General features: G+C 66.6%; 47 protein-coding genes (1 of these 47 running past the window's edge). 27 read left to right on the top strand and 20 right to left on the bottom strand.

Going from position 1 to position 57,671, the window contains the following annotated elements:
* From G5A07_RS09695 to G5A07_RS09685, 3 genes are all read left to right on the top strand, one after another.
* On the top strand, positions 1–553 hold the final stretch of the coding sequence (locus G5A07_RS09695; protein ID WP_191863225.1) for an FAD-binding oxidoreductase. 836 nt of this gene lie to the left of the window's left edge; only the last 553 of its 1,389 coding nucleotides appear in the window; its start codon lies off the left edge, out of view; it ends in the stop codon at positions 551–553.
* Positions 554–615: 62 nt separating this feature from the next.
* Positions 616–915 carry a DUF2388 domain-containing protein gene (locus tag G5A07_RS09690; RefSeq protein ID WP_010482550.1) on the top strand — a complete coding sequence of 100 codons (300 nt, stop codon included), beginning with the start codon at positions 616–618 and terminating at the stop codon, positions 913–915.
* A gap of 145 nt (positions 916–1,060) precedes the next feature.
* Complete coding sequence (locus G5A07_RS09685; protein ID WP_191863224.1) at positions 1,061–2,821, top strand: DUF4105 domain-containing protein; 1,761 nt, start codon at positions 1,061–1,063, stop codon at positions 2,819–2,821.
* Here the strand turns inward: G5A07_RS09685 and G5A07_RS09680 are convergent.
* Both G5A07_RS09680 and G5A07_RS09675 read right to left on the bottom strand, forming a co-directional pair.
* Entirely contained in the window at positions 2,799–3,875 is a 1,077-nt protein-coding gene (locus tag G5A07_RS09680) for an ATP-binding protein (protein ID WP_019338525.1), read from the bottom strand. The two genes, G5A07_RS09685 and G5A07_RS09680, sit on opposite strands and share 23 nt — an antisense overlap.
* On the bottom strand, positions 3,875–4,591 hold the full coding sequence (locus G5A07_RS09675) for a response regulator (RefSeq protein ID WP_020424480.1): 717 nt from the start codon (positions 4,589–4,591) through the stop codon (positions 3,875–3,877). Before G5A07_RS09675 ends, G5A07_RS09680 begins: the two co-directional genes overlap by 1 nt.
* A 129-nt stretch (positions 4,592–4,720) precedes the next feature.
* On the opposite strand from G5A07_RS09675, the gene G5A07_RS09670 reads away from it, so the two are divergent.
* From G5A07_RS09670 to G5A07_RS09655, 4 genes are all read left to right on the top strand, one after another.
* On the top strand, positions 4,721–5,869 hold the full coding sequence (locus G5A07_RS09670) for an efflux RND transporter periplasmic adaptor subunit (protein WP_191863223.1): 1,149 nt from the start codon (positions 4,721–4,723) through the stop codon (positions 5,867–5,869).
* 36 nt (positions 5,870–5,905) lie between these two features.
* The gene (locus tag G5A07_RS09665) at positions 5,906–9,055 is read left to right on the top strand and encodes a multidrug efflux RND transporter permease subunit (RefSeq protein ID WP_191863222.1); all 3,150 of its coding nucleotides are present in this window, start codon (positions 5,906–5,908) and stop codon (positions 9,053–9,055) included.
* Positions 9,036–9,428: a nuclear transport factor 2 family protein gene (locus G5A07_RS09660; protein WP_191863221.1), complete on the top strand. Its 393-nt coding sequence runs from the start codon at positions 9,036–9,038 to the stop codon at positions 9,426–9,428. The genes G5A07_RS09665 and G5A07_RS09660 overlap by 20 nt, the downstream gene beginning before the upstream one ends.
* Positions 9,429–9,511: 83 nt before the next feature.
* Positions 9,512–10,204: an MliC family protein gene (locus tag G5A07_RS09655; protein WP_191863220.1), complete on the top strand. Its 693-nt coding sequence runs from the start codon at positions 9,512–9,514 to the stop codon at positions 10,202–10,204.
* A gap of 154 nt (positions 10,205–10,358) precedes the next feature.
* Here the strand turns inward: G5A07_RS09655 and yeiP are convergent, their stop codons facing one another.
* The 5 genes from yeiP to G5A07_RS09630 form a co-directional block, all read right to left on the bottom strand.
* The gene (gene yeiP / locus G5A07_RS09650; protein ID WP_005409468.1) at positions 10,359–10,925 is read right to left on the bottom strand and encodes an elongation factor P-like protein YeiP; all 567 of its coding nucleotides are present in this window, start codon (positions 10,923–10,925) and stop codon (positions 10,359–10,361) included.
* Between the two features lie 48 nt (positions 10,926–10,973).
* Positions 10,974–11,744 carry an SDR family oxidoreductase gene (locus tag G5A07_RS09645; protein WP_191863219.1) on the bottom strand — a complete coding sequence of 257 codons (771 nt, stop codon included), beginning with the start codon at positions 11,742–11,744 and terminating at the stop codon, positions 10,974–10,976.
* Between the two features lie 100 nt (positions 11,745–11,844).
* Positions 11,845–12,741: a hydroxymethylglutaryl-CoA lyase gene (locus G5A07_RS09640; protein WP_191863218.1), complete on the bottom strand. Its 897-nt coding sequence runs from the start codon at positions 12,739–12,741 to the stop codon at positions 11,845–11,847.
* Positions 12,738–13,139: a VOC family protein gene (locus tag G5A07_RS09635; RefSeq protein WP_191863217.1), complete on the bottom strand. Its 402-nt coding sequence runs from the start codon at positions 13,137–13,139 to the stop codon at positions 12,738–12,740. Before G5A07_RS09635 ends, G5A07_RS09640 begins: the two co-directional genes overlap by 4 nt.
* A 2-nt stretch (positions 13,140–13,141) precedes the next feature.
* On the bottom strand, positions 13,142–13,930 hold the full coding sequence (locus tag G5A07_RS09630; protein ID WP_010482535.1) for an enoyl-CoA hydratase/isomerase family protein: 789 nt from the start codon (positions 13,928–13,930) through the stop codon (positions 13,142–13,144).
* 119 nt (positions 13,931–14,049) lie between these two features.
* Between G5A07_RS09630 and G5A07_RS09625 the strand changes: the two genes are divergently transcribed.
* From G5A07_RS09625 to G5A07_RS09615, 3 genes are read left to right on the top strand one after another with little or no spacing between them, the layout of a single operon-like run.
* Positions 14,050–14,304: a FeoA family protein gene (locus G5A07_RS09625; RefSeq protein WP_005409473.1), complete on the top strand. Its 255-nt coding sequence runs from the start codon at positions 14,050–14,052 to the stop codon at positions 14,302–14,304.
* Positions 14,301–16,166, top strand: a complete 1,866-nt coding sequence (locus G5A07_RS09620) for a ferrous iron transporter B (RefSeq protein ID WP_049481564.1) — start codon at positions 14,301–14,303, stop codon at positions 16,164–16,166. The genes G5A07_RS09625 and G5A07_RS09620 overlap by 4 nt, the downstream gene beginning before the upstream one ends.
* Complete coding sequence (locus G5A07_RS09615; protein ID WP_191863216.1) at positions 16,166–16,420, top strand: DUF6587 family protein; 255 nt, start codon at positions 16,166–16,168, stop codon at positions 16,418–16,420. Before G5A07_RS09620 ends, G5A07_RS09615 begins: the two co-directional genes overlap by 1 nt.
* A gap of 79 nt (positions 16,421–16,499) precedes the next feature.
* On the opposite strand, the gene G5A07_RS09610 is transcribed toward G5A07_RS09615, so the two are convergent.
* From G5A07_RS09610 to G5A07_RS09595, 4 genes are all read right to left on the bottom strand, one after another.
* Positions 16,500–16,961, bottom strand: a complete 462-nt coding sequence (locus tag G5A07_RS09610) for a DUF4304 domain-containing protein (RefSeq protein WP_191863215.1) — start codon at positions 16,959–16,961, stop codon at positions 16,500–16,502.
* Positions 16,962–17,077: 116 nt separating this feature from the next.
* Positions 17,078–17,659, bottom strand: coding sequence for an NAD(P)H-dependent oxidoreductase (locus G5A07_RS09605; protein ID WP_049453514.1), 582 nt, complete (start codon positions 17,657–17,659; stop codon positions 17,078–17,080).
* 55 nt (positions 17,660–17,714) lie between these two features.
* Positions 17,715–18,110: a MerR family transcriptional regulator gene (locus tag G5A07_RS09600; protein WP_191863214.1), complete on the bottom strand. Its 396-nt coding sequence runs from the start codon at positions 18,108–18,110 to the stop codon at positions 17,715–17,717.
* Between the two features lie 4 nt (positions 18,111–18,114).
* Positions 18,115–18,894 carry a 3-oxoacyl-ACP reductase gene (locus G5A07_RS09595; RefSeq protein ID WP_053442948.1) on the bottom strand — a complete coding sequence of 260 codons (780 nt, stop codon included), beginning with the start codon at positions 18,892–18,894 and terminating at the stop codon, positions 18,115–18,117.
* A 120-nt stretch (positions 18,895–19,014) separates the two neighbouring features.
* Between G5A07_RS09595 and G5A07_RS09590 the strand changes: the two genes are divergently transcribed.
* The 5 genes from G5A07_RS09590 (at position 19,015) to G5A07_RS09570 (ending at position 25,901) form a co-directional block, all read left to right on the top strand.
* Positions 19,015–19,695 carry a dihydrodipicolinate reductase C-terminal domain-containing protein gene (locus tag G5A07_RS09590; RefSeq protein ID WP_057502904.1) on the top strand — a complete coding sequence of 227 codons (681 nt, stop codon included), beginning with the start codon at positions 19,015–19,017 and terminating at the stop codon, positions 19,693–19,695.
* A gap of 289 nt (positions 19,696–19,984) precedes the next feature.
* A complete protein-coding gene (gene carA, locus G5A07_RS09585) occupies positions 19,985–21,112 on the top strand; it encodes a glutamine-hydrolyzing carbamoyl-phosphate synthase small subunit (RefSeq protein WP_010482524.1) in 1,128 nt (375 codons plus the stop codon).
* A 148-nt stretch (positions 21,113–21,260) separates the two neighbouring features.
* Complete coding sequence (carB, locus tag G5A07_RS09580) at positions 21,261–24,503, top strand: carbamoyl-phosphate synthase large subunit (RefSeq protein ID WP_191863213.1); 3,243 nt, start codon at positions 21,261–21,263, stop codon at positions 24,501–24,503.
* Positions 24,504–24,511: 8 nt separating this feature from the next.
* On the top strand, positions 24,512–24,976 hold the full coding sequence (greA, locus tag G5A07_RS09575) for a transcription elongation factor GreA (protein ID WP_026347191.1): 465 nt from the start codon (positions 24,512–24,514) through the stop codon (positions 24,974–24,976).
* Between the two features lie 4 nt (positions 24,977–24,980).
* Positions 24,981–25,901 carry a phosphoglycerate mutase gene (locus G5A07_RS09570; RefSeq protein WP_191863212.1) on the top strand — a complete coding sequence of 307 codons (921 nt, stop codon included), beginning with the start codon at positions 24,981–24,983 and terminating at the stop codon, positions 25,899–25,901.
* 38 nt (positions 25,902–25,939) lie between these two features.
* On the opposite strand, the gene G5A07_RS09565 is transcribed toward G5A07_RS09570, so the two are convergent.
* Both G5A07_RS09565 and G5A07_RS09560 read right to left on the bottom strand, forming a co-directional pair.
* On the bottom strand, positions 25,940–26,893 hold the full coding sequence (locus tag G5A07_RS09565) for a DUF1176 domain-containing protein (RefSeq protein WP_262405883.1): 954 nt from the start codon (positions 26,891–26,893) through the stop codon (positions 25,940–25,942).
* A 117-nt stretch (positions 26,894–27,010) separates the two neighbouring features.
* Complete coding sequence (locus G5A07_RS09560; RefSeq protein ID WP_191851263.1) at positions 27,011–28,054, bottom strand: DUF1176 domain-containing protein; 1,044 nt, start codon at positions 28,052–28,054, stop codon at positions 27,011–27,013.
* Positions 28,055–28,175: 121 nt separating this feature from the next.
* On the opposite strand from G5A07_RS09560, the gene recJ reads away from it, so the two are divergent.
* Positions 28,176–29,933: a single-stranded-DNA-specific exonuclease RecJ gene (gene recJ, locus G5A07_RS09555; protein WP_191863211.1), complete on the top strand. Its 1,758-nt coding sequence runs from the start codon at positions 28,176–28,178 to the stop codon at positions 29,931–29,933.
* 124 nt (positions 29,934–30,057) lie between these two features.
* Positions 30,058–32,967: a VIT domain-containing protein gene (locus G5A07_RS09550; protein WP_191863210.1), complete on the top strand. Its 2,910-nt coding sequence runs from the start codon at positions 30,058–30,060 to the stop codon at positions 32,965–32,967.
* A 110-nt stretch (positions 32,968–33,077) separates the two neighbouring features.
* Here G5A07_RS09550 and G5A07_RS09545 read toward each other — a convergent pair whose 3' ends face one another.
* Positions 33,078–34,235, bottom strand: a complete 1,158-nt coding sequence (locus G5A07_RS09545) for a hypothetical protein (RefSeq protein ID WP_191863209.1) — start codon at positions 34,233–34,235, stop codon at positions 33,078–33,080.
* A 324-nt stretch (positions 34,236–34,559) separates the two neighbouring features.
* Positions 34,560–35,759 (bottom strand): acyltransferase family protein, encoded by a 1,200-nt coding sequence (locus G5A07_RS09540; RefSeq protein ID WP_191863208.1) that lies wholly within the window; start codon positions 35,757–35,759, stop codon positions 34,560–34,562.
* A 175-nt stretch (positions 35,760–35,934) separates the two neighbouring features.
* On the opposite strand from G5A07_RS09540, the gene G5A07_RS09535 reads away from it, so the two are divergent.
* From G5A07_RS09535 to G5A07_RS09495, 8 genes are all read left to right on the top strand, one after another.
* Positions 35,935–36,795, top strand: a complete 861-nt coding sequence (locus G5A07_RS09535; protein ID WP_053442954.1) for a LytTR family DNA-binding domain-containing protein — start codon at positions 35,935–35,937, stop codon at positions 36,793–36,795.
* A 70-nt stretch (positions 36,796–36,865) separates the two neighbouring features.
* A protein-coding gene (gene prfB, locus G5A07_RS09530) for a peptide chain release factor 2 (RefSeq protein WP_097048047.1) occupies positions 36,866–37,991 on the top strand; the annotation gives its coding sequence in 2 pieces (ribosomal slippage) (positions 36,866–36,940 and positions 36,942–37,991; 1,125 coding nt in all).
* Between the two features lie 153 nt (positions 37,992–38,144).
* On the top strand, positions 38,145–38,927 hold the full coding sequence (locus tag G5A07_RS09525; RefSeq protein WP_008267447.1) for a helix-turn-helix transcriptional regulator: 783 nt from the start codon (positions 38,145–38,147) through the stop codon (positions 38,925–38,927).
* A 551-nt stretch (positions 38,928–39,478) separates the two neighbouring features.
* Positions 39,479–40,864 carry an NAD-dependent succinate-semialdehyde dehydrogenase gene (locus G5A07_RS09520; protein ID WP_191863207.1) on the top strand — a complete coding sequence of 462 codons (1,386 nt, stop codon included), beginning with the start codon at positions 39,479–39,481 and terminating at the stop codon, positions 40,862–40,864.
* A gap of 63 nt (positions 40,865–40,927) precedes the next feature.
* The gene (locus G5A07_RS09515) at positions 40,928–42,568 is read left to right on the top strand and encodes an acetolactate synthase large subunit (RefSeq protein WP_043398967.1); all 1,641 of its coding nucleotides are present in this window, start codon (positions 40,928–40,930) and stop codon (positions 42,566–42,568) included.
* Positions 42,569–42,743: 175 nt separating this feature from the next.
* Positions 42,744–44,255 carry a lysine--tRNA ligase gene (lysS, locus tag G5A07_RS09510; protein ID WP_191863206.1) on the top strand — a complete coding sequence of 504 codons (1,512 nt, stop codon included), beginning with the start codon at positions 42,744–42,746 and terminating at the stop codon, positions 44,253–44,255.
* A 205-nt stretch (positions 44,256–44,460) separates the two neighbouring features.
* Positions 44,461–45,600: a two-component system response regulator gene (locus G5A07_RS09505; RefSeq protein WP_006364528.1), complete on the top strand. Its 1,140-nt coding sequence runs from the start codon at positions 44,461–44,463 to the stop codon at positions 45,598–45,600.
* Between the two features lies 1 nt (position 45,601).
* Complete coding sequence (locus G5A07_RS09495) at positions 45,602–48,325, top strand: response regulator (RefSeq protein WP_262405882.1); 2,724 nt, start codon at positions 45,602–45,604, stop codon at positions 48,323–48,325.
* Between the two features lie 12 nt (positions 48,326–48,337).
* On the opposite strand, the gene G5A07_RS09490 is transcribed toward G5A07_RS09495, so the two are convergent.
* The 5 genes from G5A07_RS09490 to betI all read right to left on the bottom strand — a co-directional run bounded on the left by G5A07_RS09490 (position 48,338) and on the right by betI (position 55,140).
* Positions 48,338–49,207 carry a crotonase/enoyl-CoA hydratase family protein gene (locus tag G5A07_RS09490; RefSeq protein WP_049413283.1) on the bottom strand — a complete coding sequence of 290 codons (870 nt, stop codon included), beginning with the start codon at positions 49,205–49,207 and terminating at the stop codon, positions 48,338–48,340.
* A gap of 199 nt (positions 49,208–49,406) precedes the next feature.
* Entirely contained in the window at positions 49,407–51,083 is a 1,677-nt protein-coding gene (locus G5A07_RS09485; RefSeq protein WP_010482498.1) for a long-chain fatty acid--CoA ligase, read from the bottom strand.
* 171 nt (positions 51,084–51,254) lie between these two features.
* Positions 51,255–52,937, bottom strand: a complete 1,683-nt coding sequence (betA, locus tag G5A07_RS09480; RefSeq protein WP_191863205.1) for a choline dehydrogenase — start codon at positions 52,935–52,937, stop codon at positions 51,255–51,257.
* Between the two features lie 101 nt (positions 52,938–53,038).
* Positions 53,039–54,511 carry a betaine-aldehyde dehydrogenase gene (gene betB / locus G5A07_RS09475; RefSeq protein ID WP_191863204.1) on the bottom strand — a complete coding sequence of 491 codons (1,473 nt, stop codon included), beginning with the start codon at positions 54,509–54,511 and terminating at the stop codon, positions 53,039–53,041.
* A gap of 38 nt (positions 54,512–54,549) precedes the next feature.
* Entirely contained in the window at positions 54,550–55,140 is a 591-nt protein-coding gene (betI, locus tag G5A07_RS09470) for a transcriptional regulator BetI (protein WP_005409501.1), read from the bottom strand.
* A gap of 170 nt (positions 55,141–55,310) precedes the next feature.
* Between betI and G5A07_RS09465 the strand changes: the two genes are divergently transcribed.
* Both G5A07_RS09465 and G5A07_RS09460 read left to right on the top strand, forming a co-directional pair.
* Entirely contained in the window at positions 55,311–56,861 is a 1,551-nt protein-coding gene (locus G5A07_RS09465) for a BCCT family transporter (protein ID WP_049453529.1), read from the top strand.
* A gap of 92 nt (positions 56,862–56,953) precedes the next feature.
* Positions 56,954–57,397 carry a hypothetical protein gene (locus G5A07_RS09460; RefSeq protein WP_191863203.1) on the top strand — a complete coding sequence of 148 codons (444 nt, stop codon included), beginning with the start codon at positions 56,954–56,956 and terminating at the stop codon, positions 57,395–57,397.
* The last annotated feature ends 274 nt before the right edge of the window (positions 57,398–57,671 follow it).

The following is a 57,671-nucleotide window of genomic DNA, read 5'->3' as shown; positions in this document are numbered from 1 at the left end:
GTTCGCCGCCAACGACGAAGCGCAGGAAGCGGCGGCGATGGCCGCCTTCGAGGACTGCATGGGCAACGGCTGGGTCAGCGACGGGGTGATCAGCGCCAGCGACGCCCAGGCCGCCCAGCTGTGGCGCCTGCGCGAAGGCATCACCGAATCGCTGGCGCGCTACAAACCTTACAAGAATGATGTCTCGGTGCGGATCTCGGCGATGCCTGCGTTCCTGGCCGAGACCCAGGCACTGATCGGGCAGGCCTACCCACACTTCGACGTGGTCTGGTTCGGCCATATCGGTGACGGCAACCTGCACATCAACGTGCTCAAGCCCGACGACACCAGCGACGCCGATTTCGTGGCGCAGTGTGAACACGTGACCAAGCTGTTGGCGCAGGTGCTGGCCCGGTTCGATGGCAGCATCTCGGCTGAACACGGCATCGGCCTGGTCAAGAAGGGCTACCTGGACAGCACCCGCGGCCCGGCCGAGATCGCCCTGATGAAGGCGGTCAAACGTGCGTTCGATCCCCAAGCGCGGCTGAATCCCGGCAAGCTGTTCGACGTTTGAGCCGGACAAATCCTTCACGCACCCGTTACGCTCCACGCTTCCTCACAACCGGCTTCGAACCGATGACCCGTCCGCTTCTGCTGCTCGCCCTGCTGTCCCTGCCGCTGGCCGGCTTCGCTTCCAGCTTCGCCGGTACGTCGGCCGGTTCGGCCACGGGTGCGTCCTCCGGTTCCTCGGGCAGCAGCTCGGGTGATGACAAGGTGGTGCTGGCTGCACGCGACGATGCGGCTGCATTCGTCGCCAGCGATGGCGAGATTCGTGGCGCCCGCCTGCAGGCCGCACTGGTCCACCTGCGTGAGCAGAGCGCCGCGGCACAGCAGCAGAGCGATCTGGAACTGGCCCGCGCGCTGCTGGCACGTTGATCCAGGCTGCATGACCTCGGCGTCATCGCCTTCTGTAGAGCCGAGCCATGCTCGGCTGCTGTTGCGATCCGCATGCGCCGGGCATTCAGCCGAGCATGGCTCGGCTCTACAGAGGCACAGCGGGCGGTGCGGGTGGATCGCCGCATTGGCGTGGCTGCTCATCCCTTCCGCGCACGCGGCTGATCGCCTGCTGCTTGATCCGTCCGGTCTCGACCCGGCGCAGCAGCAGCTCGCCAGCCAGACCCTGGCCGACGTGCAGTCCCTGCTGCCCGATGGCCTGCTGCGTGCATTGCCGTCACAGGTCCAGGTGCGTTGGCGTGATGACCTGCCGGCCGATGTGCACGGCCGGGCCTTCGCCGGGCGCATCGCCCTGCGTCGCGAGCTGCTGGATGATGCCGTGCCCGGCGCGCGTCGCGCACGCCGCAGCGCGCTGGTACACGAACTGGCCCATGTCGCCGACCGTACGGGGGCGAACTGGTCGCGCAGTGTGCGCTGGCGTGATCTGGCCGGATGGCAGCGCAAGCCCTGGCATCTCGGCCGTGGCGACAACGACTTCCGTGACCGCAGTCCCGATGCGTATGAACTGAAGGACCCGGCCGAGTACCTGGCGGTGAACGCCGAGCATTTCCTGCTGGACGCTGAGTTCGCCTGCCGGCGTCCGGCGCTGGCGCAGTGGTACCAGGTCCATTTCGGAACCCCGCCATCGCTGCCGCAGTCGCACTGCGCTACGACGCTGCCCTTGCTCCAGGCCGACTCAGAAGAGGGTGCCGCATCGCTGCTGCAGCTCGACCCCGCGCGTGTCTATGCCGTGGACTACCTGTTCGCCGAAGGCAGTGCGCAGCCGATGAGCCGCTGGGGCCACAGCATGCTGCGGCTGGTGATCTGCCGGCCCGGCCGCACGCCGGGGCCGGACTGCCGCCTGGACCTGGAGTACCACCGCGTGCTGTCGTTCCGCGCGTTCGTCGGCGATGTGCAGATTTCCAACTGGCGTGGCCTGACCGGTGGCTACCCGTCGCGCCTGTTCGTGCTGCCGCTGCAGCAGGTGGTGGACGAGTACACCAAGGTGGAGCTGCGGGGGGTGCAGTCGCTGCCGTTGCAGTTGTCGCCCGGCGAGATCGCCACCCTGCTCGAGCGCACTGCACAGGTGCACTGGAGCTATGACGGGCGCTATTACTTCGTCGGCAACAACTGCGCGGTGGAAACCGCAAAGCTGCTGCAGGCGGGTGTGCCGCGCCTGGGTGAGGCGGGCCTGGCCCAGCAGAGTCCACGCGGGTTGAAGCGTCGGCTGTCCAGGCTGCATGTGCTGGACGAGCAGGTGCTCACGGACCGCAATGCAGCGCAGGCGCAGGGGTACTACTTTGCTTCGGCGCGCGACCACTACCAGCAGTTGTTCGCGGTGGCGAGCTCACAGCTGGGGCTGCCGGTGCGCGATGTGCGCGGCTGGCTGAAGTTGCCCGCACCGCAGCGTGCGCCGTGGCTGCTGCAGGGTGACCTGCGTGCCAGCGCCGGGCTGCTGCTGCTGGAGCAGGCGGCGCAACGCCGCGCCGAACTGCGCGCGCGCGATGTGCTGAAACGGCGCCTTCTGGCCGCACCGGCCAGTGCCGAGACGCGCGGCCTGCGCCAGCTGCTGGAGCAGGGTGGGCAATGGTTGCGCCCGGGTACGCTACTGGCGGACGGTGGCTATGGGTTGCCGCTGGTCGATGAGCAGGCGGTGCTGGCCAAAGCGGTTGCCACCGCCAGCGCACAGGCGGTGCCGGCCTGGCAGGCGCTGCGCGTGCAGCTGCGTCAGCAGTTGCCGGCAGGCCAGCGCAACGAGATGGATGCGATCGATGCCAACCTCGCCGCACTCGGCGCGCGCCTGCGGGAACAGGCGGCCGCACCCGCTACTGGCGCGGCAGTTCGATGACGAAACGGCTGCCACCGGCGTTGCCCGCCGTGCAGTAGACGCGGCCGCCGTGCGCGTCGGCGATGGCCTTGACCACCGCCAGGCCGAGGCCACTGCCGCCGCCCTGGCGTGAACGCGAACCGTCGGCACGCATGAACGGGCTGAAGATGTCGGCGTGCAGCTCCGGATCGATGCCCGGGCCCTCATCCTCGATTGCTACCTGTACATGGCCTGGTGTGTCATGCACGGCAATCCGTACCTTGCCCGGGCTGGCATAGCGACGCGCGTTTTCCAGCAGCGCCAGCAGCGCCTGGCGCAGGCGCGTGGGATCACAGTGCGCGTTGTGTTCCTCGCGGCTGGTTTCCAGCTCCAGCACGAAGCCTGCAGCGCGGAACTGCGGATCGACCAGGGTCATCACCGAATGCACCTCGGCCACCACGTCGGTGCGCGCGCGACGCACGTCCAGCCGCGCATTGTCGGACAGGCTCAGCACGCGAAGATCTTCAATCAGGCGGGACAGCCCTTCGACCTGGGCAAGCAGGCTGCGGAACTGCGACTCGTCCGGCTGGAACACGCCCTCGGCCAGCCCCTGCAGGCGGCCACGCAGGATTGTCACCGGGGTCCGCAATTCATGGGCAATAGCCGCATGCCACATCGCGCGCTCGCTCTCCATGTGCTGCAGGCGGCGCGCCATCGCATTGAAATCCTCGACCAGGGTTGCCACTTCGCCCGGTGAGTTTTCCTCGACGCTGGCGCGCGCACCGAGGTCGCCGCCGGCGAGCGCGCGCACGCTGTCGACCAGCGAATTCAAGGGCGACAGGATGCGATGCGCCAGTCGGAACGAGGCGGCGATGGCCAGTGCCAGGCCGGTCAGGATCACCCCGACCATCCATGCCAGCTCCGGGCCGGTCGGCAGCCAGCTTTCCGGTTCCTCGGCACTGCCGGGGAAGAACTCGACCAGCACCGCGTACAGCAGCCATGACGACAGGATCATCATCACAATGACGCCGATCACCATCAACGACATCGAGACGATGATGTGTCGGCTGAGCCCGGAGCGGCGCAGGTGCGCCATCAGCGGTCGGCCATCAGCCGGTAGCCGACACCGCGCACGCTGGCCGGAACATTGACCATGCCTACTTCGTCCAGTTTGCGGCGCAGCTTGCTGACATGGCTGTCGACGGTGCGTTCCAGCGCTTCGCTTTCCGGCAGGCATTCGTGCATCAGTTCGCTGCGGCTGAAGATGCGGGTCGGCGCCAGCGCCATGCAGTGCAGCAGCTTGAACTCGGTGAGCGTGAGCAGCACTTCGTGGCTGTAGCCTTCGCCCTCCACATGCACGGCATGGGTGGCCGAGTCGATCAGCAGCGGGCCGGCCCGCAGCGCGGTCGGTGCATCCACGCGCGAGGCGCGCAACGTACGCCGCAGCACGGCGCGCACGCGTGCTGCCACTTCGGCCGGATTGAACGGCTTGACCACGTAGTCGTCGGCGCCCATGCGCAGTGCGGTCAGCTTGTCCAGGTCCTGGTCCAGTGCGGTCAGCATGATCACCGGCGTTTCGCCGCGCTGGCGCAGCTGCGTCAGCACGCTCCAGCCATCCAGGCGCGGCAGCTGCACATCGAGCAGGACCAGGTCGGGGCGGGCGCTGCGGTGCAGGTCCAGTGCGCTGTGGCCGTCGGCGGCGCGCAGTGTACGCAGTCCTTCGCGTTCCAGATAGGCGGTGAGAATATCGGCGATCTCGGCCTCATCCTCGACGATCAGGACGAGGGCGGCGAGGGCAGGGGCGGCATGCATGCAGGGGCGGGGCCTTAAGGTGCTTGCCTCCATCGTATCTCCACAGTTCCTCCATCGAAACCCCATCATTGCCACGCACACTTCACGCTTCAGAACCTATCAGCCGCCTGCGCGGCATTGTGCACAGCAATGAGAACCTTCAGGACTCCGGCCACGTTGATCGCGGCCCTCGCCCTGGCCATGACGGCCTGCTCAACCCCCGAAGCTACGCCGGAAGCCACACCGCGTGTCAGCGTGGTCACCGTCGGCCCGCAGGTGGTACAGCGCGATGACGAACTGCCCGGCCGCGTGGCTGCCGTGCGCACCGCACAGATCCGTGCCCAGGTGGGCGGCATCGTGCAACGCCGCCTGTTCGACCAGGGCGCAGAAGTGAGCGCCGGCCAGGCGCTGTTCCAGATCGATCCGGCGGCATTCCGTGCAGACGTGGATTCGGCACTGGCAGCACTTCAGCGCAGCGAAGCGGCGCTGGGCCGCAGCCGCGTGCAGTCACAGCGCCTGCATGCACTGGCGGCCGCGCAGGCGGTCAGCCAGCAGCACCGCGACGATGCCAGTGCCGAGTACGAACAGGCCCGTGCCGCGGTGAACGAGGCGCGCGCGATCCTGGCCCGTCGCCAGCTTGACCTGCGCTATGCCACGGTCAGTGCACCGATTGCCGGCCGCATCGACCAGGCGCTGGTGACCGAAGGCGCACTGGTGGGCGTGGCCGATGCCGAGCCGATGGCGGTGGTGCAGCAGATCGACCAGGTCTACGTCGATGTGCGCCAGCCGGCGGCCCAGCTGGAATCACTGCAGCGCAGCGCTGCCGGTGGCGGCGAGCTGCCGGTGACGATCATCGGTGCGGCCGGCAAGCCGCTGTCCGAGCGTGGCCAGATGCTGTTCTCCGGCATCAACGTCGATGCGCGTACCGGTGATGTGATCCTCCGCATTCTGGTCGACAACCCGCAGCGCCAGCTGCTGCCGGGCATGTACGTGCGCGCGAGGGTGCCGCGTGGTGCGCCGACCAGTGCGCTGACCGTGCCACAGCAGGCCGTGCTGCGCAGCGCCGGTGGCCAGGCCTATGCCTGGGTGATCGGTGGCGATGGCAAGGCGGTGATCCGCACGCTGGAAGTGGACGGTAGTGTCGATCGCCAGTGGCTGGTGCGCACGGGCCTGAAGGCGGGCGAAAAGGTAGTGGTCGAGGGCCAGGAACGCCTGCAGGAAGGCGTGGTGGTCGATGCGCGCGATTGGCAGCTGCCGGTCGCCAGCGCCGGCGCGGTGCAGGCCGGCAGCAAGGGCTGAGCCTCTACCGGGCTGGTCCCTCCAGGGAAATCCAACATGGCACGTTTCTTCATCGATCGCCCGGTGTTCGCCTGGGTGCTGGCGATCTTCATCATCCTGGCTGGCGTACTGGCGATCCCACGGCTGGCCGTTGAGCGCTATCCGGCGGTGGCGCCACCCAGTGTCAGCATCTATGCCAGCTACCCCGGTGCCAGCCCGCAGACGCTGAATGATGCGGTGGTCGGCCTGATCGAGCGCGAGCTGTCCAGCGTCAAGCACCTGCTGTACTTCGAATCGTCGGTGGACACTTCCGGTGAAGCGTCGATCACTGCCACCTTCAAGCCCGGCACCAATCCGGAGCTGGCGCAGGTGGACGTGCAGAACCGGATCAAGGCGATCGAACCGCGCCTGCCGCGCAGCGTCCGCCAGAACGGCCTGTTCGTGGAGGCCGCCGATTCCGGTTTCCTGATGCTGGTCGGCCTGCGTTCGCCCGATGCCAGCGTCAGCGAAGCCGCGCTGGGCGACTTCATGGCGCGCAACATCATCGAAGAGCTGCGCCGCATCGATGGCGTCGGCCGCGTGCAGCTGTTCGGCGCCGAGCAAGCGATGCGTGTGTGGCTGGACCCGACCCGGTTGACCGGCTACGGCCTGACCATGGGCGACGTCGCCGCCGCCATCGAGCAGCAGAACCTGGAGATCTCGCCGGGACGCATCGGCGATTCGCCGGGTGTGCCGGGCCAGCGCATTACCGTGCCGTTGAGTGCCGACGGCCAACTGTCCACGCCGGAACAGTTCGCTGCCATCGTGCTGCGCGCCGGGGCCGACGGCTCGCGGGTGCTGCTGGGCGATGTCGCCCGCGTCGAGCTGGGCGCCCAGAGCTATGCCTGGGGCACCCGCGAGGACGGCTATCCGGCCACCGCCGCCGGCGTGCAGCTGCGTCCTGGCGCGAACGCGGTGCGCACCGCGTCGGCGGTGCGTGAGCGCATGGCCGAGCTGGCACCGCTGCTGCCGCGCGGCGTGGAAGCGAGCATTCCGTTCGATACCGCGCCGTTCGTCAAGATCTCGATCCAGAAGGTGGTGCAGACGCTGCTGGAGGCGATGCTGCTGGTGTTCGCGGTGATGTACCTGTTCCTGCAGAACTGGCGCTACACGCTGATCCCGGCGCTGGTCGCACCGATCGCACTGCTGGGCACCTTCGCTGTGATGCTGGCGCTGGGCTTCTCGATCAACGTGCTGACCATGTTCGGCATGGTGCTGGCAATCGGCATCATCGTCGACGACGCGATCGTGGTGGTCGAGGGCGTGGAACGGATCATGGCCGAAGAAGGGCTGCCGCCGCGCGAGGCCACCATCAAGGCGATGCGTGAGCTGACCGGCGCAGTGATCGGCATCACCCTGGTGTTGACCGCGGTGTTCATCCCGATGGCGTTGGCCAGCGGCTCGGTGGGCGCGATCTACCGCCAGTTCACCGTGGCGATGGCGGTGTCGATCCTGTTCTCGGCGCTGCTGGCATTGAGCCTGACGCCGGCGCTGTGCGCGACGCTGCTGCGCCCGAACAGCCATGGCCATCATGGTCGTGGTGGGCTGTTCGGCGCCTTCAACCGTGGCTTCGAGGCGATGACCGGGCGCTACCAGCGTGGCGTGGCCTCCGTGCTGCAGCGAAGCGGGCGGGTGATGGGCGTGTTCGCCGCACTGGTAGTGGCGCTGTTGCTGGGCCTGCACTGGTTGCCGGGTGCATTCCTGCCGGAAGAAGACCAGGGCTATTTCATGACCTCGATCCAGCTGCCGGCCGAAGCCACCGCCGAGCGCACGCTGGCCGTGGTCGAAGCCTACGAACGGCATGTGGCGTCACGCCCGGGCATCGGCTCCAACCAGTCGATCCTCGGCTACAGCTTCTCCGGGTCCGGCCCGAGCGCGGCGCTGACCTACACCATGCTGAAGGACTGGGGCGAGCGTGCAGGAGCCACCGCGGCCGGCGAAGTGGAGGCCGCGCAGAAGGCGATGGCGACGATTGCCGAGGGCGAGGTGATGAGCGTGATGCCGCCGGCCATCGACAGCCTGGGACGCTCCTCCGGCTTCTCACTGGCGCTGCAGGCGCGCACCGGGCAGAGCCAGGCAGAGCTGCGCGCGGCCCTGCAGCAGCTGCTGAAGCTGGCCGAGGCCAGTCCGCTGCTGTCGGAGGTGCATGCCGATGGCCTGCCAGCAGGCACCAGCGTGCGGCTGGACATCGACCGCGCCAAGGCCGAGGCGATGGGCGTGGGGTTCGAGCAGATCAGCAGCACGCTGTCGGCGGCGATGGGCTCGCAGTACGTCAACGACTTCCCCAACAAGGGCCGGCTGCAACAAGTGATCCTGCAGGCCGATGCACCGCACCGGATGGAGCTGGAAGATGTGCTGAAGCTGTACGTTCGCAACAGCGAAGGCGGCATGGTGGCGTTGTCGGAACTGGTGACGCCGCACTGGACCGAGGCGCCGTTGCAGCTGCAGCGCTATCTCGGCTTCCCGGCGCTGAACCTGTCCGGCGCACCGGCCTTCGGCGTGTCGACCGGCCAGGCCATTGAGGAGATGGAGCGGTTGGCGCAGAAGCTGCCGTCCGGCTTTGCCCTGCAGTGGACCAGCCAGTCGCTGCAGGAGCGGGAGTCGGGGGCGCAGGCACCGTGGCTGCTGTTGTTGTCGATGCTGGTGGTGTTCCTGGTGCTGGCGGCTCTCTATGAGAGCTGGTCGATCCCGCTGGCGGTGATGCTGGTGGTGCCGCTGGGCCTGCTCGGTGCGGTCGCCGCGGTGCTGCTGCGGGGCATGCCCAACGACGTGTTCTTCAAGGTCGGCATGATCACCGTGATCGGGCTGTCGGCGAAGAACGCGATCCTCATCGTCGAGTTCGCGCGACAGCTGCAGCAGCAGGGTCGCGGCCTGGTCGAGGCGGCATTGGAAGCGGCCAGGTTGCGCCTGCGGCCGATCGTGATGACCTCGCTGGCATTCGCGCTGGGCGTGGTGCCGCTGATGCTGGCGCAGGGCGCGTCGAAGGAAACCCAGCAGGCGATTGGAACCGGTGTGTTCGGCGGCATGGTCAGTGCGACCGTGCTGGCGGTGTTCTTCGTACCGGTCTTCTATGTAGTAGTGCAGGGCGCGCGGCAGTGGATCGCGCAACGCCTGCGCAGGCGCCGGCCGATGCCGGAAGGATCCGTGGATGGAACGGAACATCGTTGAAGATCTGCATGAACAACAGTTGATGGTGCTGGAGCAGCGCCTGTGCGCAGCGTTGCTGGAAAATGATCACGATGCGCTGACCGCGCTGGTATCGCCGGCCTTGTTCATGATGGATGGCCAAGGCGGGCGCATGCTCGATCTGCCGTGGCTGGGCGATTGGCTGGCCGGCGGCCTGCAGGTACGAAGCCTGCATCTGCACGCAGTTGAAACGCTGCTGTGTGGTCGCCTGGCACTGCTGTCCAGCAACGTGCGGTTGTCAGTGTGGCAGCAGGACCAGGAGCGTGAAGTGAAGCTGCGCCTGTTGCGCGTCTGGACCTGCAGTTCCGGCGGCAGTGGCGCACAGCTGCTGTCGATGGCGGTGCTGGCCGCCTGAGTGCGGTCAGGCCGCTTTCAGGCCCCGCTCACCGGCAGATGGTAGGGTCGAGCCTCTCTGTAGTGTCGACAAGGAGTCGAGCCATGCGTGTAGTTCCCAGTCTGTTGGCAGCCTCCCTCGGGGTGGTGCTGGCTGCGTGCCAGCCGGCCCAGGCACCCGCTGCGGGCGGCAATGACACCCCGCCTGCCACGCCGCAGCCAAGTGCCAGCACCGAAGGTGGCAGCGAGACCGCCTACCAGTGTGGTGATCTCAGCGTGCGCGCGACCTTCAATGGCGAGGATGCAGCCACGGTGGTGATCGGCGACCGCACCTTCGCCATGACCTCCGAACGCGCGGCATCCGGCGCCAAGTATGGCGATGGCCAGGGCAACAGCTTCTGGACCAGGGGCAGCGATGACGGCCTGTTGAGCCTGAAGGGCGAAGCCGATCGCGAGTGCCATGCGGTCGAAGCCACTGAAGGCGATGGCAGTGCCGGCAATGCTGCGTTCCGTGCCACCGGCAATGAGCCCGGCTGGCTGGCAGTTGTCGACGGCGACACGCCGGGCTTGCAGGTGGAAGTGGATTATGGTGAGCGTCGCTTCGATGTCGCCAAGCCCACCGAAGGTGCTGATGGCTGGAGTGGCAAGGCATCCGATGGCACCGACGTCAAGCTCAGCTTCCAGCGCACGACCTGCCAGGACGACATGAGTGGCGAGGCGTTCGATGCCAAGGTGAACCTGACCATCGGCACCCGCCAGTACCACGGCTGCGGCAATTTCGGCGCGAAGCAGCCGTAAGCTACCTGTAGAGCCGAGCCACGCTCGGCTGCAGTCCCTGTCCAACGCACAGCAGCCGAGCGTGGGCTCGGTGCTACACGACTGCTACATCCGATGGCCTACCTGCGGCGAATGCGCCGCAGGCAGGGACAGGCAGCCGATCAGCGCGAGGCGATTAGTCGGCACGGCCCGCGAATTCGCCGGTGGCGGTGTTCACCAGCACGCGTTCGCCGTTGACGATGTACTCCGGCACCATGATCTCGATGCCGGTGTTGAGCTTGGCCGGCTTCGGGCGCTTGGTGGCGGTGCCACCCTTCAGTTCCGGCGGGGTTTCGATCACTTCCAGCACCACCGAGGCCGGCAGCTGGATCGCCACCGGCTGCTCGTCGATGACCTGCACGTAGATGCCGGTCAGGCCGTCGGTGATGTAGCCGGCGTCATCGCCGATCACGTCCGCGTCCAGGGTGTAGGGGGTGTAGTCCTCGTCATCGAGGAACACGAAGGCATCGCCATCCTTGTACGAATAGGTGGACTGGCGGCGCAGCAGTTCGACCTCGACCAGGTTGTCGTCGGCATCGAAGCTGGCGTCGAGCTTGTTGCCGCCCGGCACGCTGTACATGATGAAGCGGAAGCGGACGTTGCCGCCGCGACCCTGCGGCGAGCTGCGTTCGATGTCGCGGATCTGGTACACGCCGTTGTTGTACTCGACGACGTTGCCCTTCTTGATGTCGTTGGCTTTCATGGTGATCTAGGTCGTTGGGGGAGGGCGCCGTCCCGGCGCCCGGGGGAATCACTTCGGAGCGAGGCGGGTAGCGCCGTCCAGGCGGATGGTCTCGCCGTTGAGGTAGGTGTTGCCAAGGATGAAGCCGACCAGGCTGGCGAAGTCTTCCGGCTTGCCCAGACGCGACGGGAACGGGATCGAGGCGGCCAGCGACTGCTGCACGGCCTCGGGCATGCCATCGACCATCGGCGTCCAGAACACGCCCGGGGCGATGGTGTTGACGCGGATGCCAAAGCGCGACAGTTCGCGCGCCATCGGCAGCGTCATCGAGACCACGCCGCCCTTGCTGGCGGCATACGCGGCCTGGCCGATCTGGCCTTCATAGGCAGCGATGCTGGCGGTGTTGATGATCACGCCGCGCTCGCCGTCGGTACCGGCTTCGTTGTGCTGCATGCGATTGGCCGCGGCCTTGGCGACGTTGAAGCTGCCGACCAGGTTGACCATCACCGTGCCCTGGAAGCCAGCCAGCGGCATCGGGCCTTCCTTGCCCAGCACGCGGCCGGCGCCGAGGATGCCGGCACAGTTCATCGCCACGTTCAGGCCGCCGAGGAAGTCGTGGGCCTGGTCGATGGCCGCAGCCACGGCCGCCTCATCGCTGACGTTGACGTTGAAGTAGCGGGCCTTGTCGGCAACCAGCCCGGCAACGGCGACTGCACCCTTGTCGTCGTTGAGGTCGAACAGGGCCACCTTGCCGCCCTGGGCGACGAGGTGCTGGGCCACGGCCAGGCCGAGGCCGGAGACGCCGCCAGTGATCACGGCACGTACGGAAGACAGCTGCATTGAACGGTCCTGCAGGTTCGAGAACCGCCGATTCTAACGGAAGCCGCGACCGCCGCTGTTGTGCACTGCGCCGCCTTTGCGGGGCGGCGCAGTGCGGTGGTCAACCGGCCGCGGCCAGTGCCTGCCCGGTACGGCTTGCGGTGGCGCGTCCGAGCAGGCCGGCCAGCCAGCGGCCGGTATCGGCCAGTGCCGGCAGGTCCACGCCGCTGTCGAGGCCCAGGCCCTGCAGCAGGTAGACCACGTCTTCGCTGGCGACGTTGCCGCTGGCGCCCTTGGCATATGGGCAGCCACCGGCACCAGACACCGCGCTGTCGACCACGCGCACGCCTTCTTCCAGGCAGGTGGCGATGTTGGCGATGGCCTGGCCGTAGGTGTCGTGGAAATGCACGGCCAGCGCCGCCATCGGGATCTCGGCGGCGACCGCCTGCAGCATCGCCCGTGCCTTGCGCGGGGTGCCGACGCCGATGGTGTCGCCCAGCGAGATTTCGTAACAGCCCATCTGGTGCAGGGCACGTGCGACGCGCACCACGTCAGTCAGCGGTACCTCGCCCTGGTAAGGACAGCCAAGCACGGTGGAGACGTAGCCGCGCACGCGCACACCATCGGCGGCGGCGCGGCGCAGGATCGGCTCGAACCGGGCCAGCGATTCGTCGATGCCGGCATTGGTGTTGGTGCGGTTGAACGCCTCGGACGCGGCGGTGAACACCGCTACTTCCTCCACGCCGACCGCACGGGCACGGTCGTAGCCCTGTTCGTTCGGCACCAGTACCGGGTAGTGGATGCCCGGCCGGCGCTGGATGCCGGCGTAGACCTCGGCGGCATCGGCCAGCTGCGGGATCCACTTCGGGCTGACGAAGCTGGTCGCCTCGATGCTGCGCAGGCCGGTGGCCGACAGGCGGTTGATCAGTTCGATCTTGTCGGCGGTGGAGACCGACTGCTTTTCGTTCTGCAGGCCGTCACGCGGGCCGACCTCGACGATGCGGACGTAGTCGCTCATGCGGTTGCCCCGTTGGCAGGGCGGTGGCAGACCGCCTCGATGTTGTTGCCGTCGGGGTCGAGCACGAAGGCGCCGTAGTAATCCGGGTGGTACCAGGGGCGCAGGCCCGGGGCGCCATTGTCGCGGCCACCGGCGGCGAGCGCGGCGGCATGGAAGGCGTCCACCTGGGCGCGGCTGGCGCAGGCAAAAGCCACGTGCACGCCGTGGCTGGCAGTGCGGCCATTGCCAAGCCAGAAGAACGGCTTGCCGTCGTTGCCGAAGCCGATGTGGTCGTGGGCGCCGGTCTGTTCGGCGGTCACTTCCATCACCACGCCGATCTGCAACGGCGCCAGTGCCTGCAGGAAGAAGGCCTTGCTGCGCGCCAGGTCGGCGCTGGTCAAACCAAGATGATCGAGCATGTTCAGGCTTCCGTGACCCAGTGGGGGGCGCGCTTGTCGAGGAAGGCACCCAGGCCTTCCTGGCCTTCGGCGGACACCCGCAGGCGCGCGATCAGGGCGGCATTATCGCGATCCAGGGTGTCGCGGTCATGGCTGTCGCGGACCTGGCGCACCAGCTGCTTGGCGGTGGACGAGGCGATCGGGCCGGCCTTGTCGAGCAGGGCCAGCTGGCGTTGCACGGCCTCGTCCAGGCGTTCAGGCTCGACCAGTTGGTGGACCAGGCCGATGCGCAGCGCGGTGTCGGCGTCGAAATGCTCGCCGGTGGCGAACCAGCGGCGAGCCTGGCGGGGGCCGATGGCCTCGATCACATAGGGCGAGATCACCGCCGGCAGCAGGCCGAGGCGGCTTTCGGTCAGGCCGAAGCGGGCCGAGGTGCTGGCGATGGCGATGTCGCAGCAGGCAACCAGGCCGACGCCACCGCCGAAGGCCGCGCCGTGGACCCGGGCCAGGGTCGGCTTGGGCAGCTCGTCCAGGGTGCGCATCAGCCGTGCCAGCGCCAGCGAGTCCTCGCGGTTGTCGGCCTCGCTGGCCGCCGCCATGCCGCGCATCCACTGCATGTCCGCACCAGCCGAGAAGGAGGTGCCGTGGCCGGCCATCACCACGGCCCGGACCGAATCATCGCGGCCGGCGGCCTCCAGTGCGGCGGTCAGCCGGGCGATCAGGCTGGCGTCAAAGGCGTTGTGCAGCTCCGGCCGGTTCAGCCAGAGGGTGAGGGCGGCGCCGCTGCGCTCGATCTGCAAAGCATCGTTCATGGGATTCCAGGGTCACTCCATACCTGTATGGATCATAGCGGGCCATTGGTCATGGGCCATGACGCGACGCGGGAATGTTAGAATCGAGAACCATTTACATCCAGCAGAGAACACGCTAGATGACGCTGTCCGAACTGCCGCTGCACACCTCGGCCGTGGTCGAGTCCGTGCAGGACCTGCATGCCAACGATGCCATCGCCCGTCGCCTGCGCGAGCTGGGTTTCGTGAAGGGCGAGGAAGTACGCCTGGTGGCCAAGGGCCCGGTGGGGGGAGAGCCGCTGCTGGTGCAGGTCGGGTTCACCCGTTTCGCGCTGCGGATCAGTGAAGCCAAGCGGGTCGTGGTCGACGCCGCCAGCCAGGAACGACGCGCATGACTGCTACTGCCACTACCGCCCCCCTGCGCGTTGCGCTGGTCGGTAACCCCAACAGCGGCAAGACCGCTCTGTTCAACCAGCTGACCGGCAGCCGGCAGAAGGTTGCCAACTACACCGGCGTCACCGTCGAGCGCAAGGAAGGCCGCCTGCGTGCGCCGTCCGGCCGCGAGTTCGCGGTACTCGACCTTCCGGGGGCCTACAGCCTGCATCCGGCCAGCCTGGACGAGGCGATCACCCGCGACCTGTGCCGGGGCTTCTATCCGGGCGAAGCCGCGCCGGATGTGCTGCTGTGCGTGATCGACGCCACCAACCTGCGCCTGCACCTGCGTTTCGCGCTGGAACTGCGCGAGCTGGGCAAGCCGATGGTGGTGGCGCTGAACATGGTTGATGCGGCCCAGCGCCGTGGCATCCAGGTGGATGTGGCCGCGCTGGAGCGCGAGCTGGGCGTCCCGGTGGTGGAGACCGTGGCGGTGCGCAAGCAGGGCGCCAAGGCCCTGGTCGAGCGCCTCGATGCGATGGTGCCGCACCTGGATGCGCCGGTGCCGGGCCCGGAAGGTGGCATCGACTACCACGCCAAGGTGCGCGAGATCCTGTCGGTGGCCGTGCGCATGCCGGCGCGGACCGCGAAGATCGATGACGCGCTGGACCGCTGGCTGCTGCACCCCGTGTTCGGCCTGGTCAGCCTGGCGGTGGTGATGTTCCTGATCTTCCAGGCGGTGTACGCCTGGGCGACGCCGTTGATGGACGGCATCGAAGCCGGCTTTGCCTGGCTGGGCGAGTTTGTCGGCAGCGTGCTGCCGGAAGGTCCGCTGGCCAGCCTGCTGACCGACGGCATCATCGCCGGTGTCGGTGGCGTGGTGGTGTTCCTGCCGCAGATCCTGATCCTGTTCTTCTTCATCCTCGTGCTGGAGGAGTCCGGTTACCTGCCGCGCGCTGCGTTCCTGCTCGACCGCATGATGGCCGCCGCCGGGTTGTCCGGCCGCTCGTTCATCCCGCTGCTGTCCAGCTTTGCCTGCGCAGTGCCGGGCATCATGTCCACGCGCAGCATCCAGGACCCACGTGACCGCCTGGCCACGATCCTGGTGGCGCCGTTGATGACCTGTTCCGCACGCTTGCCGGTGTACGCGCTGCTGATTGGTGCGTTCATTCCGCAGAAGACGGTGTGGGGCGTGTTCAACCAGCAGGGGCTGGTCCTGTTCGGCCTGTACGCCGCCGGTATCCTCAGCGCGCTGGCGATGTCGTGGATCATGAAGAAGTGGCGTCGCGACAAGAGTGAGCATCCGCTGATGCTGGAGCTGCCGTCTTACCGCCTGCCGCATGCGCGTGACCTGGCCGTGGGCCTGTACGAGCGTGGCATGATCTTCCTCAAGCGCGTCGGTGGCATCATCCTGGCGCTGACCATCCTGCTGTGGGTGCTGCTGTCGTTCCCGGCGGCTCCCGCTGGCGCCACGATGCCGGCCATCGACTACAGCTACGCCGGCCAGATCGGCCATGCGATGGCCGTGTTCTTCGCGCCGCTGGGCTTCAACTGGCAGATCTGCATCGCACTGATCCCGGGCCTGGCCGCGCGCGAAGTGGCGGTATCGTCGCTGGCCACGGTCTACGCGCTGTCCGCGGCCGATGACGATGCCGCCAGCCAGGCGCTGACCCCACTGATCAGCGACGGCTGGTCGCTGGCGACCGCGCTGTCGCTGCTGGTCTGGTACATCTACGCCCCGATGTGCATCTCGACGCTGGCCACCATCAAGCGTGAGACCAATTCGTGGAAGCAGATGGGCTTCGCCGCGTTCTACCTGTTCGCCGCGGCCTATGTGGCTGCGCTGATCACCTACCAGGTGACCAAGGCGCTGGGAGGCGGCTGATGGATACCGGCCTGCTGATCCAGTACCTGATCATCGCGGTGGCCGTGCTGGTCAGTGCCTGGGTGGTGCTGAAGAAGCAGTTCCCGGGCACCGTGCGCACGCTGCGCGGGGCCTTGGCGCTGGCCCTGCTGAAGCCGGGTCGCCCCGGCTGGATGCAGGCGCTGGGGCGGAAGATCGCGCCGTCGGCGACTGGAGGTGGTGGTGCCTGTGGTGGTTGTGACAGCTGCGGGCCAACTCCACCGAAGCAGCACTGACGCTGCTTTTCCTGCGCTGGTGGGTGCGAACCCTGGTTCGCACGCTTGCGGGGTTCATTCCACGCATGGCGTGGATCTACTAGACCTCTTTGCGGATGATCGCCCGGAAGCGACCATCCTGGTTCAATCGCCGCACCGATTCCCGGTTTCCATGGGTTGCCGCAAAGCCGGCCACGTCGGCAAGGGCAAAGAGCAGCAGGCCTTTCAGCGCGCCGCGGTTGCCGGCCTGCAGCAGATCTTCAAGATCCTGCTGGATGAAGGTCCGGCGCAGGCCCGGCGTTTCTTCGATCCGCCAGTCGACATGGGGCGTGGGAATGCTGGAGCGGTACCTGAAGGCCGTTTCAAGATCGTCAGGCGCGAGCGGATACTCGAGCAGCTCTGGAAAGTAGAGTCCAGCATTCACATAGAAGCCCCGGTTTTCGTTGGCGCGTTGGTGATTCACGACAAGCAGGGCGGCATCCAGCAAGCGGTAGCGGGTCGTAGACGTTCCGGCAAAGCCGGTCTTCCTGGCGCACTTGCTGAAGACGGTCGAGGATTTCATGGGTTCTGCCTGGGCCGGAAGACGGGCCACAGCCTTGAGGCGCAGTGCCTGACGGTCAATTGGCAAACGCGACATCCGGAACACTGGCCAGCATTTCATCCACGCATGGCGTGGATCTACCGGGCGCGTGAGCCCAGCTCTGCTGCCAGCGCCAGCCACCGATTGCGTTGCTCCGGCGAGCTGCTGCGTACCGCGCCCACGCGGCTGACCCGCACCGGGCGGATGCCGCAGAACTGCAGGATGGTGGCGCGGATCTGGCTGATGCCCGGGTCGCGGTAGATCCAGCGGTAATACCAGGGCGGCGTGTCCAGGGTGGTGATCACCCGTGCGCTGCGTCCGGCCAGCAGCCGGTCCCACCACACCGAATCGCGCCGGTAGCGGAAGGCGTACCCCGGCAGCAGCACGCGATCGAAGAAGCCCTTCAGCAGGGCCGGCATTGCACCCCACCAGGTGGGGTAGACCAGCACCAGATGATCGCAGGCTTCGATCGCCTCGGCGGCGTCCTGCAGATCGGCTTCAAGTGGCTGGATCTGGCGGTAGCCGTGGCGCAGCACCGGGTCGAATTCAAGGTCGCCCAGTGCGATCAGGCGCACCCGGTGGCCGGCATTCTCCGCGGCCGTGGCATAGCGTTGGGCGAGGGCACCACACAGGCTGTCACGGTCAGGATGGCCGAGCAGGATCAGGACGGAACGGGACACGGCAACCTCGGGCAATGGAAAGTGCGCGAGGTTGGGGTCTGCCCCAGGGGCAGAGTCAAACCGGGGTGGTGCAGCCGCTGGGATCCAGGATGCAGTCGCCGCTGCCGGAGTGCAGCCACTGCTGCAGTTCGGCGCTGACCTGCTGCAGGGCGAGCTCGACCTGCGCCAGCCGAGCCCGTTCGCTGGCAATGCGTGTGCGCTGCTGTTCCAGCAAGGCCAGCACCGCAGGCCAGTCGAGCCGCCCGTCGCGGCCCTGCAGGCGCGAGATCGCGGCCAGGCTGATGCCCAGCCCCAGTGCCTGTCGGATCAGCTGCACCCAGGCCACGTCCTGTTCGCTGTAGTCGCGATAGCGGTTCAGGCGTGGCACCGGCGGCAGCAGTCCGCGCGCCTCGTACAGGCGGATGGCCTTGGTGCTGGCACCGGTCAGGCGGCTGACTTCGGAGATGCGCATCGGCTCAGTCCCGCACCAGCCCGCCATCGACCACCAGATTCTGGCCGGTCACCGCACGCGACCACGGGCTGGCGAAGAACAGCGCGGCATCGGCGAATTCGGTCGGCGTTGTGACGCTGCGCAGCGGGGTGTTCGCAGCGATGTAGTCGAACACCGCTTCGGGCGTGGCGGCACTGGCATCGGTGGTGCGCAGCAGGCCGCCGGACAGCATGTTTACCGTGATGCCATGCGGGCCGAGGTCGCCGGCCAGGGTGCGGGTCAGCGACAGCAGTGCGGCCTTGGCGGCGGTGTAGTCGTGGTAGGGCACCACCGGGTTCTGGAACAGGTTGGTGCCGATGTTGATCACGCGGCCGAAGCGGCGGGCCTGCATGCCGGGCAGGGCGGCCTGCACGGTGTTCAGCGCGCCGCGCACGCTGCCCTCGAACTGTGCCTGGAAGGCGGGCCAACCGATGGTGGCGGCACTGTCGCGGGCATCACCATTGAACGAGAACGCCGCCAGCGCGTTGTTGACCACGGTTGTCACGCCTTGCCCGAAGTGGGCCAGTGCCTGCTGCAGCATCGCATCGACCTGGCCGCGGTCGGTGACGTCGGCCGGCAGTGCGATCGCCTGTCCGCCCAGCTCGGCAGCCAGGGCACGTGCGGCGCCTTCGCTGCGGTGGTAATTGACGATGACGCGCGCGCCCTGTGCGGCGAAGGCGCGGGCGATGTGCTGGCCAAGGCCGCGGCCAGCGCCGGTGACCAGCACCAGCTGTTCGCTGATCTGCATGAGGGAGCTGCCATCCATTGCATGAAAGGGCATGCAGCGTAGCAGCGATGGCGCTTGCCGGAGCGGGCGTGCTGCCGCTAGCCTGCAGGCATGAACCAGACTCCCCTGCGATTGCTCATTCACGGCGCCTCCGGGCGCATGGGCCAGGCCCTGCTGCGGCTGGCCGCCGAACATCCCGAAACCCTGCAGATCGTGGCTGCAGTGACCGGCCGTGCGCCGGCGCAGCGCGTGGTCGACGGCGTGCCGTTCTTCGGTGCCAGCGAACTGCCCGGCGCGCCGGTGTTCGACGTGGCGATCGACTTCAGCCTGCCGGAGGGTTTCGACCCGATGCTGGCGTTGTGCGTGGAGCGGGGTGCCGGGCTGGTGTCGGGCACCACCGGGATCTCCAGCACGCAGCGCCAGGCGCTGGACGCGGCGGCTGCGAAGATCCCGCTGGTCTGGGCCTCCAACTTCAGCCTGGGCGTGGCGGTGCTGGACGAGTTGGTAGAGCGCGCGGCGCAGGCATTGGCCGGCTGGGACTGTGACATCGTCGAGTCGCACCACACCCAGAAGAAGGATGCGCCGTCGGGCACCGCGCTGACCTTGGGCGCGGCCGCGCAGCGGGGTGGGGCGGAACCGCACTACGCCAGCCTGCGCGCCGGTGACATCGTCGGCGAGCATCTGGTGCAGTTCACCGGGCTGGGCGAGCGCATCGAGCTGGTGCACCGGGCCACCAACCGCGACATCTTCGCCCGCGGCGCCCTGTTCGCCGCCCGCCAGCTGCACGGCCGCGCGCCGGGCAGCTACCGGGTGCGCGATCTGCTGGACGGGCCGCGTTAACCGGTAGCGCCGGGCCGTGCCCGGCGTCGGTGTCGGTTCCGCCGGGCATGGCCCGGCGCTACCAGCGGGCGCCGCATACGCCGCCGGATTGAAATGAATACGCAATCGCCTGTTCATGAAGCGCGATAACCGCTGGCGCGAGCGCCCCGGCAGCGCTACAATTCGCACTCGCCGAATCACGAAAGCCGGACCGGTCCCAGACCGTACGTCCGCGCTTTTTTGCAACCGGATTTCCGTGAAGCGCAGGCGTGACTTCGGCAGCCCCCTCGGTAGCCAAAGTGAGATTCCCGTGACCCAAGCCGCAATCCTCGTCCTCGAAGACGGCACCGTATTCGAGGGCGAATCCGTAGGCGCGCCCGGCCTGTCCGTCGGTGAGGTGGTGTTCAACACCGCCATGACCGGCTACCAGGAAGTGTTGACCGACCCGTCCTACGCCCGGCAGATGGTCACGCTGACCTATCCGCATATCGGCAACACCGGCATGACCGACCAGGACAATGAAGCGTCCAAGGTGTGGTCGGCCGGCCTGATCGTGCGCGACGTTCCGCGCCGTCCCAGCAACTGGCGCAGCCAGGTGTCGCTGCAGGACTGGCTGATCCAGCGCGGCGTGGTCGCCATCGCCGGCATCGACACCCGCAAGCTGACCCGCATCCTGCGCGAGAAGGGCGCGCAGAACGGCGCACTGATGGCCGGCGACATCGACGTGGAAAAGGCACTGGAAGCCGCCCGCAAGTTCCCGGGGCTGAAGGGCATGGATCTGGCCAAGGTTGTCACTACCGAGAAGACCTACACCTGGACCGAGGGCCAGCTGGACCTGGATGCCAACGCCTTCGTCAGCGTGCCGTCCCGGTTCAAGGTCGTGGCTTACGACTTCGGCGTGAAGACCAACATCCTGCGCATGCTGGCCGAGCGTGGCTGCGAAGTGACCGTGGTACCGGCGCAGACTCCGGCCGCCGAAGTGCTGGCGCTGAAGCCGGACGGCGTGTTCCTGTCCAATGGCCCGGGTGACCCGGAACCGTGCGACTACGCCATCGAAGCGATCAAGACCTTCATCGACGTGAAGATCCCGACCTTCGGCATCTGCCTGGGCCACCAGTTGCTGGGCCTGGCCTCGGGCGCGCAGACCATGAAGATGGGCCACGGCCACCACGGTGCCAACCACCCGGTGCAGGACCTGGACAGCGGCCGGGTGATGATCACCTCGCAGAACCACGGCTTCGCGATCGATGAAGCGACCCTGCCGCCGACCCTGCGCGTGACCCACCGTTCGCTGTTCGACGGCACCAACCAGGGCGTGGCCCGCACCGACGTGCCGGCGTTCTCGTTCCAGGGCCACCCGGAAGCGTCGCCGGGCCCGACCGACGTCGGTCCGTTGTTCGACCGCTTCGTGGTGCTGATGGAGCAGGCCAAGGCGTGATCAGTACGCCGCCGGTCCCCCGGTGGCGTCGCGATGGACCGTAAACCCCGCATCGCTGCTGCCCCCTGCGCGGCGCTGCGGATCAAGATTCCTGATCGACAGCGTGCGATCACCCCCCTTGTCACGCTGTACTGACTTAGAGAAGAAAATGCCCAAGCGCACTGACCTCAAGACCATCCTCATCATCGGTGCTGGCCCGATCGTCATCGGCCAGGCCTGCGAGTTCGACTACTCCGGCGCCCAGGCCTGCAAGGCCCTGCGTGACGAGGGTTACCGCGTGGTGCTGGTCAACAGCAACCCGGCCACGATCATGACCGACCCGGAGATGGCCGACGCCGTCTACATCGAGCCGATCAACTGGCAGACGGTCGAGAAGATCATCGCCAAGGAAAAGCCCGACGCGCTGCTGCCGACCATGGGTGGCCAGACCGCGCTGAACTGCGCGCTGGACCTGGCCGACAACGGCGTGCTGGAGAAGTACAACGTCGAACTGATCGGCGCCAAGCGCGAAGCGATCCGCATGGCCGAAGACCGCGAGCTGTTCCGCGTGGCCATGGGTGAGATCGGCCTGGAATGCCCGACCGCCGCCGTCGCCCACACCCTGGACGAAGCGCTGGAGATCCAGACCCGCGTCGGCTACCCGACCATCATCCGCCCCAGCTTCACCCTGGGCGGCAGCGGTGGCGGCATTGCCTACAACCGCGAAGAGCTGGTCGAGATCGTCAGCCGCGGCCTGGAACTGTCGCCGACCACCGAAGTGCTGGTGGAAGAGTCGGTGCTGGGCTGGAAGGAATTCGAGATGGAAGTGGTCCGCGATACTGCGGACAACTGCATCATCGTCTGCTCGATCGAAAACCTGGACCCGATGGGCGTGCACACCGGTGACTCGATCACTGTGGCGCCGGCGCAGACCCTGACCGACAAGGAATACCAGCGCCTGCGCGATGCCTCCATCGCCGTGCTGCGCAAGATCGGTGTCGATACCGGTGGCTCGAACGTGCAGTTCGGCATCAACCCGAAGACCGGCCGCGTGGTGGTCATCGAGATGAACCCGCGCGTGTCGCGTTCCTCGGCGCTGGCCTCCAAGGCCACCGGCTTCCCGATCGCCAAGGTCGCCGCGAAGCTGGCCGTGGGCTACACCCTGGACGAACTGAAGAACGAAATTACCGGTGGCCTGACCCCGGCCTCGTTCGAGCCGTCCATCGACTACGTCGTCACCAAGATCCCGCGCTTCGCCTTCGAGAAGTTCCCGGCTGCCGATGCACGCCTGACCACCCAGATGAAGTCGGTGGGCGAGGTGATGGCGATGGGCCGCACTTTCCAGGAGTCGGTGCAGAAGGCCCTGCGCGGCCTGGAAACCGGCAAGGTCGGCTTCGACCCGACCGGCCTGGACCTGAGCAACGAAGAAGACCTGCAGACCCTGCGTCGCGAGCTGAAGGCGCCGGGTCCGGAGCGCCTGTTCTTCGTCGCCGATGCGTTCCGCGCTGGCATGAGCGTGGAAGAGATCTACGCACTGTCGTTCATCGATCACTGGTTCCTGGATCAGATCGAGGAAATCATCGCGGCGGAAGCTGAAGTCACTGCCGGTGGCATCGATGCGCTGGACGCTGCACGCCTGCGCAAGCTGAAGCGCGCTGGCTTCTCCGACGCGCGCCTGGCGCAGCTGACCGGTACCAACGAAGCCGCCATCCGCGCGCTGCGTCGTGCGCACAAGGTACGCCCGGTCTACAAGCGCGTGGACTCCTGTGCGGGTGAGTTCTCCACCGGTACCGCCTACCTGTACTCGACCTACGAGGACGAGTGCGAGGCCGCGCCGAGCAACCGCGACAAGATCATGATCCTGGGCGGTGGCCCGAACCGCATCGGCCAGGGCATCGAGTTCGACTACTGCTGCGTGCACGCGGCACTGGCGCTGCGCGAGGATGGCTATGAAACCATCATGGTCAACTGCAATCCGGAAACCGTGTCGACCGACTACGACACCTCCGACCGCCTGTACTTCGAACCGCTGACCCTGGAAGACGTGCTGGAAATCGTCGAGCTGGAACAGCCGAAGGGCGTGATCGTGCAGTACGGCGGCCAGACCCCGCTGAAGCTGGCGCGCGCGCTGGAAGCCAACGGCGTGCCGGTGATCGGCACCAGCCCGGACTCGATCGACCTGGCCGAAGACCGTGAGCGCTTCCAGCAGCTGGTCGACAAGCTGGGCCTGAAGCAGCCGCCGAACCGCATCGCCCGCAACGACCAGGAAGCCCTGCTGCTGGCCCGCGAGATCGGCTACCCGCTGGTGGTGCGCCCGAGCTACGTGCTGGGCGGCCGTGCGATGGAGATCGTCTACGGCGAAGCCGACCTTGCCCGCTACGTGCGCGACGCGGTGAAGGTGTCCAACGATTCGCCCGTGCTGCTGGACCGCTTCCTCGACAACGCCGTCGAGTGCGACGTCGACATCATCGCCGACAAGGATGGCAACGTCCTGATCGGTGGCGTGATGGAGCACATCGAAGAAGCTGGCGTGCACTCGGGCGATTCCTCCTGCTCGCTGCCGCCGTACTCGCTGTCGGCTGAAACCCAGGCCGAACTGCGCCGCCAGGTGGTGGAGCTGGCCAAGGCCCTGAACGTGGTCGGCCTGATGAACACCCAGTTCGCGATCCAGACCAGCGACGAAGGTGCCGACACCATCTACCTGCTGGAAGTGAACCCGCGTGCCTCGCGCACCGTGCCGTTCGTGTCCAAGGCCACCGGCATGCCGCTGGCCAAGATCGCCGCCCGTTGCATGGCTGGCAAGAGCCTGGCCGAGCAGGGTGCAACCAAGGAAATCGTGCCGGACTATTACTCGGTGAAGGAAGCGATCTTCCCGTTCGCCAAGTTCCAGGGCGTCGATCCGATCCTCGGGCCGGAGATGCGCTCCACCGGTGAAGTGATGGGCGTAGGCCGCACCTTCAACGCCGCCTTCGCGCGTGCGCAGGAAGCCGGTGGCATCAAGGCGCCGCCGGTCGGCAAGGCCTTCGTTTCGGTGCGTGATCCGGACAAGAAGCGCGTGCTGCCGGTGGCCAAGGCGCTGCTGGCGCGTGGCTACAGCCTGGTCGCCACCCGTGGCACCGCCGCGTGGCTGCAGCAGCATGGCATGGACTGCGAGATCATCAACAAGGTGGTCGAAGGCCGTCCGCACATCGTCGACTCGATCAAGAACGGCGAGATCGTCTACATCGTCAACACGACCGAAGGTCGTTCGGCGATCAACGACTCGTTCTCGATCCGTCGCGAGGCACTGCAGCATCGCGTCACCTACTCGACCACCATTGCCGGCGCCAAGGCGCTGGTGGATTCACTGGAATTCCGCGGCACCGGCCCCGTCTGGTCGCTGCAGGAGCTGCACAAGGAGTTGAATGCATGAGAGCCCCCATCACGATGAAGGGCGCGCAGAAGCTGCGCGACGAACTGGATCACCTGAAGTCGGTCAAGCGCCCGAAGGTGATCGCCGCGATCGCCGAGGCGCGTGAGCACGGTGACCTGAAGGAGAACGCCGAGTACCATGCCGCGCGCGAGGAACAGGGCTTCATCGAAGGCCGCATCAAGCAGCTGGAAGGTGAGCTGTCGCACGCCGAGATCATCGACGTGAGCAAGCTCAATGCCGGCTCCAAGGTGGTGTTCGGCGCCAGCGTGACGCTGGCCGACGTGGAAACCGACGAAGAGAAGAAGTACCAGATCGTTGGTGACCTGGAAGCGGACATCAAGCTGGGCCTGATCGCGATTTCCTCGCCGGTGGCGCGCGCGATGATCGGCAAGCTGGAAGGCGATTCGATCGTGATCGACGCCCCGGCCGGCCAGCGCGAGTACGAGATCGTCAGCGTCAGCTACGTGGACTGACCACGTGGCGACGGCGACCCTGCTGTTGCCTGCACGCAGCCGCTTTGCCGCGGCTGCGCTGCCGGACGATGTGGCGCGTGCGCTCGGCCGTGCCACGACGGTGCAGGTCGCACCGGGCGAACGCGCACAACTGACGCGCCATTTCACGGTTGCCGCGCCGCACTGGCCGGTGGCCGCGTTGACCCGCCAGCGCGACGTCGGCGATGCGGCCGGCGCCTGCTGGCTGCGTGCCGACCCGGCCTGCATGGTGCCGGACATGCACGGCGCGCGGATGATGGCCTACGGCGAAACACTGCGGCCGACCTTGGCGGACAGCCTGGCGTTGCTGCCGGTGCTGCAGCCGCTGTTTGCCGATGCCGGATTCGTGCTCGACGCACCGGATCCTTCGCGCTGGTACCTGCGGCTTCCGATCGACCTGGCCCTGCCGGACTTCGACAGTCCGGACGAGGTGCTGGGCGATGACCTGTTCTCTCACCTGCCCGAAGGCGAGGGCGGCCGCCGCTGGCGGGCGCTGATGACCGAAGCGCAGGTACTGCTGCACAACCATTCCTGGAACCAGCAGCGCGCCGTGCAGGGACAACAGCCGATCAATTCGCTGTGGTTCTGGGGCGGTGGCGTGATGCCGGTGTCGGTCAGCACGCCGCACGCACAGGTGCGTAGCCGCGATGTCCTGTTGCAGGGCCTGGCCCTGGCGGCTGGCGTCGCCGTGGACGGCGAGCAGGCGGTGGATGCATTGGTGGATCTGCGCCAGCTGCGTTCCCTGCAGCAGCTCGGCAATGAAGCGATCCGTCCGCTGCTGGCCGCGCTCAAGCGTGGTGAGCTGCAGCGGCTGGTGCTGGATTTCGAAGACGGCCTGCAGTTCCAGCTGGACCGTGGACAGCGCTGGCAGTTCTGGAAGAAGCCGCGCCAGCTTCACGATGCCTGAAGCATCCAGGTAGCGCCGGGCCACGCCCGGCGGGTGCCCTAGCGGAACTCCGAAACGTAGGTCGGCAGCTGCCAGGTGGAGGCGCCAGAGCCACTGCAGGTGCCGCCGACGTACTCCATGGCCAGCTGCATCCGCTGCCCATCCCACGACCAGTAGCGCCCGGTTTCGCAGCGATCCTGGTCGGTCTCCACGGTTTCCTCGAGAAAGACCGCCTCGGGCGAGCGCGCAAAGAGTGCGCCCTGGGTAATGAATACGGGATTGAACGGCGCCTGGTCGTTGATCACCCACGTGCCCGCCGGCACGTTGAGCGCCTGGGTGTGGCAGACAACAGAGGCGAGCAGGTGATGATCGTCCAATCGCTGGATGGCGATGGAATGCGGCGCGGTCTGCTGCACATTCGGGGCGCATGCCCAGTCGACCTTGCTGCTGGGCTGAAGCAGGCGGCGCAGGTCCTCGCGGTCCTCCAGGTGTACGTCTTCCTCATGCGGCTCGACCGCCATGGATGGCGTGGCAAGCTGTGGCTTCGGGAGGGCGGGTGGCACGCGCGACTCCGGTCTATGCCCTCGTCTCACCAGCGCGCCAGGCGTCTCCAGGCGCTGCTGGAACTGATCCATCTTCAGCATCAGCGCGGCTGCGCCGGATGCGGAGAGCGACCATGCCTGGCCCTTGCTGTCGGTGACGCTGATGGGTGAATGCTCGATGAGGGCTGCACTGAACGCCTGCACCTGGGCCGGTGTCAGCGTTGCATGCTCCGTCGCCGACTCCAGTACGCCGATGCTGCCGGCGGGCGTTCCATCCAACCGCAATTGCAGTTCGCCGGTAGGGGACTGTGCCTGCGCTTCGGGATCGTCAACGCTGTCGCGGGCGAGTGTCAGCCGGATCTCCACCGCGGCTCCGGGGCCGCCATTGCGCTCGATCAGCGCGGCCAGCCTCAGCGGCGCCAGTGCGCCGACACCGGCGAGACGACAAGTGCGCGTGTTGTCGCAGGCCATGAACCAGTCGCCATCGGCGAACGATCCGCCCACCGCATCCGTGGCCGAAGCAGCCGAAGGCATCATCAGCAAACCCAGCAGGAACAGGGGCGCCTGCAGCAGAGAAAGGGTGCGCATTCAACGAACCTCGCTGACCAGGGTCGGCAGGTTCCAGTGCCCGCCCGGGATGCCGCGACACAGGCCCGTACTGAACGCGCTGCTGGGTTGGAATCTGCGACCGTCCCATGCCCAGTCCGAGCCGGAAACGCAGTCGCCGATGCCCCGACCCTTGTAGCGCGCATACAGCGTGCGGTCTTCACGCGAGAAGCCCTCGGCTTCCAGTGTGACCACCTCCGCCGCATACGGTGGCTGATCGCGCGCGATCCAGAAACCATTGCTGTAGTTGTACGCACCCATCTGGCACAGCGCTTGGACCAGCACATGGCTGCCGTCCAGGCGCTCGATCACCATTTCCGGAGTTCCCGTGTACTCGACCAGGTGCGGACAGTCGTCGCTGTCGCCGATCGTGGCAATCAGGGCGTCGCGCAGCGCTTCGCTGGTACCCAGTGCACGGTCGCCGGGTCGAGCGGCCGCCAGCGTGGCGCGCACGATCACCGGTCTGGCCCGTGCAGCCGGCACGCTTGCCTCGGAACGGGTGCCACGCCGCACCAGGGCGCCGGGTGTTCCGATCCGCCCTTGTGCCTCGTCCATTTTCAGCAGTACGGCGGCAGCCCCACGGTCGGAAATCGGCCAGCGGGTGCCGTTGTTGTCGATGACCTCGATGCGGGCCCGGCCGGGCAGGGCGGCGAGCAGTGCTTCAACCTGCGCGGGACGCAGCGTCACGGCCTCGTCGGCGCCGGTGTCCTGCACCGGGCCCAGATCACGGTCGTTCACCAGCAGGCGCATCGCTCCTTCAGGCATTGCGCTTTCGCCATCCTCGCCCACCCGCAGCCGCGCCTTCACTGTTGTACCGGGACCGCCGGCACGTTCCAACATCAGGCCCAGCAGGCTGTCTGCGTTTTCCGGTCCATAACCCGCGGCACGGCAGGTGCCGGTGTTGTCGCAGGCCAGGAACCAGTCGTGGTGCACGAACTCGATACCGGGTGTGACCGGCGTGTTTGCGGCATGACTGGCAAGCGGCAGCAGCAGGCCTACAATCAGTGCGCTCAGCGGGCGGTACATGGCGAATTCCGTTTCAGAAGCGAACAAGCATGGGCGATGGCCGCGCCTGCGCCAAGCCCGGGAAGAGCCGGGCACGCCGAGCGGGTATCATGCGCGGGTCTTCCGTCACCCGGCGATGCCGATGTCCCTTGCCGCCGATGCTGTGCAGTCATCTCCTGATACGCCGACGATCCGCCGCCGCGATGCGGTCGCGCCCGGAAGCTGGCCGGAGGGCACGCTGCCGCTGCTGGCGCGCCTGTACGCTGCACGCGGCGCGCATACCCCGGAGCTCGCGCAGCCGAAACTGGGCAATCTGCACGCCCCCGAGCTGCTGACCGGCATCGACGATGCGGTGGGCTTGCTGGTCGAGGCCATCGCCAACGACAAGCGCATCCTGGTGGTCGGCGATTTCGATTGCGATGGTGCCACCGCCTGCGCGGTCGGCGTGCGTGGCCTGCGCATGCTCGGCGCGCAGCATGTCTTCCACGCGGTGCCCAACCGCATGGTGCACGGCTACGGCCTGTCGCCGTCGCTGGTGGAGGAGCTGGCCGCGCTGCAGCCGGACCTGCTGGTCACGGTCGACCACGGCATTGCCTGCCACGCCGGTGTCATCGCGGCCAAGGCGCGTGGCTGGCAGGTGCTGGTCACCGATCACCATCTTCCCGGTCCGCAGTTGCCGCCGGCCGATGTCATCGTCGATCCCAATCTCGACGGCGACGCCTTCCCCAGCAAGTCGCTGGCAGGCGTCGGCGTGATCTTCTACGTGCTGATGGCGTTGCGCCGGCAGATGCGCGAGGCCGGTGTCTTTGCCGATGGCAAGGGACCGGACCTGACCACGCTGCTGGACCTGGTGGCGGTCGGCACCGTCGCCGATCTGGTGGCGCTGGACCCGAACAACCGGGCGCTGGTCAGCGCGGGCCTGCGCCGTCTGCGCGCAGGGCAGGGTTGTGTCGGCCTGCGTGCGCTGATCGAAGCCAGTGGCCGTGACGCCACGCGACTGACGGCCACCGACATCGGCTTCGCACTCGGCCCACGCCTGAACGCGGCGGGCCGGCTGGAAGACATGGCGCTGGGCATCGCGCTGCTGCTGACCGAAGACCCACGGCAGGCGCGCGAGATCGCGCAGACGCTGGAGCAGATCAATGCGGAACGGCGCGCCGTGCAGCAGTCGATGACTGACGACGCCGAGCAGGCGTTGACCCGCGTGGTGCTGGACATGGCTGGCCAGCGACCGGTGGCGGCCTGCCTCTTCGATGCAGACTGGCATCCGGGCGTAGTTGGCCTGGTCGCGTCGAAGATGAAGGATCGCTTGCATCGCCCGGTGATCGCCTTCGCACCGGCCGAGCCGGGCGCCGACACCCTGCGTGGCTCGGCGCGCTCGATCCCCGGCCTGCATATCCGTGACGCACTGGCATTGGTCGATGCGCGCCATCCGGGCTTGATCGAACGCTTCGGCGGCCACGCCATGGCGGCCGGCCTCAGCCTGCGCCTCGATCACGTCGATGACTTCAAGGCGGCCTTCGTCGCCGTGGTGCTGGAAATGCTCGACCCGGCCGCGCTCCAGCAGCAGGTACTCAGCGACGGCGAACTGGCGGCGGACGAACTCGACCATCGCCACGCCGACGCGCTGCGTCTTGCTGGACCGTGGGGCCAAGGCTTCCCCGAGCCGCTGTTCGACGGCCACTTCGAAGTGGCCAACTGGCGCGTGCTGAAGGAACGCCACCTCAAGCTGGAACTGCGCCTGCCAGGCGTACCCGGCACGATCAACGCGATCCACTTCGGCGGCTGGCACGGGAACGCGCCGGGCCGCCACGTGCATCTCGCCTACCGCCTGGCCTGCGACGACTACCGCGGCGGCAGCGCCATCCAGTTGATCATCGAGCACTGCCTGCCCGCCTAGGAAAGGGTGCCAGACGCCAAGGTAGCGCCGGGCCACGCCCGGCGGACGACTTCAGTGTTGGAACGGTAACCCCGTCTGCCATGCTGAAGCGTTGAACCGTCCACGATCCCACTGGAGTCCGGTCATGGTCTTCGCCCGATGCTGCACTGTGTTGTTGCTGGCCCTTGTGGCCTGGCCCGCTGGCGCGCAGTCGCCACGGATCTCCCGGCCGCAGGCCGCCACGCCGCTGCTGATCGCGCCGGCCGCCGAACAACCGGTGCAGTTGCAGCGCGCACGCATCGAGGGCGAAGTCCAGGCGGGCATCGCCCAGACCCGGATCACCCTGGAATTCCATAACCCAAACCGGCGCGTGCTGGAAGGTGAGCTGCAGTTCCCGCTGGGCGACGGTCAGCAGATCAGCGGCTTCGCGCTGGATATCAACGGCGAGCTGCGTGACGCGGTGCCGGTGCCCAAGGACCGCGGTCGTCAGGTATTCGAGGAGATCGCCCGCCGCGGCGTCGACCCGGGCCTGCTGGAACAGACCGCTGGCAACCAGTTCCGCCTGCGCATCTACCCGCTGCCGGCCGGCGGCAGTCGGCGCGTGCAGCTGGTGATGCGTGAGCCGTTGGCCTTCGACGGCCACGGCTGGCAATGGACGCTGCCGCTGCAGTTCGCCGCCGGTGCAGCCTCGGTTGAACTGAAGCTGCAGGCCCCGGGCGCGACGGCCGCGGGTACGGCGCCATTCCGCATCAGCGCGGGCCAGCTGCAGTGGCAGGGCAGGGGCGCGCAGTTGCCGAAGCAGCTGCAGTGGAGCCTGCCCGCAGCACGTCAGGCGCAGGTCCAGGTGGCGCCCTGGCAGGACGGGCACTACCTGTTGGCGCAGCTGCCGGTGTCGACCGGCAGCACGCCGCGCACGTTGCCCCGCGAGATCGGCCTGCTGTGGGATGGCTCCGGCTCGGGTGGGCAGCGTGACCGCACGTGCGAGTTCGCCCTGCTGGATCGGTACTTCGCCGCGATGGGTGACGGCACCGTGGCGTTGACCGTGCTGCGCGATCGCGCCGAACAGGTGCGTCGATTCCGTATCCGCGCCGGCAACTGGAGTGAACTGCGCGCAGCCCTGCAGGCCGTGCGCCCGGACGGTGCCAGCGCGCTGGCACAGTGGCAGCCGCAGCCGGGCGTGAAGGAATACCTGCTGGTCAGCGATGGCCTGCTGACCTATGGGCCGGAACAGCTACCGGCGATGGTGGCGGATCAACGCCTGTTTGCAATCAGCAGCGCCGGTGCGCGCACCGATGCCGTGCGACTGCGTGGTTGGAGCGAAGCGCATGGTGGCCGCTTTGTTGCACTGGGTGAGGATGTCGATGCAGCGGCGCGCGAGCTGCTGTCGTCGCCGTTGGATGTGCAGGTCGATGCGGGGCGCGGCGTGCAGGACGTGGTGATCGATCGTCGCAGTGAAGCCCAGGGCTGGCTGTGGCTGCACGCACGACTAGCGGCCGACGGTGTGCCGATGCGGGTGCGCGTGGGTGGCGGCGAATGGCAGGCGCTGCCGGCCACGCAGAAAAGCGATGACGGCGAACTGCTGGCCGGCCTGTGGGCGCAGGCGCGCCTGCAGCAACTGGCCGTCGACCGCCGCAGCAACCGTGAGGCCATGCAGCGCCTGTCCCAGCAGTTTGGCCTGGTGGGGCCGGATACCTCGCTGATCGTGCTGGAAACCCTGGATGACTACCTGCGCTATGCGATCCGTCCGTCTGGCACGCTCCGCACCGAATACGATGCACGATTCGCCGTGCAGGTGGCGGATCGCGCCGCTGCGGATCGCGAGCGCCTGGATGAAGTGGCTGCACGCTGGAAGGAGCGCCAGCAATGGTGGAACCGCAGCTGGCCGAAGGGAATGCCGCCGCAGCCGAAGGGCGGGGCACTGGAAGTGGCCTCCGCGGACTACGCGATGGAATCGGCGCCGGTGGCGATGCTCGCCGCGCCGGCCCCTGCGGCACCGCCCGCCCTGGCACCGATGGCCGCCGCCGAGCAGCGCATGGAAGCCAGCAGCGCGCGTGCACGTCGCTCGGCGCCTGCATCCAACAAGGCCCTGGATTCAATCACGGTCACGGGTGGCCGTGTCGCTGCGCCCGCTGCCGCCAACGAGGGCGAGCTCGGCATCCAGCTGGCGGCCTGGCAGCCGGACTCGACCATCGCCCGGCGCTTGCGCCAGGGCCCGGCGTCGCAACTGTATGACCGCTACCTGGCCGAGCGCGATGCCCATGCCGACAGCAGCGCATTCTTCCTCGACGTGGCCGACCTGCTGCTGGCGCAGGGTCAGCGCGACCTGGCACTGCGCGTGTTGTCGAACCTGGCCGAGATGGACCTGGACAATCGCCACCTGCTGCGCGTGCTCGGCTATCGGCTGATGCAGGCCGATGCCCCCGCGCTGGCGGTGCCGGTGTTCGAGCAGGTGCTGGCCATGGGCCAGGAAGAGCCGCAGAGCTTCCGCGACCTCGGCCTGGCACTGGCGGCGGCCGGCAAGCCGCAGCAGGCGCTGGCGCCGCTGTACCAGGTGGTGGTGCGGCCGTGGGACAGCCGCTTCGATGGCATCGCCCTGATCGCCTTGGATGAACTGACCAACCTGGTGGCCCGCAGCACGCCCCGGCTGGATACCACCAGCATCGACCCGCGCCTGCTGCAGGCGATGCCGCTGGACCTGCGGGTGGTGCTGTCGTGGGATGCCGACAACAGCGACATGGACCTGTGGGTGACCGACCCGAACGGCGAGCGCGCCTACTACGGCAACCGCCTGACCTACCAGGGCGGGCAGATGTCGCAGGACTTCACCGGCGGCTATGGCCCCGAGCAGTTCTCGCTGCGCAACGCCAAGCCGGGCAGGTACAAGGTGGAGGCGAACTACTTTGGCAGCCGCCAGCAGCTGGTGACCGGTGCGACAACCTTGATGCTGCGGCTGACCACCCACTGGGGCACGCCGAAGCAGAAGGATCAGATGGTGACGATGCGGCTGAAGGACCGAGCGGAAACCGTGCTGGTGGGCGAATTCGAGGTGCGTTGATCACTCGGACGCCCCTGTGGAGTCGAGCTTGCTCGACTGCCTCAACGTAGAGCCGAGCCTGCGCTCGGCTCATGGCAGAAGCAGCCGAGCGTGGGCTCGGCTCTACACTGCTATTTTCCGCGCATCCAAGCGTCTAGTTGTCTGGCCAGCGTGCGATTCTTGTGGGCAGACGCAACCGAATCCGTGCCTGGAACCAAGTTGATACCCAGGCTTGTATTTATCTGCTTGACCCATTCGGGAAAGTGATCAAGCTTGGCACCGATGATTGGCGGCAACTGGAAGTCGTTGCTGGTGGGTCTGTCCCGGTAGGCGACGTAGGAGCCATCACCAGAGGTCAGGTTGATTGACCAAGGGCTGTCAGGCCAACTGTTGAGGGTCAGGCTGATCCGAGGATGCCCGCTCTCGCTGCTGTACTCGCCGTCCTGATAGAGGGTGATTCTGGCGCTCCAGTCTCGGATGTTCTGCACGCACCAACCCTGGCGCTGCACCAGCTGGACAGCGTCCCCCGCCATGATCCGCATGTCATGCAGTTGTGCCAGATTTTCACAAAGAGCGGCGTACTCGCTGTTCTCCGCGCAGTGTGGTCGGGCGGACTCGGCGGTCAGGTAAAGCACGGAGAGCGCGTGGTTTCGATCTCCGTCTCCAGACCACGCCCTGACCATCAGGTCATGTGCCATCTCGATGCGCGTGTCCTCATTGAGTTGTGCAATGAGTGCCATGCCCCAGTAGAGGATCGGCCCCATTTCCTTGATATCGTGTTGCAGGAATCGGCCGGCTTCGAGAATGATCGGGGCCGACGAGCGGAACGGAAGGAATTTCTCGACCTTCTCTCGCTGGGCATGGAACGACTGGTATTTCCTGCAATGCTCCACCAGACGCGTGCGCTGTTTCAGATCGGCTGCATTTGCAACCGTGCCACTTGGCAGCTCGCCATGCTCATTGAAGCCGAAGCAGAACAGGTGCTCGAGGCTTCGGCTGGGTGGGCGCGTGTCGTAGCCTATTGGGAGCTTTGTGAGTTCCAGATAGGCTGCAACAAGGGTGGGAAAGTCTCTCTCAGGGAGTCCGGCGACCTTCCAGTCACCCACGCGCAGCCAGTGGAGGTAGAAACGTTGCAGCAGATCCCCAGACAACTGGCGACCTGCTTTCGGTGCAAGTGCTCCGAGTTGGTAGTGATAGCACGGGTAAATGTCGCCTTGACGTTCCTCAGCAAGCGCAGCTTCTTCCGAGTCAACAAAGGCAACTAGCAGATTGATGTCGGATTGATCCATTGCAGGGCTCCAGGCAAAACGTGCCTTCCGTCGTAAAGGCGACTTCCTACACTGGCAGGGCGCTGTGGAACTTCCAATGCGAATAGTTGCAAATGCCATGAACATGCTGCGTATCCGTTGCCCGTACGAGGTCCCGTGTGGAGTCCCCAGCATCGATGCTGGTCTATCAGCCAGCCAGCACGTCAGCCAGTAAGCGCCGGCGCTGGTGCGCCCGTGACAGTGCTATCAGTAGCGGCCAGCCAGAAGTGGATTACCGGTAGGTGGACGTGTAGAGCCGAGCCCATGCTCGGCTCATGGCAGAAGCAGCCGAGCGTGGGCTCGGCTCTACAACTGCGCAGCGTGTGCAACCGGTGACGATAGCGGATCGGCCTTCAGGCCGAACAGGGGGCGCAGCCAGCGCACGCGACGGATCAGCAGTTCGTGGATCAGCAGGCAGCCGCCGACGGTGCCGCCCAGCAGTAGCGACGGCTCCAGCCAAGGACCCAGTTGCAATGGCTTGAGCCAGAACAACAGCACGATGATCAGGCTCTGGTGCAGCATGTACCAGGGATAGATGGCCTCGGTGCAGTACGGTAGCCAGCCGAACGGGCGGTCGAGGAAGACCTTGCCCCAGCCGAGGATGGCCAGCAGCGCGGTCCAGACGTACACCGACTGGCTGGTCCTGCCCTGCAGGTCCCAGAACGTTTCAGGCCATTGCCGCAGCGAGGAGTCAACCGGCAGCACCTGGCCGAGGATGCGCAACCCCAGATACCAGCCGACCGCCGCCAGCGCCAGCCACAGCGTAGTGCGGCGCAGGGAGACCACGCGTTGCCAGAACAGCGGCTCACGACCGAGCAGGTAGCCGGCCAGGAACACTGTCGCGTACTTCGCGTGCTGATACCAGTCGCCAAGCAGGGCATTGGTGGACGGATAGACCGGCTCCAGCCAGATCACCCAGGCCAGCAGCAGCGCAGACGGAATTCCGATCAGCAGTATCGGCGAGGCGGCGCAGAACGCGATCGCATGGCGCACCACGGCCGTTCCCAGCAATGGCATCAGCAGGGCCAGGGCCAGCGTGTAGTTCCACAGATAGGCCAGGTACCACAGGTGGTTCCAGGTGATGCCGTATTGCCAGCCGGCGAAACTGCCTTCCGGCCACGGCCGCACCTGCCAGTAGCGCAGCAGGAAATGCCCGAAGCCGGGCGCAACATGACCGTTGGCCACGCCCTCGCAGTAGGGCTGGATCGGCACGATCACGAACATGCCGAACAGCAGGGGCAGCAGCAGCCGCCACGTGCGCAGGCCGGCAAAGCGCAGCAGCCTGCCTTCCGGCCGCATCAGCGCGATGGCGATGCCTGAAATCAGGAACAGCAGCGACATCCGCCAGCGGTTGACGAACAGCATCGGCCACTGCAGCCATTCGGCGGTATGCACGCTCTTGAGGTGGAAGCCCCAGTCGTCCACATAGGCCATGGCGGTGTGGTAGAGGATCAGCAGGGCGAAGGCGAACACGCGCAGGGCGTCGATGTCGTGGCGTCGGGTCATGGTGGAGGTGTGCCGGAAGGTCGAGCCAACGTGACGCCGTCCGGCCTGTGCAGCCACTGCCAAGGGGCCGCCGGAACCCGCGCAGTGACCAATGGCGGGGGTGGCGGGACCAATGGAGCGGCTACCTTTGGTCCCTTGAGGCAGGCTGGAGCACCGCAACAACATGGATGCAGCAATGACCCAGGGCCGACCATCGCGCTGGCGTACTTCAACGCGCCTGCTGGTATGGGCGACGATCCTGTCGGCTTCAGCAGTGACCAATGCGCTGGTGGAAGTGATGGACGCCAGTCGCCGCGGTGCCGATCTCGGCCTGTGGGAACCGATGATCTGGGAGTTCAGCAGCCTCGCCCTGATCCTGCTGACCCTGCCGTTGCTGTGGTGGGGCTGCGAGCGCTGGCCGCTGCATGCCGATACATGGAAGCAGCGGTTGCCGGTGTATCTGCTGGCCAGCGTAGGCTGGTCGCTGCTGCACGTGGTGGGGATGATGCTGCTTCGGCACCTGGCCTATGTATCGCTGGGCTACCGCTACCAGGACGATGCGGGATGGCTGGAGCGTTTTGCCTACGAATACCTGAAGGATGTGCGCACGTTCGCGATGTTCGTGGCACTGGAGCACTTCGCCAGCTGGTTCGGCCGGCGCAGGCAGGGTGAGGCGAGCCTGCTGGCCGAGCCTGACGTCGGCCCGCCGGTGGAGCCGGTCGAGCGTCCCCAGCACTTCCTGGTGCGCAAGCTGGGCAAGGAGTTCCTGGTCGCCACCGCCGACGTGGAGTACGCCCAGGCGGCGGGGAACTACGTGAACCTGCGGGTACGCGGCCACGACTACCCGCTGCGGATCACCATGGCGGTGCTGGAGCAGCGGCTGGACCCGAGCGAGTTCCTGCGCCCGCACCGCAGCTGGCTGATCAACCGGGGCCAGCTGCGCTCGATCGAGCCGCTGGAGGGGGGCGAGGCCCTGCTGCATATGGCCGACGGGGCCAAGGTGCCCTGCAGCCGGCGCCAGCTGCCGCTGCTCCGGCAGGCGTTGGGGGCCGGATGAGGCCCTCATTCCGGGCATCCCCGGCCTGCGGTATCATTACCAGTCATCTTTTGAATGCATAACCGCCGACATGATCGAACTGAATCCTGTCCGCCAGCGCATCACCGATCTGACCGATCGCGTGCTGTCGCTTCGGGGGTATCTTTGACTACGACGCCAAGAAAGAGCGTCTTGAAGAAGTAACGCGGGAGCTGGAAAGCCCCGACGTCTGGAACAACGCCGAGTACGCCCAGAATCTGGGCCGCGAGCGCTCCAGCCTGGAAAAGACCGTGGGCGGCATCGCCTCGGTGCTCGACGGCCTGGCTGATGCCACCGAACTGCTTGAGCTGGCCGAGTCCGAGCAGGACGAGGACACCGCGCTGGCCGTGGTCGCCGACCTGGACAAGCACCAGTCGCACGTCGAGAAGCTGGAATTCCAGCGCATGTTCTCCGGCGAGATGGACAATGCTGCCGCATTCGTCGACATCCAGGCCGGTGCCGGTGGCACCGAAGCCCAGGACTGGGCCGAGATCCTGCTGCGCATGTACCTGCGCTGGTGTGAATCGCGCGGCTGGAAGACCGAGTTGATGGAAGTCTCCGGTGGCGACGTCGCCGGCATCAAGTCGGCCACCCTGCGCGTGGAAGGCGACTACGCCTATGGCTGGCTGAAGACCGAGACCGGCGTGCACCGCTTGGTGCGCAAGTCGCCGTTCGACTCGGACAACCGCCGCCACACCAGCTTCACCTCGGTGTTCGTGTCGCCGGAAATCGATGACAACATCGACATCACCATCAACCCGGCCGACCTGCGTACCGACGTGTACCGTTCGTCCGGTGCTGGTGGCCAGCACGTGAACAAGACCGAGTCGGCAGTGCGTATCACCCACATCCCGACCAACATCGTTGTGGCCTGCCAGACCGGCCGCAGCCAGCACCAGAACCGCGACAACGCGATGAAGATGCTGGCCGCCAAGCTGTACGAGCTGGAGATCCAGAAGCGCAACGCCGAGAAGGACGCGGTGGAAGCCACCAAGTCCGACATCGGCTGGGGCAGCCAGATCCGCAACTACGTGCTGGACCAGAGCCGCATCAAGGACCTGCGCACCGGCATCGAGCGTTCAGATACGCAGAAGGTGCTGGATGGCGACCTGGACGAGTTCGTCGAGGCCAGCCTGAAGGCCGGCCTGGCTGTGGGCTCCAAGCGCGTCGATGCCTGATCGGCGCGCCTGCGCGGATATCGTCACCCTCGTGCGCAACGCCGAGGGTGGTCGATCACGCGTCCTGTAGAGCTTAGCCATGCTCAGCTGCATTTCGCGGGGTAGCAGATGCGTCGAGCATGGCTCGACGCTACAACGGGCACGGCGGTAGCGATGATGCGCAGCGAAAGTGAACGCAAGGAACTGGGCGGCTTCCTCAAGGCCTGCCGCGCCCGTGTCGATCCCGCCACGCTCGGCCTTCCGGCCGGGCGCCGGCGCACCCCGGGCCTGAAGCGCGAGGAAGTGGCGCTGGCCATCGGCGTAAGCGTCAGCTGGTACACCTGGATCGAGCAGGGCCGCGAAGTGCGTGCCTCGCCCGAGGTGCTTGAGCGCCTGGCGCAGGTGCTGCGCATGAGCGACGACGAACGCGCCTATGCGTTCGCGTTGTCCGGCTATGGCGTGCCACTGGAATCACCGGACGAAAGCGTGACCGATGGCCTGCGCCAGCTGGTGGAGGCGATGCAGCCGATCCCTGCGTATGTGCGCAATACCCGCTTCGACATCCTGGCCTGGAACCCGGCCATCGCTGAGCTGTTCGTGGACTACAGCCAGCTGGCACCGCATGAACGCAACACGCTGCGGCTGATGTTTCTGTACCCGCCGTACCGCACGCTGATCCTCAACTGGGAAGAAATGACCCGCGGCCTGCTGGCAGGTTTCCGTGCGGCGATGGCGCAGGCGCCGGACAAGGCGCCGTTCCTGGCGCTGGTGGAGGACATTGCCGCGCATAGCGAGGAATTCCGTCAGTGGTGGCCGGAGCACGACGTGCGGCGGTTCGATGAAGGTGCGAAGAAGTTGAACCATCCCACGCGCGGGTTGCTGGACCTGCAGTACGTGGCGCTGGTGCCGGAGAGCCGGCACGATCTGTCCCTGGTGACCTACCTGCCGCGAAAGTAGGGGGTGTTCGGCAGGGCTTGCAGCCCTGCACCCGCAGAGGCCGAGCAACAGCAACGGCAACGGCGGGCATTCCGTGAGATGGCGGGGCGGTGTCGGAGTGCGGGGACGCCGTAAACCCGTCCCTGGGGGCTTGGCAGCCGCATCCATGCGGCTGACACCCCGCACTCCGACACCGCCCCACCTTCGACAGGTTCACGTGGCTGTAGGTAGTGGCTGTAGGTAGGTGTCGACCTTGGTCGACACATCTGTCAGATATCGAATGAAATTCCGGGGGTCAGATCCGTTTTCCACAGGAAAACGGATCTGACCCCAAAAGTATTTCCGACAGATCGCGGACCCACCCCGCCATCCCACGGAATGCAGGCCTTTGACCTTGACGTTGCCCTGGCCTCTGCGGGTGCAGGGCGCAGCCCTGCCGGCACCTATCCCCATTCAGACAGGTAAGTGCAGGTCACAGGATAAGCAGACGCCTTGTTGCCTCCGCCAATCGGGTCCACATTCCTGTGCAGGAGACGGGCCACCGCCCGTTGTCGAGACACCAGGAGACCTGCATGTCCGCTGCCCCCAGTACAGCCATTTCCCGCGATCCGGCCACCGGCCAGCAGATCGCCAGCCACCCCTTCGCTACCGACGCCGAACTGGACGCCATCCTCGATCGCGGCCAGGTTGGCTTCGCCGCCTGGAGCACGAGGAGCCTCGAACAGCGTGCAGACGTATTGCGTGCGATGGCCGCGGTACTGCGCCGCGACCGTGAAAAGCTGGCTGCGCTGGCTACCGCCGAAATGGGCAAGGTCCAGGCCGAATCCCTGGCCGAAATCGAGAAGTGCGCCGTGCTGTGCGACTGGTATGCCGACCACGGTGCGCAGTTCCTGCGCGACGAGCCGACCAAGGTGCCCGACGACAAGGCTTACGTGTCCTACCTGCCGCTGGGCGTGGTGCTGGGCATCATGCCGTGGAACTTCCCGTACTGGCAGGTGATGCGCGCGGCGGTGCCGATCCTGATGGGCGGCAACGGCTTCCTGCTGAAGCCGGCCGAGAACATCGTCGGTACCGCGCAGCTGCTCGATGCCGCCTGGCGCGACGCTGGGTTGCCGGAAGGCACCTTCATCGCCGCCAACATCAGCCGCGACGGCACCAGCCGCGCGATCGCCGATGACCGCATCGCGGCGGTGACCCTGACTGGGAGCGTGGCCGCCGGCCGCAGCATTGCTGCCCAGGCCGGGCAGGCGCTGAAGAAGGTGGTGCTGGAACTGGGCGGCTCGGACCCGTTCATCGTGCTGGCCGACGCCGATCTGGACGCTGCCGTCGATGCGGCGGTGGCCTCACGCTTCCAGAACACCGGGCAGGTCTGCATCGCCGGCAAGCGCATCATCGTTGAAGACGCGGTATACGACCGTTTCGTGGCGCAGTTCTGCCAGAAGGTGCAGGCGCTGACCATCGGCGATGGTCGTTCAGCGGGTAATCGCATTGGTCCGATGGCACGCCAGGACCTGCTGGAACAGCTGGATGCGCAGGTACGCGCCTCGGTGGACGCGGGCGCGAAGCTGCTGGTCGGTGGCCATCAGCTCGATCGCCCGGGCGCGTTCTACGCACCCACCGTGCTGGCCGACGTGGAGCCGGGCATGCAGGCCTTCGATACCGAGACCTTCGGTCCGGTGGCCTCGATCAGCCGCGCTCGTGATGCCGACCATGCGGTGGAGCTGGCCAACCAGAGCGAGTTCGGTCTCAGCGGCAACCTGTGGACCGGCGACCGTGCCCGTGCGATGCAGCTTGCGCGCCGGCTGCAGACCGGCGGCGTGTTCGTCAACGGATTCTCTGCTTCGGACCCGCGCGTGCCGATCGGGGGCGTGAAGAAGAGCGGCTTCGGCCGCGAGCTCTCCCACTTCGGCATCCGCGAGTTCGTCAACGCGCAGACGGTCTGGTTCGACAAGCGTTGACGCGCAGCTTCCATCCTTCCTGCAACGATCCATCATCAGTCCAGCGAAAAGGACGGCATTCCAATGTCCAAGGGTTCAGATCTGCTTGTCGCCGCACTTGAGAACGAAGGCGTCGAGCGCATTTTCGGTATCCCCGGCGAAGAGAATCTCGACGTGGTCGAGTCGCTGCGCCATTCCAGCATCGAGCTGGTCATCACCCGCCACGAGCAGGCAGCGGTATTCATGGCGGCCACCTATGGCCGCCTGACCGGCAAGCCCGGGGTGTGCCTGGCCACGCTGGGGCCGGGCGCGCTGAACTTCACCACCGGCGCCGCCTACGCGCTGCTGGGTGCGTGGCCGGTCATCATGATCACTGGCCAGAAGGGCATCGTGGCCAGCAAGCAGGCACGCTTCCAGATCGTCGACATCGTCAGCACGATGAAGCCACTGACCAAGCAGGCGCGGCAGATCGTCTCGGCGCGCACCATCCCGACGATCGTGCGCGAGGCATTCCGCACCGCGCTGGAAGAGCGCCCGGGCCCGGTGCTGCTGGAGCTGCCCGAAGACATCGCGGCCGATGAGGTCGGGGACGTGGCGCTGATTCCGCCGCACGCGGTGGATCGTCCCATCGCCAGTCCGGAAGCACTGGACCGTGCGGCGGAGATCATCCGCAATGCCAAGCGACCGTTGCTGATGATCGCTTCGGCGGCGTCGCGGCCGCAGTCCAGCGAGGCGCTGTCGGCGTTCGTGCTGCGTGCCGGCATCCCGTTTTTCACCACGCAGATGGGCAAGGGCGCGGTGGCCGGTGGTTCGGGCCTGTACATGGGCACCGCGGCGCTGACCGAGCGCGACTACGTGCACATGGCCATCGACCAGGCCGATGTGATCGTGACCATCGGCCATGAGGTCACCGAGAAGCCGCCGTTCGTGATGCGTCCGGGTGGGCCGACCGTGATCCATATCGGCTATTCGCAGGCGGCGGTGGAGCAGGTGTACTTCCCGCAGGTGGAAGTGATCGGCGATATCGGCCGCTCGCTGACCCAGCTGGCCGACCGCATCGAAGGCGCGGTGCCGAACGCCGATGCGCTGCTGCCGTTGCGCGCGACCATCCTGGAGCACCTGGCCGCCCGTGCCGAGGAGGACGGCTTCACGCCTCAGCGGCTGGTGCATGACGTGCGCCAGGTGATGCCGCCGGACGGCATCGTGGCGCTGGACAACGGCATGTACAAGATCTGGTTTGCGCGTAACTACCGCACCCAGGTGGCCAACACGCTGCTGCTGGACAACGCGCTGGCGACCATGGGTGCGGGTCTGCCGTCGGCGATCATGGCTTCGATCCTGTATCCGCAGCGCCGGGTGCTGGCGGTATGTGGCGATGGCGGCTTCATGATGAACAGCCAGGAGCTGGAGACCGCCCGACGGCTGGGCCTGAACCTGGTGGTGCTGATCCTCAACGATGGGGCCTACGGCATGATCCGCTGGAAGCAGGCGGTGGATGGCTTCACCGACTACGGCATGACCTTCAGCAACCCCGATTTCGTGAAGTACGCGCAGGCCTATGGCTGCAAGGGTCATGAGGTGACCGCCATCGAGCAGTTCATTCCGACCCTGGAGGCGGCGTTCAACGAGGGCGGGGTGCACCTGGTATCGGTGCCGGTGGATTACTCGGAAAACCAGCGGGTGCTGGTGGACGAGCTGCGGCAGGCCTTCCCGGGGAACGGCTGAGGTAGCGCCGGGCCACGCCCGGCGGAATCGTGCGCCGACCGACCGCCGGGCATGGCCCGGCGCTACCGGGCGCTACCGGGCGCTGCCGGGGCCGGGGCGGGGCGGTTTTGGTATGCTGGGCAACCGGCTGTGCCGGGTGCAACATCCCCCCTCACTACACGATTCCCGCAGATCCATGAGCGAAGCTACCGATACCCCCCCCGTTGACGAAAACAAGTTGATCGCCGAGCGCCGCGAGAAACTCAAAACGCTGCGTGGGCAGGGCATCGCGTACCCGAACGACTTCCGTCGCGAGGACTTCGCCGGCCGCCTGCAGGAAGAGTTCGCCGATGCCGAACAGTGGACCGCCGAGGCCCTGGAAGGTAACGGCCGCCAGGTGAAGATGGCCGGCCGCCTGATGGCCAAGCGCATCATGGGCAAGGCCAGTTTCGCGCAGATCCAGGACGAGTCCGGTCGCATCCAGCTGTTCCTGCAGGGCACGGTGCTGGGCGATGCCTATACCGCCTTCAAGGGCTGGGACGTGGGCGACATCATCGCCGTCGAAGGCGGCCTGACCCGGACCAAGACCGGCGAGCTGTCGGTCAAGGCCGAATCGATCCGCCTGCTGACCAAGTCGCTGCGCCCGCTGCCGGACAAGTGGCATGGCCTGGCCGACGTCGAGCAGCGCTATCGCCAGCGCTACGTCGACCTGATCGTGACCCCGGAATCGCGCGCGGTGTTCATCAAGCGCTCGAAGATCATCCGCGCCATGCGCGCGTGGCTGGACAACCGCGACTTCCTGGAAGTCGAGACGCCGATGATGCATTACATCCCCGGCGGCGCGGCGGCCAAGCCGTTCACCACCCACCACAACGCGCTGGACCTGGACCTGTACCTGCGCGTGGCGCCGGAGCTGTACCTCAAGCGCCTGACCGTGGGTGGCCTGGAGCGCGTGTACGAGATCAACCGCAACTTCCGCAACGAAGGCGTCAGCACCCGCCACAATCCGGAATTCACCATGATGGAGCTGTACGAGGCCTATGCCACGTACAACGAGATCATGGACCTGACCGAAGGCGTGATCCGTGACGTGGCCCAGGCGGTCAACGGCGGCACCGAGGTGGAGTGGGACGGTGCGAAGATCGACCTGGGCCCGGCGTTCCGCCGCTGGCGCATGGACGAGGCGGTGCGTCACCACAACCCGGAAATCTCTGCGGCCGACTGCACCGACCGCGACGCGCTGCTGCGCCATTGCGAGCGCTTGAAGATCCGAGTCAAGCCGTCCTACGGCTGGGGCAAGCTGCTGCTGGAGATCTTCGAGGCCACTGTCGAGCACACCCTGATCCAGCCGACCTTCATCACCGACCACCCGGTGGAAGTCTCGCCGCTGGCCCGCGCCAACGACAACGATCCGGGCTACACCGACCGCTTCGAGCTGTTCGTCAACGGCAAGGAGCTGGCCAACGGCTTCTCCGAGTTGAACGACCCGGAAGACCAGGCCCAGCGCTTCCAGGCCCAGGTGGCGGCGAAGGAGGGTGGCGACGACGAGGCCATGCACTACGACGCCGACTACATCCGTGCGTTGGAGTACGGCATGGCCCCGACCGGCGGCCTCGGCATCGGCGTTGATCGCCTGGTGATGCTGCTGACCGGCAGCAGCTCGATCCGGGACGTGCTGCTGTTCCCGTACATGCGTCCGGAGCAGTAAGTCGTCTTTTTGACTCCTGTTTGTGCGCGCCGTCGCGAAATGAGACGGCGCGATTGACGCCTCCCGCACTCGGCGTATCGTTAATGCACTACCTTGACGTCTGTTATGGCTTGATCGGCGCCAGGGGGAGTACGCATTGTGGAGAGTCCGCTTCACAATGTGATGACGATCATGAACCGGGACGCATGACACGGGAGTCAGGCCGATGCAGGGTGCGAGCGTTCGCAGCGGCAGGGTATCCTCGCCTGCTGATGATCCAGCATGGTCGAGAAACCAGGCAGAGTACGCGTTGAACATCGTCATTGTTGACGACCAGACGTCCGCCCGGACGATGCTGCGTCACGTCATCGAAGACATCGCGCCCGAACTGAGCGTGTATGACTTCGGTGATCCGCTGACCGCATTGGCCTGGTGCGAGGCGCATCCGGTCGACCTGCTGCTGCTCGATTACCGCATGCCGGAGATGGACGGGCTGGAGTTCGCCCGCCGTTTCCGCCGCCTGCCCAAGCATCGCGACATTCCGGTGATCCTGATCACCGTGGTCGGCGACGAGCCGATTCGTCAGGCGGCGCTGGAAGCGGGGGTCATCGATTTCCTGGTCAAGCCGATCCGCCCGCGCGAACTGCGCGCGCGCTGCTACAACCTACTGCAGCTGCGCCAGCAGACCGAGAACGTGAAGCAACGCGCGTTGTCGCTGGAACAGCGCTTGCTGGCGAGCATGCACGAGGTCGAGGAACGCGAACGCGAGACCCTGTCGCGATTGGCGCGGGCGATCGAGTTCCGTGATGCCGGCACCAGCGCCTACCTTGAGCGCATGGCACGCGTGGCAGGGCTGATCGCCGAGCAGCTGGGCCTGCCCGAAGACGACGTGCGCCTGATCGAGATGGCCGCGCCCCTGCATGACATGGGCAAGATCGCCATTCCCGATGCCGTGCTGCTCAAGCAGGGCAAGCTCAACGACGAGGAGCTGGCGATCATGCGCCGGCACCCGCGCATCGGCCATGAACTGCTCAGCGGCAGCCAGAACCGCTTCATCCAGGTCGGCGCATTGATCGCGCTGCGCCACCACGAACGATACGACGGCAGCGGCTACCCGGATGGGCTGGTCGGTGAGGCGATTCCGCTGGAAGCGCGCATCGTCGCCGTGGCCGATGTCTTCGACGCACTCATCTCACCCCGTCCGTACAAGGAAGCATGGACCATGGAAGCCACACTGGCTTATCTGTACGCCCAGCGTGGCCGACTGTTCGACCCGCGCTGCGTGGATGCGCTGATGCGCGGTCACCAGCAGTTGATGGATATCTGCGCCCAGCACTCGACGGCATCGACGCGACCGGGTGGGTGACATGCAGGACCTGTTCGCACGCGTGAGGCGTCGGCTGGCGCAGCGTCCGGATTCGGAACATGGCCAGGCGATCGTGCGGGTGGTGCTGATCTCGCTGATCCTGGTCTATGTACTGTTGTCCGGTGCCCGCCTGCACCGGCTGGACCAGTACCAGGGCGTGCTGGCAACGGTGCTGACCGGGCTGGGCCTGTCGCTACTGCTGTGCGGTTGGCTGCTGTGGAAGCCTGAGCGCTCGGACCCGCGGCGCGTGGCCGGGATGCTGGCCGATTACGGCCTGATCGCGGTCGGCATGATCCAGATGGGCGAGCCGCTGGCGTGGGTGTATGCGGTGGTGATGTGGGTCACGGTGGGCAACGGCCTGCGCTTCGGGCCGCGCTACCTGGCCGCTGCCATCGTGCTGGCGATGGTCAGTTTCGGCACCACCGTGCTGTTGACCCCTTACTGGCAGGCCAACCTTGGCCTGGCCATTTCCCTGTGGTTGGGGTTGCTGGCAGTACCGTTGTGCTGCTCCTCCCTGCTGCGCCGAAGGATGCGACATCCGACCATGGATACGACGCCCGCCGCTGGCTCCGACAAGCGCTCGCTGCTGGCCCGCTTCAAGCAGCGCCTTTCCGGGCGCGAGGACAGCGAGCACGCGCAGAACCTGATCCGCATCATCATCACGGCGCTGTTCATCAGCTATCTCGGCTGGCGTTCGCTGAGCGGTGGCGGTGAAGCGTTGACGACAACGTGGCTGATCCTCGCCTTCGAGCTGACCATTTCCGCCGGCCTGCTGACCGCGATCCTGGTCAATCCGGGTGTGTCGCATGTGCGCAGGGTGATCGGCATGCTGACCGACTACACCTGCATGGCCTGGATCATGACGATCCAGGGCGAGCCGGCGGCACCGCTGTATGCGGTGATGCTGTGGGTCACGATCGGCAACGGCATGCGCTACGGCAGCACCTACCTGCGCGTGGCCACTGCCATGGGCTGCCTGGCCTTCCTGTGCACGGTGATGCTGTCGCCATACTGGCGCGGCCACGACTATCTGGGCTGGGGCCTGCTGCTGGGCCTGGGCGCGATTCCGCTGTACTTCGATTCGCTGCTGCATGCCTTGACCCGGGCGGTGGCCGAGGCGCGCCAGGCCAATGAAGCCAAGAGCCGCTTCCTGGCCAACATGAGCCATGAATTCCGCACGCCGTTGAACGGGCTGGCCGGCATGACCGAGGTGCTGGCCACCACCCGCCTGGACGATGAACAGCGCGAGTGCCTGAACACCATCCAGGCCTCGACGCGCAGCCTGCTGGCGCTGGTGGAAGAAGTGCTGGACATCTCCGCGATCGAAGCCGGCAAGGTGCGCGTGGAGTGGCACGAGTTCGCGCTGGCCGATGTGCTGCAGGCGATCAACCTGATCCTCACCCCGCAGACCCGCTCCAAATCGCTGGACTATCGCGTGCAGGTGGACGACAACGTGCCGCCGCGCCTGCTGGGTGATGCCGGGCATCTGCAGCAGATCCTGCTGAACCTGACGGGCAACGCGGTCAAGTTCACCGACAGCGGCTACGTGCATCTGCGCGTGTCCAGCCCCGATGCGCCGGGCAGCGAGCGGATGCGCCTGCGATTCGAGATCGTCGATACCGGCATCGGCGTGCCGATGGCGTTGCGCGGGCGCCTGTTCAATGCCTTCGAGCAGGGCGATGTCGGCCTGGCCCGTCGCCATGAAGGCACCGGTCTGGGCACGGCCATTGCCAAGGGCCTGGTCGAGTCGATGGGCGGGCAGGTCGGCTATGCGCCGAACAGCCCGCGCGGCAGCGTGTTCTGGGTCGAGATCACGCTGGACGTCGCAGACACCTCATCAGCCCCGGCGGTTCCGTCCGAGGTGGCTGAAGCTGGGAATGTCATCGCGTTTTCCAATCCCTTCCTGCGCCATCGTGCACGGGTGCGCAGCCTGCGGGTTCTGGTGGCCGACGACCACGAAGCCAACCGCATGGTGCTGCAGCGGTTGCTGGAGAAGGCCGGCCACAAGGTCACCTGCGTCAATGGCGGCGCCGAAGTGCTGGATGCGTTGGAGCAGGCCAGTTACGACGCGGCGATCGTCGACCTGCACATGCCCGGCATGAGCGGACTGGATCTGCTCAAGCAGTTGCGGGTGATGCAGGCCAGTGGCATGCCTTACGTTCCAGTCATGGTGCTGAGCGCGGACGTCACCCCCGAGTCCATCCTGCGTTGCGAGCAGGCCGGTGCCCGCGCCTTCCTTGCCAAGCCCGTGGTGGCCACCCGCCTGCTTGAAGTGCTGGCCGATGTCGCCGCCAACACCCGCGCCGAGTCCGGCATCCAGTCGGTGCCGGCATTGCCGGTCGGCGATGGTGTGCTCGATACCGCAGTACTGGACGAGTTGGCGTCGCTGGGCATGGGCGATGGCTTCGAACGCAAGTTCATCGACCAATGCCTGGCGGACGTCGACGCGAGCATGGGCCAGCTGCAGGGCTGCGGCGAGCGCCAGGCCTGGGAGGATTTCCGCGAGCACGCACACGCGCTGCGCGGTGTGGCGAGCAACCTGGGGCTTGTCCAGGTTGCCGCCTCCAGTGGCGAAATCATGCGCATGGCGGACTGGCAGCTGAAGGGTGAATGGAGCGCCCGCCTCGGCAGCCTGGCGACCGCCCTGCGCAACGGCAGGAATGCGTTGGCTGCCCGTGGCGCGGGGGCACCGCACCGCGACGACAGCGAGCGCAGCCCGTCCTGACCCGCCAGACGCTCAGGCCGGGTCGCCATTGCGCCGGGCCTGCGCCCGTACCAGCCGATCCATGGTGCGCAGGGACTTCTCGCCGAGCTGCATGGCGGTGTCCACCCAGATCTCGGTGATCCGCATCATTTCATGCAGCGGCACCATGGTGGCGATCTCGTTGACCTCACGCATCGCTGCCCATGCGTGCGGAATGCGCCGGCTTTCCTTGATCACCTGTTCGACCGCGGCGACGCCTTCGCCCACCGGCACCACGATGTCGACCAGGCCCATCTCCTTCAGCTGGCTGGCGGTGTAGAGGTTGCCTTCCAGCATGATCTTCTCGGCCAGGCGCGGGCTGATCCGCTGGCACAGGAAGGAGTAGGCGCCCATGCCCGGGAACAGGTCGAACAGCACCTCGGGCAGGCCCATCAGCACGCCTTCCTCGGCGACGATGGTGTGGCAGCTGAGTGCGGCCTCGAAGCCGCCACCCAGTGCATTGCCCTGGACCAGGGCGATGCTGTGGGCACGGGTGCCCAGGCCGGCATGGAAGGCATGCACGCCGCGCACGCAGCGCTGGGCATAGTCGAGCAGGCGGGCGCGGTCGCCTTCACGGATCAGGCGGCAGAACAGTTCGAGGTCGCCCCCCAGGTTGAACACGTCACTGTCCGAGGCAAGAACGACATGGGGTGACAGGGCGTGCGAGGCGCTGAGGCGGTCGCCCAGGTCGCGCTGGTAGTCGACGATGTCATCGACCAGGCGCGAGGCGAAGCACGGCCGGCCTGGCTGGTTGACCAGGTTGGCGTGCATGTGGATCCAGTAGACATCCCGCTCGGGCTCCTCGGTGATACGCAGGGTAGGGTGCTGCGAGGGGCGGGTGATGATGGGGCGTACTGCGGACATGGGAGTTCTCCGTGTGACCGTCCGGCCAACCGCAGAGCGGACGGAGAGGAGTGAGGGGGCGGGCTGAACGTGCGGCGGCGACTGATTCTATGCACCCGTCGTGAACCGCCCGCAAGCGCTGTACCGGCCATGTTCCGGTAACAGAAAGACCCCGCCGTCTCCGGCGGGGTCCCTGTATTGTCCCGTTGCCCGGAAACCCTTACTGGGCGGGCGTATCACGCAGCTCGCGACGGAGAATCTTGCCGACATTGGTCTTCGGCAGCTCTTTTCGGAATTCTACGATTCTGGGGTGCTTGTAACCGGTCAGGTTTGCCCGTGCATGTTCCTTGACCATTTCCGCGGTCAGGTTCGGGTCCTTCTTCACGATCACGACCTTGACCACTTCGCCGGACTTCTCGTCCGGGACACCGACGGCGGCGACTTCCAGCACGCCCGGCATCATCGCGATGACGTCTTCGACCTCATTCGGGTACACGTTGAAGCCGGACACCAGGATCATGTCCTTCTTGCGGTCCACGATGTAGAAGAAGCCCTTTTCGTCCATCTTCGCCATGTCGCCGGTGTGCAGCCAGCCGTCGGCGTCGATGGCGGTGGCGGTTTCTTCCGGCCGCTGCCAGTAGCCCTTCATTACCTGCGGGCCCTTGATGCACAGCTCGCCCACTTCGCCCAGCGCCAGGATATTGCCGTTGTCGTCCTTGATGCAGGCATCGGTGGACGGGATCGGCAGGCCAATGGCGCCGTTGTACTCGGGCAGGGTGAGCGGGTTGATGCAGGCTGCCGGCGAGGTCTCGGTCAGGCCGTAGGCTTCGACCAGGGTCACGCCGGTGACCTTCTTCCAGCGTTCGGCCACGGCACGTTGCACCGCCATGCCGCCGCCCAGAGTGAACTTGACCGAAGAGAAGTCGATCTCGTCGAAGCCCGGGGTGTTGAGCAGGCCGTTGAACAGCGTGTTGACGCCGGTGATGGCAGTGAAGCGGGTGCCCTTGAGCTCCTTGACGAAGCCCTTCATGTCGCGCGGGTTGGTGATCAGGTGATTGCAGCCACCGAACTTCATGAAGACCAGGCCGTTCGCGGTCAGCGCGAAGATGTGGTACAGCGGCAGGGCAGTGATGATCACTTCCTTGCCCGGCTCGATGCCCGAGGTGGACAGCCACGCCGACGCTTGCTGCATGTTGGCGATCAGGTTGCGGTTGGTCAGCATCGCACCCTTGGCCACGCCGGTGGTACCACCGGTGTACTGCAGGAAGGCGATGTCGTCGTGGTCGATCTCGACCGGCGGAAGCGCGTGGCGGCTGCCCAGCTTGAGCGCCTGCTTGAAGCGGACGGCGCCCTTGATGTGGTAGTTGGGCACCATCTTCTTGACGTACTTCAGCACGAAGTTGACGATCGCGCCCTTGGCGCCGAGCAGGTCGCCCAGGCCGGTGGTGACCACGTGCCTGACCGGCGTGTCGGCGATGACCTGCTCGACGGTGTCGCCGAAGTTGTCGACCACCACCAGCGCACTGACGCCCGCGTCGACCAGCTGGTGCTTGAGTTCGCGCGCGGTGTACAGCGGGTTGACGTTGACCACGGTCAGTCCGGCGCGCAGCACGCCGAAGGTGGCCACCGGGTACTGCAGGCAGTTGGGCATCATCAGGGCGACGCGGTCACCCTTCTTGAGCTTGAGCTCACCCAGCAGGTAGGCGGCGAACTGGGTGACCAGCGCATCCGTCTCACCATAGGTGAGGACCTTGCCGAAGCTGGAGTAGGCGGGACGGTCGCGGAATTTCGCGACGGAAGCGTCGAAGACCGAGGCGACCGAATGGAATTCGTTGACGTCGATTTCGGCGGGAACGCCTTTCGGATAGCTCTGCAGCCAGGGACGATCCAGACTCATATTCCCCCTCCAGGAATCGTGATGTATTAGGTTCGGCCCTGAGCGTAGCGACAATGGCCGTTCATTGCAGCATACCCCGCCGTAGGGAAAACGCGAAGAGGCCCCGAAGGGCCTCTTTGCTGGGTAGTGCCGGCCGCTGGCCGGCATCTGCGCTCGATCGGGCCGCTTGCGTCAGCCCTGCTTGCGCACCGGTGCACCGTTGGCCTTGTAGTACGGCGCGGTGCTGCGGGCCAGCGGGGTGCGGCCGCGGATCACGTCGGCCAGCTTCTCGGCCATCATGATGGTCGGCGCGTTGAGGTTGCCGGTCACCACTTGCGGCATGATCGAAGCATCGACGATGCGCAGGCCTTCCAGCCCGTGCACGCGGCCCTGGCCGTCGACCACCGCCATCGGGTCATCGGCGTGGCCCATCTTGTTCGAGCACGACGGATGGTAGGCGGTCTCGGCATGTTCGCGGACGAACGCATCGATCTGCGTATCGGTCTGCAGCGCGCTGCCCGGGGAGATCTCGCGGCCGCTGTACGGTGCCAGCGCCGGCTGCGCGAAGATCTCGCGGGTGATGCGGATCGCCGCGCGGAACTCACGCCAGTCCTGCTCGTGCGACATGTAGTTGAACAGGATGCTCGGATGTTCGCGCGGATCCTTCGAACGCACATGGATGCGGCCGCGGCTGGGCGAGCGCATCGAACCGACGTGCATCTGGAAGCTGTGCGCCTTGATCGGGTTGGAGCCGTTGTAATTGATCGCCACCGGTAGGAAGTGGTACTGCAGGTTCGGCCAGTCGAATTCGGCATCGCTGCGGATGAAGCCACCGGCCTCGAACTGGTTGCTGGCGCCGATGCCGGTGCCCAGGAACAGCCACTCGGCACCGATCGCCGGCTGGTTGTACAGCTTCAGTGCCGGCGCCAGCGACACCGGCTTCTTGCATTCGTACTGCAGGTACATCTCCAGGTGATCCTGCAGGTTGGCGCCGACGCCTGGCAGGTGGTGCACCAGGTCGATGTCCAGGCTGCGCAGCAGGTCGGCCGGGCCGACGCCCGAGCGCTGCAGGATCTGCGGCGAGGCGATGGCGCCGCCGCACAGCAGTACTTCGCGGCGGGCGGTGGCACGCTGCGGCTGGTCGTTGTGCAGCCACTGCACGCCCACCGCACGCTTGCCCGAGAACAGGATGCGGTCGGTCAGCGCGTGGGTGACGATGGTCAGGTTCGGACGCGGCTTGGCCAGGTCCAGGTAGCCGCGGGCAGTGCTGGAGCGACGGCCCTTCGGGGTCACCGTGCGGTCCATCGGGCCGAAGCCTTCCTGCTGGTAGCCGTTGAGGTCGTCGGTGCGCGGATAGCCAGCCTGCACGCCGGCTTCGACCATCGCCGCGAACAGCTCGTTGTTGCCGGCCTTCGGCGTGGTCACGCGCAGCGGGCCGTCGCCACCGTGGTAGTCATTGGGGCCGATGTCGCGGGTTTCGGCCTTGCGGAAGTAGGGCAGGCAGTCCAGGTAGGTCCAGTCTTCCAGGCCCGGCATGCTGGCCCAGTTGTCGTAGTCCATCGCGTTGCCGCGGATGTAGCACATGCCGTTGATCAGCGACGAACCGCCCAGGCCCTTGCCGCGGCCGCAGTCCATGCGGCGGTTGTTCATGAAGGGCTCGGGATCGGTCTTGTACGCCCAGTTGTAGCGCTTGCCCTGCAGCGGGAAGGCCAGTGCCGCCGGCATCTGGGTACGGAAGTCGAGCCGGTAGTCCGGGCCACCGGCTTCCAGCAGCAGCACGCTGACGTCGGCATCTTCGGTGAGGCGGGTGGCCAGCACGTTGCCGGCCGAACCGGCGCCGATGATGATGTAGTCGTACTCGTTGTGGGTGCTCATGGGTGTCTCCTGCAGGCCGGGGCGCGCTGCATGCAGGCGTCCCGGCGGAATGTCGGATCGGCGCGGTGGCCGGACGAGGGGGCGTGCTTGGGGCGCGCCGGTCAGAACACGCTGGCGTAGTCGCCCAGCTCGACCTGCACCGACTTGATGCGGGTGTAGTGGCCGAGGGTGGAGATGCCGTTCTCGCGGCCGACGCCGGATTCCTTGTAGCCACCGACCGGCATTTCGGCCGGCGATTCGCCCCAGGTGTTGATCCAGCAGATGCCGGCTTCCAGGCGGTGGATGATGCGGTGGGCGCGGCTGACGTCCTTGCTGACCACACCGGCGGCCAGGCCGAAGGTGGTGTCGTTGGCGCGGCGCACCACTTCGTCCTCGTCGTCGTAGGCGAGGATGCTCATCACCGGCCCGAAGATCTCTTCCTTGACGATGGTCATGTCATCGCGGCAGTCGGAGAACACGGTCGGCAGCACGTAGGCGCCATTGGCCAGCGCGCCTTCGGTGGCACGCCCGCCGCCGGTCAGCAGGCGGGCGCCTTCGGCCTTGCCGCTTTCGATGTAGCGCAGCACGTTTTCCATGTGCGGGAAGCTGGTCAGCGGGCCGAAGTTGGTCTCGGCGGCCATCGGGTCGCCGATGCGGATGCGCTTGACGCGCTCGACAACAGCGGCTTCGAACGCGGCCAGCATGCTGCGCGGCACGAACACGCGGGTGCCGTTGGTGCAGACCTGGCCGGAGCTGAAGAAGTTGGCCATCACCGCGATGTCGGCGGCGCGGTCCAGGTCGGCGTCGTCGCAGATCACCAGCGGCGACTTGCCGCCCAGCTCCATGGTCACTTCCTTCAGCGACGAGGATGCGGCGCTGGCCATCACCTTCTTGCCGGTGGCGACGCCGCCGGTGAAGGAGATCTTCTCGATCACCGGGTGCTCGGTCAGCCACTGGCCGATCTCGCGGCCCGGGCCCTGCACGACGTTGAACACACCGGCCGGCACGCCGGCTTCGGTGTAGATCTCGGCCAGCCGGATCGCGGTCAACGGGGTGACTTCGGAGGGCTTGAACACCATTGCGTTGCCGGCGGCGAGGGCCGGGGCCGACTTCCACATGGCGATCTGGATCGGGTAGTTCCAAGCACCGATGCCGGCGACCACGCCCAGCGGCTCGCGGCGGGTGTAGAAGAAGCTCGATTCGCGCAGCGGCAGCTGGATGCCTTCGATGGCGGTGGCCAGGCCGGCGTAGTACTCGACCACGTCGGCGCCGGTGACGATGTCCACGGTGGTGGTTTCGGCCAGCGCCTTGCCGGTGTCCAGGGTTTCCAGGTGGGCCAGTTCGTCGTTGCGCTCGCGCAGGAGCTCGACGGCACGGCGCAGGATGCGCGAACGCTCCATGGCCGTCATCGCGGCCCACACCTTCTGGCCTTCGGCTGCGCTCTGCACGGCACGCTCGACGTCGGTCTGGCTGGCGACCTGCACTTCAGCGATCACCTCGCCGGTGGCCGGGTTGATGGTCTTGAAGGTCTTGCCGCTGGTGGCATCGACGCGCTGGCCGTGGATGTAGAGCTGTTGGACGGGCAGGGTGGTCATGGGGCGTACTCCTTGGAAGGGGGCGGGTGCTGAAGCGCTTATAGCGCGACAGCCTGCAACTGGAAGTCGATATAGCCGTAAGCGATGCGCCGGGACTTCTCGGCATTGAACTGGCCGCCGACCAGGCTGCCGCGCAGCCACAGGCCGTCAATCATCGCGGCCAGGCCGCGGGCGGCCAGGCGGGCCTGCGGGTGGGGCAGCAGGCGGTTGAACTGGTGGCACAGGTTCGAGAACAGGCGCTGGTCGTTGGCGCGCTGCAGCCGGGCCAGTTCCGGCTGGTGCATGCTCGCGGCCCAGAAGGTGAGCCAGACGCGCATGGCGGTGCCGTTGATCTGGCTGTCGTCGAAGTTGCCATCGACGATGGCGCGCAGCTGCTCGCGCGGGTCGTCGCTGGCGTCGGCCCGGTAGCGGGCGACCGCGTCCTTCAGTTCGCGCAGGATTTGCCGCATTGCAGCATTGAGCAGGCCGTCCTTGTCGCCGAAGTAGTGGGCGACGATGCCGCTGGACAGCCCGGCCTTCTTCGCGATGGTGGCGACGGTCGCATCGGCCATGCCGATCTCGTCGATGGTCTGGAAAGTGGCCCGGATCAGCTGCTCGCGCCGTACCGGTTCCACGCCTTTCTTCGGCATTGTCTCTCCACGGATTGCGACCCGAAGGATCGGGCTGCCCGCCATTATGCTTTTTATTGATTGAACGTTCAATCAATAAACCCTAGGATGCGCTCGCGCCCCACGCCATGGGCCCGGTTTACCGGTCCGGCCCCGCCCATGTGCTCCCTCGGACTTGATGAGACGACCCCATGTCTTCCCTGGCTCATCCCAAGCGTTCGCCCCTGCGCTTGAACCGTTTTGTGTTCTTCAGTTCCTCGGTGTCGATCGGCATCCTCGGGCTGCTCACCGTTCTCTATCCCGAAGGCAGCGAGCACTGGCTGCAATGGGCGCAGGCCGAAGTGTCGGCCGCGTTCGGCTGGTGGTACATGCTGCTGATCGTGCTGTGCCTCGGCTTCGTGCTGTGGCTGGCGTTCTCGCCGTATGGCCGCATCCGCCTGGGCCACAACGAGGAATCACCGGCCTTCGGCTACGTCGCATGGGTGTCGATGCTGTTCTCGGCCGGCATCGGCATCGCGCTGCTGTACTACGGTGCCTACGAACCGCTGGACCATTTCCTCAATCCGCCCGGGCAGCCCGGCGGCACCGTGGCCGCCGGCCGCGAGGCGATGGTGCTGACCTTCCTGCACTGGGGCCTGCACGGCTGGGCGCTGTACGCGCTGGTCGGCGTGGCGCTGGGCTACTTCGCCTACCGCCGCGACCTGCCGCTGGCGTTGCGCTCGGCGCTGTACCCGATCTTCGGTGAGCGCATCCATGGCCGCATCGGCGACATGGTGGATGGCTTCGGTATCCTGGCTACGCTGATCTCGATGGTGACCAACCTCGGCATCGGTGCGCTGGTGGTGCAGTCCGGCCTGGTCTATCTGTTCCACATCCCGGATACGCCGCAGGTGCTGGTGGCGATCGTGCTGGTGATGATGGTGGTGGCCACCATCGGTGTGGTGGCTGGCGTGGAAAAGGGCATTGCCTGGCTCTCCAACCTCAACGTGCGTCTGCTGTGCGGTCTGCTGCTGTTCGTGCTGGTCACCGGCCCGACCCTGCACCTGTTCGACGGCCTGATCCAGAACACCGGCGATTACCTCGGCGCGTTCGTGCGCAAGAGCTTCGACATGTACCTCAACGACCCGAAGGGCCGTGAGTGGATGGGTTCGTGGACACTGTTCTACTGGGCCTGGTGGATCGCCTGGGCGCCGTTTGTCGGCCTTTTCGTGGCGCGCATCTCGCGTGGCCGCACCATCCGTGAAGTGATCATGGGCGTGCTGCTGATCCCGCTTGGCTTCACCCTGGCTTGGCTGTCGATCTTCGGCAACACCGCCATCGACCTGGTGCTCAACCATGGCCAGGCGATCCTGGGTGAGGTGGCCCAGCACGATGCGGCGATGACGCTGTTCAAGCTGCTGGAATACCTGCCCGCCGCGCCGTATGTAGCCGGTGCCGCGGTGGTGATCGGTTTCGTGCTGTTCCTGACCCCGGTCGATTCGGGCACGCTGATGATCGCCAATCTGTGCACCCGTCGTGTCGATGACGGCGTCGAGGACGGTCACGACGCACCGATCTGGCTGCGCGTGTTCTGGGCGGCCGGCATCACCGTGGCCAGCGTCGGCCTGCTGCTGGCCGGCAACTTCAGTGCGATGCAGACCGCAGTGGTGCTGTGCGGCCTGCCGTTCTCGTTTACCCTGGCGTTCTACATGTGGGGCCTGCTGAAGGCGCTGCGTACCGACCCGGACGCGCCGCGGCGCTGAGGTCAGGAGGTCGCGATTTCGTTGTTGTCTGAAAGACAGCTGCGCCTGCCGGCTGCAATCATCGCTCGACATTTCGCTGCTGGAGTCGAGTGATGATTCGCACGCTGGGTCGTTCTTTATTGTTGTCCCTTTCCTGCCTGCCTGCGGCGTTGGCCGCACCTCCGGTGCAGCTTGATTTCCCGGTGCTGGCGCTGGGCGAAACCGCGCCGGTACGCCTGCAACTGGCTCCGCATGCGGGCGGGCTGGCTGCCTACTCGATCCACACGAACAGCAGGTACAGCGCAGTAGTCAGTGGCTACGAGGTGACCAGTGTGCAGTGCCCGCCGGGCTTCCAGTCCAACCTGTATGGCGAAGGCCGCGGCGCGGTCTGCTATCGCACCGAGGACGTGCCGCATGCTGGAGGCGTGATGGTGGTGCAGGTCGTCAACGTCGACGCACCCGATGGACACACCGCCTGGGAAGAGGGGCTGGGCTTCCTGGATGCCCATGGTCCGCTCCAGAATGCCCCGTGGCATCTCTTTGGTGTGCGACCTTGAGCGTGTAAAGCAGACGGCCGGATCCTTGGATCCGGCCGTCTGGGTAATGCAGGTGGTCGCAGTAGAGCGAGCTCGACTCTACTTGGCTGCCAGCTGGCGCAGCACGTACTGCAGCAGGCCGCCGTGGTGGGCGAGGAGGCGCGCTTGCGAACCACTGGTTCGCGCGTCTCCGCAGCGCCCCCGCGCTGGCGCGGGGGCCGGGCTTCCGCCCGTTGGTACCGGGGGAAGGCTCAGCGACCTGCCAGCTGGCGCAGCACGTACTGCAGCAGGCCGC

It is taken from the genome of Stenotrophomonas sp. AS012628 (assembly GCF_010608305.1).
Taxonomy (GTDB): Bacteria; Pseudomonadota; Gammaproteobacteria; order Xanthomonadales; family Xanthomonadaceae; genus Stenotrophomonas; species Stenotrophomonas geniculata.
Note: the sequence above shows the minus strand (reverse complement) of the source record. Positions and strands in the feature narration are given on the sequence as shown.

Bases quoted from the DNA above. Each gene is read 5' to 3' on its own strand.
- G5A07_RS09520 (WP_191863207.1), top strand. From the start codon at position 39,479: ATGTCCGCTGCCCCCAGTACAGCCATTTCCCGCGATCCGGCCACCGGC.
- G5A07_RS09465 (WP_049453529.1), top strand. From the start codon at position 55,311: ATGTCTTCCCTGGCTCATCCCAAGCGTTCGCCCCTGCGCTTGAACCGT.
- G5A07_RS09610 (WP_191863215.1), bottom strand. From the start codon at position 16,961: ATGAAATCCTCGACCGTCTTCAGCAAGTGCGCCAGGAAGACCGGCTTT.
- G5A07_RS09625 (WP_005409473.1), top strand. From the start codon at position 14,050: ATGACGCTGTCCGAACTGCCGCTGCACACCTCGGCCGTGGTCGAGTCC.
- betA (WP_191863205.1), bottom strand. From the start codon at position 52,937: ATGAGCACCCACAACGAGTACGACTACATCATCATCGGCGCCGGTTCG.
- G5A07_RS09560 (WP_191851263.1), bottom strand. From the start codon at position 28,054: ATGTACCGCCCGCTGAGCGCACTGATTGTAGGCCTGCTGCTGCCGCTT.
- G5A07_RS09600 (WP_191863214.1), bottom strand. From the start codon at position 18,110: ATGCGCATCTCCGAAGTCAGCCGCCTGACCGGTGCCAGCACCAAGGCC.
- G5A07_RS09515 (WP_043398967.1), top strand. From the start codon at position 40,928: ATGTCCAAGGGTTCAGATCTGCTTGTCGCCGCACTTGAGAACGAAGGC.
- betB (WP_191863204.1), bottom strand. From the start codon at position 54,511: ATGACCACCCTGCCCGTCCAACAGCTCTACATCCACGGCCAGCGCGTC.
- G5A07_RS09615 (WP_191863216.1), top strand. From the start codon at position 16,166: ATGGATACCGGCCTGCTGATCCAGTACCTGATCATCGCGGTGGCCGTG.
- G5A07_RS09655 (WP_191863220.1), top strand. From the start codon at position 9,512: ATGCGTGTAGTTCCCAGTCTGTTGGCAGCCTCCCTCGGGGTGGTGCTG.
- recJ (WP_191863211.1), top strand. From the start codon at position 28,176: ATGTCCCTTGCCGCCGATGCTGTGCAGTCATCTCCTGATACGCCGACG.
- G5A07_RS09690 (WP_010482550.1), top strand. From the start codon at position 616: ATGACCCGTCCGCTTCTGCTGCTCGCCCTGCTGTCCCTGCCGCTGGCC.
- G5A07_RS09565 (WP_262405883.1), bottom strand. From the start codon at position 26,893: ATGGCCTGCGACAACACGCGCACTTGTCGTCTCGCCGGTGTCGGCGCA.
- lysS (WP_191863206.1), top strand. From the start codon at position 42,744: ATGAGCGAAGCTACCGATACCCCCCCCGTTGACGAAAACAAGTTGATC.
- G5A07_RS09540 (WP_191863208.1), bottom strand. From the start codon at position 35,759: ATGACCCGACGCCACGACATCGACGCCCTGCGCGTGTTCGCCTTCGCC.
- G5A07_RS09660 (WP_191863221.1), top strand. From the start codon at position 9,036: ATGGAACGGAACATCGTTGAAGATCTGCATGAACAACAGTTGATGGTG.
- G5A07_RS09670 (WP_191863223.1), top strand. From the start codon at position 4,721: ATGAGAACCTTCAGGACTCCGGCCACGTTGATCGCGGCCCTCGCCCTG.
- G5A07_RS09545 (WP_191863209.1), bottom strand. From the start codon at position 34,235: ATGGATCAATCCGACATCAATCTGCTAGTTGCCTTTGTTGACTCGGAA.
- G5A07_RS09590 (WP_057502904.1), top strand. From the start codon at position 19,015: ATGGGCCAGGCCCTGCTGCGGCTGGCCGCCGAACATCCCGAAACCCTG.
- betI (WP_005409501.1), bottom strand. From the start codon at position 55,140: ATGCCGAAGAAAGGCGTGGAACCGGTACGGCGCGAGCAGCTGATCCGG.
- G5A07_RS09550 (WP_191863210.1), top strand. From the start codon at position 30,058: ATGGTCTTCGCCCGATGCTGCACTGTGTTGTTGCTGGCCCTTGTGGCC.
- yeiP (WP_005409468.1), bottom strand. From the start codon at position 10,925: ATGAAAGCCAACGACATCAAGAAGGGCAACGTCGTCGAGTACAACAAC.
- G5A07_RS09485 (WP_010482498.1), bottom strand. From the start codon at position 51,083: ATGAGTCTGGATCGTCCCTGGCTGCAGAGCTATCCGAAAGGCGTTCCC.
- G5A07_RS09535 (WP_053442954.1), top strand. From the start codon at position 35,935: ATGACCCAGGGCCGACCATCGCGCTGGCGTACTTCAACGCGCCTGCTG.
- G5A07_RS09630 (WP_010482535.1), bottom strand. From the start codon at position 13,930: ATGAACGATGCTTTGCAGATCGAGCGCAGCGGCGCCGCCCTCACCCTC.
- G5A07_RS09460 (WP_191863203.1), top strand. From the start codon at position 56,954: ATGATTCGCACGCTGGGTCGTTCTTTATTGTTGTCCCTTTCCTGCCTG.
- G5A07_RS09640 (WP_191863218.1), bottom strand. From the start codon at position 12,741: ATGAGCGACTACGTCCGCATCGTCGAGGTCGGCCCGCGTGACGGCCTG.
- G5A07_RS09525 (WP_008267447.1), top strand. From the start codon at position 38,145: ATGATGCGCAGCGAAAGTGAACGCAAGGAACTGGGCGGCTTCCTCAAG.
- carB (WP_191863213.1), top strand. From the start codon at position 21,261: ATGCCCAAGCGCACTGACCTCAAGACCATCCTCATCATCGGTGCTGGC.
- G5A07_RS09620 (WP_049481564.1), top strand. From the start codon at position 14,301: ATGACTGCTACTGCCACTACCGCCCCCCTGCGCGTTGCGCTGGTCGGT.
- G5A07_RS09680 (WP_019338525.1), bottom strand. From the start codon at position 3,875: ATGGCGCACCTGCGCCGCTCCGGGCTCAGCCGACACATCATCGTCTCG.
- G5A07_RS09665 (WP_191863222.1), top strand. From the start codon at position 5,906: ATGGCACGTTTCTTCATCGATCGCCCGGTGTTCGCCTGGGTGCTGGCG.
- G5A07_RS09645 (WP_191863219.1), bottom strand. From the start codon at position 11,744: ATGCAGCTGTCTTCCGTACGTGCCGTGATCACTGGCGGCGTCTCCGGC.
- G5A07_RS09495 (WP_262405882.1), top strand. From the start codon at position 45,602: ATGCAGGACCTGTTCGCACGCGTGAGGCGTCGGCTGGCGCAGCGTCCG.
- G5A07_RS09505 (WP_006364528.1), top strand. From the start codon at position 44,461: ATGCAGGGTGCGAGCGTTCGCAGCGGCAGGGTATCCTCGCCTGCTGAT.
- G5A07_RS09675 (WP_020424480.1), bottom strand. From the start codon at position 4,591: ATGCATGCCGCCCCTGCCCTCGCCGCCCTCGTCCTGATCGTCGAGGAT.
- G5A07_RS09635 (WP_191863217.1), bottom strand. From the start codon at position 13,139: ATGCTCGATCATCTTGGTTTGACCAGCGCCGACCTGGCGCGCAGCAAG.
- G5A07_RS09595 (WP_053442948.1), bottom strand. From the start codon at position 18,894: ATGGATGGCAGCTCCCTCATGCAGATCAGCGAACAGCTGGTGCTGGTC.
- G5A07_RS09490 (WP_049413283.1), bottom strand. From the start codon at position 49,207: ATGTCCGCAGTACGCCCCATCATCACCCGCCCCTCGCAGCACCCTACC.